This window comes from Nitrososphaera sp. (assembly GCA_039938515.1).
In the GTDB taxonomy this organism is placed as follows: domain Archaea; phylum Thermoproteota; class Nitrososphaeria; order Nitrososphaerales; family Nitrososphaeraceae; genus Nitrososphaera.
In genome coordinates this window covers 56,354-112,242 of the sequence record JBDUUL010000006.1, presented here as the reverse complement: position 1 = coordinate 112,242, position 55,889 = coordinate 56,354, and the positions used below count along the sequence as shown (strand labels likewise).

The following is a 55,889-nucleotide window of genomic DNA, read 5'->3' as shown; positions in this document are numbered from 1 at the left end:
ATAATCAGAACCAAGAACTTTTACGATCTTGCAGTTCCAAGCGGCAATTCGATGGCGGCTTACAATCTTTCAAGGCTTTATCAGATTACGGGACAGCAAAAATACCTGACGCACTCGGAAAAGGTGATGGAGGCAGGAGGCAAGGCTGCTGCGGAGAACCCGTTTGGCTTCGGCCAGCTGCTGATTTCCATTTACCTGTACGTGAAAAAGCCAGTCGAGATAGCGCTCGTTGCAAAGGCGGCTCATGGCCCGATGGCACGCTGGCTCTCCGGCACTTTCCTTCCCAGTGCGGTGATCGTGTGCGCCTCGGTCGAACAAATCCGGTCGCTGCAAAATCTCGCGTTTTTCAAGGGGCGAGCAGCATCGGATGCAAGCGAGACGGCATATGTATGCAGGGACTTCACCTGCTCGCTTCCCATTACGGAGCTAGACAGGCTCAATAAAGAGCTCGAGGTTAGGTGACCCTGCTAAGCTCTACTCGGACGCGGTCTCCTACCCTTGGACTCCCGATCCGTTCATAGCTTGTTCTTGGCATTGTCACCTGGATTACGGTCTGAGGGTAGGTGCGAATGAAGGTCTGTGGCTGGGATCTCATAATTGCTTCGAGGAGTGGTTTTATCTGTTCTTTTACTTCCTTGTCAGTTACTGATGATTCAACCGCCTCGAGCATCATCTGCTGCTGCGAGACTGATTCCAGCTCAACATCCTCAGACAGCGCTAGGGACACATTTGCGCCTGTGTCAGTAAGCTGGTTGACCCTAAAGACCATCGGCTCTCGTTCAGGTTCCATTTGAGGACAGCAATCTGCGCATTCACTGTTATAAAATCCGTCTCCCCACTCGCTCGAATCCACGACTCCGTTATCTTTTAACGGGAGCATGACTCACCATTTTTCGGCGAGCAGTCGTGCAGCTGACAAAACGCTTCGAGATCCAGTCGGCCAGAAGCATTGAAGAATTCCTAAATACGCAGCCTGTCGGGCGCATTGCAACGATTGACCAAGGAGGCTTTCCGCAGGTGATACCAATGAACTTTGTATTCGTGAGCGGCTGCGTGTACATGCACTCCCATCCACACGGTGAGAAACTAGATAACCTCAAAAGAAATTCACGCGTAGGATTTGAAGTAGACCAGCACGTCTGCTTCCTGCCTTCATACTATTTTCACCCTTCCGACGCATCGCAGGCGGACACTCTGTACATAAGCGTGGTAATCAAGGGCAGGGCTGAAATCGTCGGCGATGCAATTGAGAAGGCAATGGCCCTGAATGCGCTGATGAAAAAGTATCAAAAGGAAGGAGGTTATGACCCACTGACGGCCAGTATGCGAGTTGTGGAGGAAGTGGCGATAATTAAAGTGACTCCGGTCGAGATGCATGGAAAATATAAGATAGGCCAGCACTGGTCGGTCCCATACCGGCTCAAGATCGCCTCAAGTATAGTATCAAGGGAAGGTTCCCTCGAAGCCTCTCGGATTCTTGAAGTCATGGGAATCAAGTTAGGCAGTAACGGGCGGCTTGATACATTCCGAGAGCCTGTGATGTAGTTGGCCAAATGCACAGTCCATCTTGACCGCTTTGAAGAGGGATGCGTCGACTGCAGGCGTGAGCATCTGGAAATGATGTCACAAAACAACGCTCCCAAGTCAGCGCCTTCTTTTCGTCAATACAAGGAATTTGGAGAAGGCAGGGCCAAGGCGTTATACGAACAGATGTTCTTGCAATACCTTCAGTCAGGCAAGGCAGAAGAGGAAGCATCAAGTCTGGCAAGAAGCGTAATCAGGAAACAATGCGAGATTAGAAACGTCAAGCCCTGGCCATGGGTTTAATCTAAATACCTCGGCCATGCGCAGATTGTAAGTGAACCAGCAGGAACGGATAGCGGCAGCGCGAAGAAGAGCTGTAGAACAGATTGACTCTGCATTTACTGCAGTAAACGACGGCAAAGTTGATGTCGCCGCGGGCTGGTACTTGGGAGCACTCGAGGAGATCGGGAGGGCAAAGATGTTCAAGGAGAATTTGGGCGACGCAATCGCTGATGCCCCTTCAAACTCTATAATTAAAGTGGACGGTGTAGGCATGCAGGCAAGAGACGCCCGAGTGCAGGTTGCACTACACTTTTTGCGGGAGCGCTCGGTCCACTCTCCGCTTCAAACGCCAGATGCGTCAGCTTATGATGCCATGAAGCTTAGCGTGAGCGCCACTGAGCTAAAGCAGGCCATAGTAGGAATCAAGAGCCTGTCAGCCTTTCTGTAGCGCTGTCGGTTTTTTTGAGTAGTTCGGCGGGAACATTATCTGACCGATGTCTTTGTACATCTTTAGGAATTCCTTTCCTTTGTCAGTTGTACGATATTCCTGATCGCCAACGACGTGTAAGAGCAATCCACGCTCTTCAAGCAGACCAAGATATTCTTTCAGCTGTGGGAAGGAAAGGAAAGCCTTGTACATGATCTTGGTTTTTATCGCGCCATCAAGAGCAATTTCAAGAATTGCCGCGGCGATGTCCGTTCGACTTCGGTACTTCACTAACAAGTGGGAGTACAGGGGTTGGATAAAAACTTCTCTAGTATTCCCCTAGTAGATGATTCTGTAGTCGGAAAACAGATCTACTCCACTTTCACTTTTGTGCCGCCTGACCCAGAAGTGCTGCTTTCATCAAGCTTTCTAAGCTCGGCAAGCAGAAACTCTCTGTATTTTTCTTTTTCCTTTTCTGTCATTGAATCGAGATTCGAGCTTAGAGCAGATCCCACAGCTGAGAGACGGTCAATGACATCCATCGCCACGAATTTACCCACGTTGCCGACGCGAAGTACCACATCGATCTGCTTCTGCATTACTCCGCTAAACGACTCGAGATCTTCGGTAATCATCTTTCCCTTCTTTGTTATGGCGTACTTGCCGTCGTCATCCATAGTGACCAACCCCTCGCCCTCAAGGCGCTTCAGAAGGGGATAGATAAGGCCGGGAGACGGCCGCCACTTGCCGTCACTCTGTACCGTCGCCTTGTCGATAATCTCTTTGCCAGTCATCGGCTGTTCTTTTAGCAGGCTGAGGATATATTGCCGAGAGAACCCTCTCGGGATAGCGCTTCCAACACGGGATAGCCATTCAGATATCATATCACTAGCAATATCGCAAGCGATATTAAAGCATTACGCTAGTGATATGGCAGGCATCAAACAGGCTGGCCGAGATCGCACCCTAACGGTACCGGTTAACAAGAGCACCGCACTGGCATAGGCCTTGCAAGCTAGTTTTATAAAGCGCAATTATTAACTAGCTGATCGGAATGGCACAGATACGCCTCTTCAAGAGTCAGCGACGAAAAGGAGAGGTTCTGATGATGGCTTCAGGCGTGGGTCTGGCCCTGCTTGGATTATATCTAGGCATCCGACAAATTTCATACGGCGGCCTTTGCATTTTAGGCCTCGGCGTCATTTCGCTATTCTGGAGATGAATGTGTTGCAAGTCTCCCTTGGTGGGAGCACCACATGCTGTGCGTCAGCAGAGCTTTTTTCGCGTTGCGATTTGAAACATATCCTCCCACAGAGACTCGTGCGCTAACTGTCGCGGATTGCATATTTTTTTGGCGACGTCAGCGAAAAGATTACCGACTCGGCTTCAGCTAAAAGGGCAACAACTTCACCCTTTTTCAGCGTGAGCTGCCTGCTCTGAAGCTCGATAGACTGACGGGTGCTCGAGAGCCGCTCTTGCTGGTCAGATAATGCTCTTTCGAGGCTCCTTGCCTGGCTTGCAGCCTGCAGTTCGTCTTCTCGGGCAAGCCCGTCAAGCAGAGCAGCGATTTCCCTGTTCCGCTGATGTAAGGAGGGAAGCGTGTTTACCAGGGTTTCCAGGTAACCGACCATCTTTTCACCGTCTTTAACCGTTATATTGCCTGTAACCAGGGAGGAGCGGACATTAGATAACAGGATGAGGAACGGCCCGGCATCTGATTCAAAGACCTGCGACGGCTCCTCGATCATGATTGTAAGGAGGCGATTAGTTTCCTTGTCGACGCCGTAAGAGTACTTTGTCAACAACCGGGAAATGTGTGAGAACAGCTTATCTGCGCTGTTTTCATTCTCCTTCTTTTTTTGCTCCAGCTCGCTCATGTTTGCCAGAGAAACCTGCGCACGACGATAAGCATCCGATGACTGCAGTGCGTCAAGAGCGATGCGGGTCGACTCGATTTGACTTTCGAGATCACTTGCCAGTGCCCGCAGATCCGCGATTGAAGATTCCATTGCGGCCAGCGAAGGGATCATTTGGGAGGCGCTGTTGAGCAAACTGGTGCAGCGGATTATAGGAGCCCTGTCCTGTTCAAGTTCCGATACCGCCGAGCGCGTGATAGAAAGCTGCTCTTCAAGCCGCTCAAACTCGCGCTTCATCCGCGCCGCATGTTTTTTCAGAAAGACGTTCAAAAGCTTGCTATGGGAACCGCTGACCTCGCCGAATCTCCTCATAAGCGATTCCATCCGCTCCCGGAACTTTTTTGCATCGTTAGCGGTCGCGGGGAGGGTCAATTCGGTCGCAGCCTCGCGCTTGAGGCTTGCCACCACCGTCTTTCTCGAGTTCTCTATTACGGAACGATGGCGTTGCTCCAATCCTTCCAGTTTAATCTCCTCGTTTTCCATCTCCTTGGCAATCGCTGCGAGGTTAGAAAGAGACGCCTCTACTGCCGTCTTGACCGGCTCGAGCTGAACTGAAAGTCGCCTGACCTTCTCGAGTTCCAAGTCACGCAGCAAATCCTGCGCCCGCGATATCGGGATTTGCTCCGATGGGTTGGATTCGAAGCCGGACCCGGAAGCAATCCTGCCGGCCGCATCCTCAGGCTCCTTTTGAGGCGAATCTTTTTTCTTTAGAAATCCAAAGGGTGCCACTGCAGATACCTGACAATAGATGATGTCAAACTAAACTGTTGCGGAGGCAAGAACGTTAAATGCAACATCGTCCAAAGATATAGGGTAGGGAAGCTGTCCTGAATGGTTTCTCGGACCTCTGACAAAGCCAGACAGCCAAATTCTGTAGGCTGGCTCGAGCGTCGCAGTAATGGCCTCTTTGTACTCGACTTGATCGTGATGTCCACCTTGGCACTAATATTCCTGACATCCTCACGAGTCGAACCACTAGGGGGTCCTGCAATCATTGGCTTGCAGGTGGTAGCGATAGGCTGCTTTTTCGTATTGTTACTATCGGTAATTCGTAAAGGCATAGTGTCTGTTGTGACCTGCATTCTTGGATGCGTCCTTGTCAACGGCGCCATAGTTCCCGCGAGTCTTGGTTCCACAACTCCTGCGCCGCCTACTCCCGGTATGGCCGACCAACAAAACGCTTCGACCTCGCATGTTTTTACTCAGAGAATCTTGGATATGGGCAGGGGCATGAATTTTCTTCTGGGCTTTTTCATGCTGTCTTTTGGGCTTATTGTCGGCTATAGACCCTCACTACTTTTCGCTCGGAACAGGCCGCAAGATTCGGATACAACGTGGGACAAGTATCAGATATGGAAAGATAACGTGCTCTTGGCGACCGGAAGAACACAGGAAGCTGTTCATGTCAAGAGCCTTATGAATGACGTTGACAGGTATTTGTTGTGGAGGTACGAATACGTCCTGGTCAATATTTACGACGCCCTGTACCTCGTGCCAACCGAAGGCATGGTGCCCAGGAAATCGACGATATCGAGAGACAGGAAAAGCGGCAGAATAATCGGCAAGCCGAGGTTTGGGGGGTACTTTGTGTGACAGTGCGACTGGTGCCATACTGTCAATCAGGGTATTATTATATTGCAGATTATGTCACCAATATCTTGACACGATGCCAAAGAAGACAATCTATGGCAGATGCCCGAAATGCAAGACCAAGAGCCAACTTGACGTAGTTTCCGGCAACCCTGGCCGTGAAAAGTTCAGGTGCAACCAGTGTTACCACAACTTTGGGATGGACGAGCTGTGAATGTATCTAAAATTAGGCTCAAGATTCTCTAGGGCTCGGGCGACTGGCAGAACAGTGTTAATCCTAAACGTACTTTAATGAGCCATTTTGAAGTATAGCCTGCCTGCCAAGCAGGCGAGCAAAAAATGGCTGGTTGGTTCTTGTCCGACATGTTCACAGAGGCGCCAGGCTGAATGTCGCACGAGTACCGAGACAGGATCTATATTCGCAAAGACATTATCCTAAAGCTCACCGAATACGGCGAACTTAACCAGACCTCGCTGCTCAGCTATTGCGGCCTGAACTTGGTAAAGCACAAGGACATACTGGATGACATGGAATCAAAAGGAATTATCAAGAAAACCGAAGAGCCTTGGGGAAACAAGAAAATAGTAAAGTACAGCGTCACAGAGAAAGGGAAGGAATTCTGCAGGCAGATACTCGATCCCTATGAAGAGATGTTCCCGAGGAGGGACTCAAAGAAGTGAGAGCAGAGGTAACAAAGTTAACGAAGCAATTTATGCGCTCGATGGGCAAGGAGGATTATAGCGATGGCTGAAGACAGGCCAAATAGACGCGAGAGCATCTTTGAGGTGCTAGACGAACTGATTTTCCACCTCAATACGACGAGGGGTCTATTTACCTTCCTTATTGTTTCCGCGTTCATTCTCGGACCGCTGTCGCTTATAGTTGCGGCGATATTCGCGGTCCATCCGAGGCTGCTGGTCTTCCTGCTTGAACGCTCGCCGGAGGCCGGAGGAATCGTCATCCTGTTCCTTTCCCTTACGGTCTTTATGGCAATCACTTGGCTTTTCATAGGCATCCGGGAGAGAGCATTCTTCTCACAGTGGAACACCAGATTCTCCAGCTTCATGTCATTGCGTGCCCGCATCGACAGGGAACTGGGCGACGACCCTAAAGCCAACTCCGCAGACGGAAAGGAAGAACCCGAAGGCAAGTGATCATACGCTCCTGACGATTGCTGCTAACATCCTGGCGACCAGATAGGCGCATGAGCCATGAAGAAAAACCAAGACGCCAAAGTGTTTGACCTGCACGAGCTCGAGCTTTATTTCGATAGGAATCCAGGCGAGTACTTCTTTGACTTTCTAAGGCTCGGGCATCTCGAGGCCGGCATCATCAAACTTGCGCCGGGAGCCAAGGACACACAGACTGCGCACGACCTGGACGAGCTCTACTACGTTATCCGAGGTTCGGGCATGCTGAAGTTGGGAAGCGCCGAAGTGCCAGTAAGAGATGGAAGTATTATTTTTGTGCCAAAGGGAATGACCCACGAGTTCTTTGGAAACAATGAGTTGCTTGTAGTCCTTTACGTATTCCCTACAAAGTGAATAGAAAGGTAGAAATGCGCCTTGCACAGCTGGTCTTTAAGTAACACAAGATGCCAATCACCGACGCAGCAAAAAAACAGATTGCGCAGCAACGCAGGCTGTTCTTCAAGATATGTTTCAAGTGCGGGGGCAAGAACCCGATCACTGCCACAAGGTGCAGAAAATGCCACGGTATGCAAATGCGCCTTAAGAACAGGACGCTCGGTGCCAAGAAGTAGTTCGCTTCTCCGCGGCGACGCCCTTTGATTGGCCTTTAGCAGCCGATTCTCCTTTTCCGCTCCTGAGGCGTTTGATCTTCGCATCCGCTCAACGCATCTGATATACTACTTGCCGTCACTAGATACAAGGCCCTCTCATTTGCCCCCTGATGGCAAATAGGTTTAAAAACAAACAAAGTTTCTTGGACGCTATTGTCTAGTCCTTCGAGAATTTATGAAGAAGGCGGGAAAATGCACGTGACGGTCAAGCCAGGCAGGCGGGTGGAAAAGATGATGAACGCTGCCCTGAGCGATCCTGAACAGTTTTGGTCCGAGCAGGCAAGAAACTTGGTTTGGTTCAAGGAATGGGACACCGTACTCGACTGGAAGCCGCCTTATGCAAAGTGGTTTTCCGGCGGACTCTTGAACGCCTCTGTTAACTGCCTCGACCGACACATAAGCACCGAAAGAAAGAACAAGGCAGCAATTATCTGGGAAGGAGAAGGGGGCGAAACTCGGACACTTACCTACTTTCAGCTATACAGCCTCGTCAACAAGCTTGCAAACGTCCTAAAGTCACTAGGTGTGGAAAAGGGTGACAGGGTCACGATATACCTGCCCATGGTGCCGGAGCTTACGATTGCAATGCTTGCCTGTGCAAGGATAGGTGCAACGCACTCTGTCGTTTTCTCGGGTTTCAGTTCTCAGGCACTTTCAGACAGGCTCAATGATGCTGGGTCAAAGGTCATTATCACTGCGGATGGCGCGGTAAGAAAGGGCAAAGTAATTGAACTCAAACGCGTCGTAGACGAGGTGCTTGAGGGCAAGACGGTCGGAGCTCCGCCAGACTCGGTAAAACACGTTATAGTTCTAAAGCGGCTGGGACTGGAGGCAAAGCTCGGGCCCAAAGACCTCTGGTGGCATGAACTTCTGGAAAGCGCCAAGGGGCACTGCCCCGCCGAGATGGTGGAAAGCACTCATCCTCTTTTCATTCTATACACATCTGGCACGACGGGAAAGCCCAAGGGTGTCATGCACGGCACCGGGGGGTACCTCACACATCTTTATGCGACGGCCAAATGGGTGTTTGATTTCAAAGACGAGGACATCTTTTTCTGCACCGCAGACATCGGGTGGGTGACGGGCCACAGCTACATGGTCTATGCTCCGCTGATGCACGGTGTGACGCAAATCATGTACGAAGGTGCGCCGGACTTTCCGAAACCAAACCGCTACTGGGCGCTGGTCGAAAAGCACGGCGCGACAATCCTGTACACGACCCCTACGGCGATCAGGATGTACATGAAGTATGGGGAATCAGTCCCAAAGTCGTTCGACCTCTCATCACTGCGCTTGCTAGGAACGGTAGGCGAACCCATCAACCCCGAGGTATGGATGTGGTATTTCAAAAACATAGGGAATGAAAACTGTCCCATAATTGACACTTGGTGGCAGACAGAAACCGGAGGCATTATGCTAAGCATGTGCCCAGCGATAGAGACTATCCCAATGAAGCCCGGATCTGCCACGCTTCCGGTGCCAGGGGTCGATGTAGGGCTTGTAGACGAGAACGGCGCCCCGGTAGAACCGGGAACAAAGGGTTATCTTGTCATAAAGCGCCCTTGGCCGGGTATGTTGCTAGGACTCTGGGGAGACAAGGAGAAATATCAAAAGACCTACTGGGAAAAGTTTTCTGGCCACGGCCGGGCATATTACTATCCCGGCGACTATGCGCTATCGGACACTGACGGCTACCTCTGGTTGCTTGGCAGGGCTGATGATGTGTTGAAAGTCGCAGGTCACAGGCTCGGGACCATGGAACTTGAAAGCGCGTTCGTTTCCCATTCCGCCGTAGCAGAGTCAGCCGTAACTAGCAGGCCGGACAAGACAAAGGGCGACGCGATTATTGCGTTCGTCGTTCTGAAAGAGGGCTTTTCAAAGACTTCAGAGCTAAAGAAGGAACTCTCCGGACACATCCGAAACTCGGTAGGCCCAATTGCAACTCCCGAGGAGATTCACTTTGTTGAGCGGCTGCCAAAGACCAGGAGCGGCAAGATAATGCGACGCCTCTTAAAGTCAATAGCGTCTGGCCAGAACATCGGAGATATCAGTACGCTAGAGGACGGAGCTGCGGTCGACGAGGTGAGAACGGCCTACGAAGAACTGAAGAGCTCGATTAGCAAGTGATTTGCCGCTGGAACAATCAAACTGATATGAGCGTCATCTGAGAGCCTGTGGTTATCCGATGTGCGTCTATAAACCCGGCCGTTGCCGCAATCACATATTGCGCGGGCACAGTGGTCTTGTAGGTGCAACTCTGAGACTCTACAAGGTTCTGGCACGGCGGCACGTCCTTGAGTAAATACACGGCTTTGCCGGAAGAATCGAACCACACGAGATCCAGGTTATACTCTATGTTAAGCATCCAAACCTGATAGAGGTCAGGAGTCTCATATTTCATTAAAAGCGCTGTGTCAAGGGGCAGCTTGTCAGACTGGAAGGTTAGCCATCTTTGTTTCTCAGCGGCGCTCTGGGCAATTTCCACAGTTATTACGTCGTCGTTTATCCTGACCGTTCCCTTCGGAAAATCAGCCTTCGATTGCTTGACTTCTTGAGGCGTAAAGGCCAGACCTATGATGCCGATGGCAACCGCGGCAATTATGACAGGAATTAGGACCGCGGACTTGCGAGCCACGCCGGGGAATCCCGGAGCGAAAAATCAATTTGAACCTTGCGACCCTCCTCTCGAAAGTGGTGGAGGGGGTGGGATTTGAACCCACGAACCCCTAAGGGACGGGATCACTTATCTCTCCAGGTTACGCATTGTCGGAGGGACAATGGGCGTCCGTGCGCATTGATCTTGAGTCCTGCGCGGTTGACCGGGCTTCGCTACCCCTCCACGGACACTTTTATCCGGCGCTACCTGACCTTATTTCTTACTTGCGGCAGGGTGCGTGAAAAGTTAATTTGGAAGGTGATACAAATACAGACGTCGCAAATATGCCCAAACCCGAAACCATGTCACGCTTATGCACAAAATGTCATTCAAAGACGCTGCACGAAGTGAGGGAGAGGACAATAACCGGAACACGGCTCGTCTGTACTGATTGCGGAAACCCCGTCATGGTGTCGGGCAGTCTGCCGCAGCATTGATGATGGCTTCTTGCGGTTTTCGCACTCACCCTAAAAAAGCGATCAAGCATTTAGACGACTTTAACCCCTTGCCTCAGGGCTAACCTTTATTACAAGTTATTCCCGCTACCTTTGAAAGATGAAAATTAGCGAGCTGCGGGCAGGCATGCGAAACGTCAGCGTTACTGGCAAGATCGACAGCGTAGGCGAGACCAGGACAGTAAACCTAAAGACGGGAGGAACGAATACTGTGGCAGACGCGATTATTTCTGACGAGAGCGGCAGCATCAAGCTTTCACTGTGGGGCGACGATATCGGCAAAGTTCAGGCAGGCGACAAGGTCGCGGTGGAAAACGGGTACATCAATACCTACAAGGGAGAAAACAGCCTGAGCATCGGCAAGTTCGGCAAGCTCAAGCGAGTTTAGGCGATATAGCCCGTGTCGCGGGGCTTTTGATTCATTTGCTGACCTTCAAATTGACCTCGCTTTCCCATCCCCATTTGCTGCTCAATTGTTTGGATGAGAAGCTCCGTGTCTTTTGCCCGTTTTTCTAGATTCGTCATATCCATCTGAATATCCAGCATCGGAAGCAGTACTTCCAGAACCGCCTTTGACGCTTTCGCATCGACAACATACCCGGAGGTTTCCCCCAGCAAGCATGTGCCCCGCATTCCCGAAAGCCTCGAAATTCCAAGTATCAGCCCATTCATCCCGGTGATGCTCCCCCCGTCCATTTTGATAATATTTCTTGAATCAAAAGAGCCGATAATTTCAGGGTCGGTTGCGGTGCCGAAAACCTTCGGCTTGTCAACAAAGAGGCCGGTTATATATGCCGCCAGTGTAAACACCTCGGCGGTATCAAACTGCTTTGCAAAACTCAGGATTTCCTCGGCGAGCGCGTACTCTGCATCAGGATTGGCAGGCTGCGAGTCGCCAGTGAGAAGCAGAAGGCTGGTTTTTTCATTTGACCACCAGTAAATCGAGTTCTTCATGAGCTCTATCGTGCCGTCTTCTCGTATCATTACCTGTGGTGGAAAGGCGCTCGTGTAAATGTCGGCGAGCTTTTTCGCGTTCAGTTCCTGAATAAGGTGGTCGATGGCCAGTTTGCCAACGTAGCCGCTTCCTGGAAAGCCGCACACTAGCCGCGGACGTGTAATATTGGGAATGTCCTTTGCAGAATATACTAACTTGATTTCATGCGATAGCCGAGCCACTGTTACGCAATCCTCACCGTTCGACTTTAAACTTTTGGTACGCCCCAGAGCATTGTAGGAATTCACAAAGGTCGCATAGACCCTTAATCCGAAAGATACGCGACATTGGTTCTAGAATTGGAAAACTTAGTTTTCTTCGCGTGAGAGAGTTAATAAGAAAGCAACGTGAGAAGTCGGTAAAGCCTGATGCTAGATCAGCAAAAACAGTATTTCGGTGCCAACCGCGACAAATTTGTTGTTCTGGCATCTTGGTTCGCGTTATTGCTGCTTGTCAGGCTTTCATTCGGCGTTATCCTGCCTAACGGGTGGTTCGGTACTCTGGGTTCCGTTTCGATAACATTTGCAGTCTTTTACGGCGCCCTGAAATTCACCCCGCTGCGCAAATATGGCGTCCGCACCGATGCGGTGCTGCTCTCTTGGTACAGGAAGAGACTCCTTTACCTGAGCGGGTTTGCTTGCATAACTCTGCTTGTATCCATCCTGATTCTGACAGAATACGGATACTCGAAATATTCCGACAGCCTGATCGTTCTGCAGATAAATCAGCAACAATTTGCTGATTCCTTTGCTCTACTGTCAACGGACGAACCGTTAAAGTCGCAGCTGCGCCATAACTTGCAGTTGTTCTCACCAGTGGATATAATGGCCCTTACGCTGGCAAGCACCGATGCTACTCTGCACGGCTATTATACAAAGATAATCAGTTTTATCTTGGCTGAAAATGCCGAGATAATGGTATTCATGTTTGTGTTTAGAGCCCGGAAATCCATATTCGTCTAAATCCTCTCGGTCCATACAAAAGAAGCCTTGGGCGGGATTCGGACCCGCGACCTCTACCTTACCAAGGTAACGCTCTACCAGGCTGAGCTACCAAGGCGATGACTTGAACATCTGTTGTGAGGGGTTTGATTAACGTATCTGAATTGCGTCCATCGCGGCAAGCATTTGGCGCGACAATCAAGATTTAATTACTGAATCAATAATGGAACATGAGCCGCGGGGGTTGTAGAGCCCGGCCAAATAGGCGAAAATCTTGGAGACGCGGGACTTAAGATCTTATCCAATGGGTGATCCCGTCCCTTAGGGGTTCGTGGGTTCAAATCCCACCCCCCGCACTGTTTTAATGGATAACTTCGACAGCATGGTCGTGCAATTAGTTTCAAATATACAAACAAAACATGCGGACCAAAGCGCAGCGCGCTTCGCATTACCACACGCCAAGAAAGATCCCGGGATGCTCTAAGGGTAAAGTTTACAGGGAATCCAGTGAGCGGGAGTGTTTCCGAGAGTGTGGCCTTTCTCCGGAATACCTCCTCCTCATATGCCCTGAGGGCCTGCCATAGAGCAGTTCCATAAACCAAGATTCATGCTCGATTTCCTCTTTCAGGATATCCTTTGCGATGTCGTATGTAGCCGGATCTTTTCCAATAGTCAGATTGCACAGCTTGTTCCAGTTTACTATGGCGCCCTGTTCGGCTTTTAGGCACTTTTCGAGAATGGCTTTCAAGTCGCTTGGATTTGAAGAAGGGAGCTGTAGGAATTCACAGCCTGACATCCTTATGAAATCCAATGCGTCTACAGGCAGGCGCCCACCAAGCTCGTAAATCCGCTGGATGCATGACTCAAAGTGACTGAGGTCTTCAAGACGGGCGTCCTCAATTACTCCCTTTACCGCTTCGCCATCGAGTCCAGTGCAATGAACTCTGAGGTTTGTAAAGTAATAATAGGCAGCAAACTCAACCGACGCGTTGTAGACCAGTAATTTGGAAATCTCGTCAACGTCGGCTCCGTTTTGTTTTAGAACGTTGATCCCGACCACATTGACTTTTTCCTTGGACACGGGGAAGATGCTGTATGAATAGAGCATAAATACGTTCCAACCCCTCGGGATTCAGCTTTGACAAAAAGTACACAGTCAGGGTAAGTCCAGTCAGGGTAAGTCGGTTTTTGTTTTGTCGTAATACAATTACTGAATGCCGCGGAGCTACCTCCTAATCATTCGCACATCAATATCCACCCGTGTTACATAGGATCTGGTAAAGGAGGCTATGGGCAGGGTAATCGTTGCGCACTGCGACAACGCTTTTGAAAGCCACCAGTAAACGGCATAACAAATATTTTGGAGAGCTCCAAAACAGCAACAAATGTCCGCAGAAGAGATCCTCAGAGAATATGACCAGTTGGTGCGAACTCTACGCGACAAGGCGCCATCGATTGACCCGCTCCTGTTAATCAGGTCATCCATACTTAGTCGAAAGTACCCTACCGAGGAAAAGCAATCATTCTATCTTGAGCTGCACCTTGAAAAAGGAGTCGATGCGGACAGGAAACGATCCGAGCTATTCCACCGAGTTGGAACTTACGCTGCAAATCACGGCAACAACCATCTGCAAATGACTGTGGTTACAAGTCTAGATACGATACTCTCCCTTGCGGGTGACCGCGAAATTGAACGGATTGAAGGCGAAGTCTATCCCTTTGCCTAGTCCGTTGGAGCGCACAAACTACCGAGAACTCAAGCGCTGGTAACAATGATCGCACCCTTCATACCTTCTTGCGAATGGATCGTGCACTGATAGTCAAATAGCCCTGCATCCTGGAAAGTGTAACTCCACGACCGCCCGGGCGGAATAAAGCCACTGTCGATGGCGATATTCTTGCCTGAATCAGTTTTGAATACTCCCACTACGTTATGTTCTAGCTTCGAGTTGTTATTCCACGTGACCTGAGTTCCTGGCGGGACCTTGGCTTGGTCGGGCATGAACATGTTCATGCCAGTGATTACAGAGTTTTCTTGAATTGTTCCGTATATCACTCGCTGCTGGTCGGTTTGGATGTCGACTACTTTTTTTGAGTCCATGTCTATCAGAACATTCCAGACTTGCTGGTGTGCTTCGGCAGGCTTGCCCGCAATCCCGGAGAAGTCATCTGGCTGGGTGTATGGTTGGCCGGCTATTGACTGTCTGTTGGAGGTAATTACAACCTCGCCCGAAGAGCCTTGCATTTCGTTTCCATTGTTAGATTCCATGACAGTCGGCTGAACACCGACAATGGTAACAGTGCTTCCTCGCGATTCGTCGAGAATTTTCATCACCTGCGAGTCGTTTTCAGCAATTCTGACAGCTTGGGCCGCTGCATCATTAATTGCGTAGACGTAGGTGTCATCGCCCGAGGTCGCATTCTTCAGGATAACCATATCGGACTTGATCGAGACCTGGGATAGGGCGTTGAAGTCCCTTGCCCCTTCCTCAGGCAGTCCGTGGAACAGGACGACAACGACCGCCACGGCGACAAACCCGCCGATCACGGAAAATAGAATGAAGTGCTCCCTGCTCATTTACTACGTCATTTGAGAGTTTGATATCTCATATAAGTGAAAAATCACGATCGAGATTCAGGCTGCTTTTAAACACAGGTTGCGGCCCTTATGGTCGTCAAAATGAGTCTGGCAATAGTCGTTGCCACAATCATAGCAATGCCAGCTCGAAAGCGTATAGCAAACTACGCACTTGCCAATCGGCTTGTTGTAGTCGTAGTCTTTTCGTGGCTTTGATGTCGGTTGTTTTTGCGGTCTCGGCTGAGCCTTCATAAAAGCAGTTCCTCAGGGAGCAGAAAGTCTAGCGTTCGAGGCACTGGACATTATCTATAGAACCTCAGATAGCCCTTGTACGGAGTGCAACGCGCTCAATTATCAATAGTAGTATTTAAGCATTAGCGTTGACCGTTGACCTAGGCGCTAGAAAAAGGCCATCCATCATGCCCGAAAAACCATCGGGTGCCAGGTCCTTTTTCATAAGCCGCTGGAGACGCTGTCAGCAAGAAACATGTCCTATCCGCAAACGGCCAAGAAAACGAATGGAGTCCGCAGGTTTCAGACGGGCACAGCTTGACTCATCGCTTGTCTGCTTGCAGTATCCGTACTCCATATCTTCTTATAAACTCAATAAACTCCGTCGCCGAAGGAGCTTTTGCACTTAGAGTGTCAAGTTCGACCCATTCAGTCCCGCCGCGCTTGATAGCGTTGGGAATTCTAAAGGAGATTAGCACGCTTTTTGAATCCGGCTCTTTGAAGTCTTCAAGAAAGGGCCGGAATTCAAGTACCCTGTTGTGGGGCATGCGGACAATGCAAGAGTCGCGAGTGGTTTTCAGGCTTACTCGGAGCTTTAGAAAAGACGCGGCATAGCCCTCAAAATCATTAAGGATGTCTATCATCAAGCGGTTCTTGTCGGGAAGGTCTTGGGGTTCGCGCGTCCTGTCTTTTACGACCCTTGCGGGGACTCCTACTGCAATGCAGTCCGGCGGGATATCCTTCGTGACCAAGGCTCCAGTGCCCACCGTAGCTTTGTCATGTACCGTAACCCCGGGCATTATGGTAATATCCCACGCGATCCAGACGTCATTTCCCAAGTTTACATCGGCAAACCTTACCGGATTTCCCGTCAGTGCGTTCTGCCACGCGCTATGAGTAAAGATCCTTACGTATCCACCGACACCGGTGCCGTTTCCAATCGTAATCTTGCGCGTGGTATTCAGATATGAGCGGTACAAAATGACGCAATCCGATCCGACTGCGAGTTCGCTTTTCTCGCTTTGCATGCCGCCTACGAACACGTCCCTGTCGATGATCGTCCGGTCCCCAATCGATATGCCGCGGAACGCGTTGAGGACAGAGCGCTCTTTGATGTTCACTCCGTCGCCAATTCTGATTGGCCCGTCGGTCGAGAATAACTTGCATTCCTCCAAGCGGGAATCCTTTCCAACTGAAAGACTTGGCGCAGTGATGTGAACCCCAGCCAGAGTGGAGCCCTCGCCGATTTCAACCTGCCTCGCCTGGATCTTGGACCGGACAATCCGGGCACCCTTGCCGACCTTCCAGCCTTTCTTGTTCTTCATCTAAAACCCCGATCTTCCTTTCGGCTGAAATGAAGCCAGTGATAATCTACCTTCCCGGTGTGTCTGCGCGCAGCCTCTGGCCGTTGCTTACCATCTCATATGCGTCTATCCCTCGCAGTACTTCGACATCATCTCTCCCCGCTAGGTAATCGACAACGCTCTTGAACATTCTGCCTCCCTTCATGTTGACCGAGTTGTCATGCCAGAGCAGGGTTGCGATCCCACCGTGCCCGGCGAGCTCGATGGCATCCTTGACCTTGTCGACAACGTGTTCCTCGGGAACGTGCATGTAGGTGAAAAGGTAGGTGTCCATGATCGTTATCGGAAACACAATCAAGTTTCCGACGGCAAAGAAACCGGTGTTGCGGCGGTCGATCTTGTCCTTTGAAAAGCAGACTGAAGAATCATATTTTATTCCTGCTTTTTCGAGCAGGAAAAGATCGTCCTGCCGGATCTTGAGGTAATGCACTCTAGAGCCTAGCATGCTGCGGTTCGCGACCTTCTCGAGCGCCCTCTTTTCCCTCTCAATGGAGCTCAGAAGGTCAGCTTCATTGATGTGCACACCAACCTCCCAGCCCGCGCTCAAAAGCTTCTCGATGGTCTCTCGATATTCCTCGACGCTTGACCCGTCGTCGTACAGCGGTCTAAAGAAGAAGGTGGATCTAATCCCGTATTTGTCCTCAATCTCCATGATATCACGCACTCCGAAATAAGGGTTGTAATTGTTATCCTCTATCACCCGCTTGATTACGGCGTCATCGTAGCGATCCTTCCTCTGAAGAATGTGCTGCCTTGACGGCCCTCTTAAGGGCCAGTCGACATCGTGCGACATGATTACGCTGATTTTCTCGCCGGCGAGCACCAAAGCTATTGACCGCAGGAATCATGCAATATTATCTTCTATAAATATATGAAGGTACAAGATTCCATGGTTCTTTTGGTTTAACAACTGATTGTACGAGAAAGTTAATTGTTCGTGATTACAATGCAGTTTCCGTCTGAAAATGAATATTTAACCCGGGAATTGATCGCATTACCATGGCCCAACTTTTCGGAATCTTTGCAGTTCATAGCCCAGAAGGCTGTCCGTTGAATAACCCTCAGAGCAGACAGAAGTTTATCGAAATCGACGACAAGTTCAAGACCATAATCTCCAAATTTAATGTCAAGAGAATCATCGGGTTCTACATGTCGGTGCTCGAGCACGAATGGGTGATAATCATGGAGGCTGAAAGCGCACACGACATTGAATCGCTGTGCATTGAAGCGGGAATTTCTGCGTACAACACCGTGAAGATTGTACCTCTCAACAACTTTGAAGTGGTAATGAAGCGGATCAAAGGCTCCGGCTAGCTGCGGCTACCGCCGGCTTTTCTGATAGTGAAATCATGGTTAAGGTTTATTTGCCGACAGCCATGGATTGAGAGTCAGATGAGCGATGCTCTGCCCGCTGAAAAGACGCTTGCGGAAATCACTGTCGTTGGCAATGATAGGCAGGGCGTCGTGGCAGATATTACGAATTTCATATTCAGAAACGGCGGCAACATTGAAAAGATAAACCAAAACGTCGTAAGGGGCCTCTTTGGAATGCAGCTCGAGGCCTCTTTCGCAAAAATTCAGCGAAAAAACCTTGACAAGGGTCTTGCCGAGCTTGCCGAGAAGCTAGAGATGGAAATCAAGGTTCACTACGAGGAGCCTGACCGCTTGAGAAATGTCGCGATATTGGTGAGCAGAGAACCTCACTGCCTTGAAAAGATCCTGCAGGCCCGAAAAGAAAGAACCATCAAGGCAAACATTCCGGTAATCATTGGGAGTGAGAACAGCCTGAAGGCAATGGCGGATGAGGAAGGCATCCCGTTCCACTCGGTTATTCACTCGGACCAGATAGAGGCAGAGAACAAGATCCTGCGGCTTATTGAGCAATACAACGTTGACCTTATAGTGCTGGCAAGATACATGCGCATACTTACCCCGAATTTTGTTTGGCGCTATCCGAACCGCATTATCAATATCCACCCTTCCCTCCTGCCGGCTTTTCCCGGTGCGTATGCTTATGTCCAAGCGTACGAGCGCGGAGCAAGGATTATCGGATGTACGGCTCACTTTGTAACCGAGGACCTCGATCAGGGTCCGATTATCGCGCAGGAATCATTCAAGACCCAGTCCCGAGACACGCTTGAAACGATTAAGCGCAAGGGGCAGGAGTTAGAGGCAAATACGCTTCTTGAGGCCGTGAAGTTGTACCTTGAAAACAGGCTTGAAGTGTACTGGGGAAAGGTTCACATCCGCGCCTGATTGTATAAGGTGGTTTGGTCGATGCGCCGCCACTAAAATAGATCATATTACAATTTTGGCAAGAGCGCGCGGCAAGACAGCCGTTGGATAAGTTCTTAACATAGCCCCTCGCGCTAATTGGCGGCATTGTCCATCCCAGTCTATGGCATGAGCAATCTCGAATTCAAGGCGGCGTCCGCGAAAACGCGCAGGGCAATAGTGCCAGTCGGGTCTCTTGAGCAGCATGGCCCGCACCTGCCAGTCTCCACGGACTCGATAATAGCCGAGCACGTCTCGCGTCTTGTTGCCTCAAAAACAGGGGGCTTTGTGATGCCGGTAATCGCTTATGGGATATCATACGAACATTCGCCAATGTTCAACATCTCTCTAAATAGCAGGACCCTTTCCGCACTTGCTGAGGATATTTGCAAATCTCTGTTTGAGAACGGCATCAAGGAAGTAATTTTCGTTAACGGTCATCACGGCAACGTAGGCGCGTTGCAGTATCTCGCGCAGACAACGTTGAACGGAGCTCCACGCGGATCGAGCGTGCATTCGCTTCACTATTGGCACCAGCTAAAACAAGAATTTGATCATGCGGGCTTTGTGGAAACATCGATACTCCTGCATATTGCGCCAGAGCTCGTGCGAATGGACAAAGCGATGCCGGGTCTCAGAAGACTTGGCAAGTCAGAAGCTGCGTATGGCACGATTACAAACATGCCGGGGTCCTTTCCGCGGCTTACCGGGAACGGTGTGTGGGGAGACCCCCGAAAAGCCACGGCGGAGCATGGCGCTAGGATGGTCCAGGAAATTGTCGAGGGTCTCTCGTTGGCGATTTCCCAGTTATGAGCCAGAAGAAATGCATGCTTTAATGCAGGACAAACCTTCGGCCAGAGCAGCCAATCGCCTGCAGCCGACGCGTGAAAACCTGCTACGCTTACTTTAATATATGAGCCAATCTTGCTTTACGACTAGGTAGATATTCGCGTGTCCGTTGACATGGCAGTAAAGGTTCTCGATGAGAGCCTTGGCAAAGTTGTGCTTATCAAATTGAAAGGAGGCAAGGTAATCAGGGGTAACCTTCACGGCTTTGATCAACACATGAATTTGCTCTTGGAAGAATCCGTTGAGCTTTTGGAAGAGGGCAAGTCAAACGACTTGGGGACGATCGTTGTACGTGGCGATAACGTCGTCATAATATCGCCTCCGCCAAAGTGAAAGAGGGAGAGCTACCATGACAAAAGGCACTACCTCGATGGGAAATTTCACCCGCAAAAAGACCCACATCAGATGCAGGAGGTGCGGTCACAATTCATATCACAAGCGGGGAAAGCGTTGCGCAAAGTGCGGATACCCCGATGCAAAAATCCGTACTTACGGTTGGATTAAACGCCAAGTAATCTAGTTTTTTTGGCGAAATTCAATAGCTCCAAAAGACTTAACTTTACCCGCTCTCCAGACAAGAGGCGGGGGATGTCATTGAGCATGGAAATGGTTGCTATTGCAGGGTCGTCTGCCGCAGGAATAATTTCTGCAGCGGTAATTCAAAAAATGACCCAGTCGAGACGGTCAATCGCAAAAACCGAAAAGCCGGTGCAGCCTTCCCAAGCCCCTACTCCGGACGCCCAACAGCCGAGTCCGGTGAACTCAGTTGCTTCTGCCAAGGCGGAGCTTTCAGCCCTTTCATTCGAGAAATCGCTATGCTCAGAGTCGATTGCCCGAGTTTACGAAGCTGCTCAAAACGGCAGGGTCGACAGGATGGAGCGCGACAGGTTGCTGCTGAAGTACAAAAAGCAGCTGGAGTCCATTAACGCGCGACTTTCCCAGCTTCAGTCAGTAGCAGATTACGCAGATATGACCGAGATGAGAAACAACCTCGTCTCGATTCTAGAAAGCAGGATTTCGGCAATTGACACCAAATTGTCGGAAATTTCAAGGCGTGGAATGCCCGATGTGCTTGCTGACTCGCAGCTGAAGAAAATCGTTGACGAAATCGCAGTAAAGAACGAGCCGGAAAAACCCGAGGAGCCGCCAGCCATAAGCGTCGAAAGTAATCAATTGATATCAGCTCCGGAGGAAAAGAGCATCGCTCAGCTTCAGGAAGAGATTGTTCAGGCACTCAAGAGACTTGAACAGGTAGAAGTCGACAAAGACTAGGAAGCTTCGAATTCCTAGTAGTCTTGTTCGCCCTCAACGCAAGGATGGCAGAGCGGCTGGGAGACAGAGAAACAGCTCAGGCAGACCTTGCATCCACAGTTTATGCATCGGAAATATTCATTGACAACCCTGTCACAGCTGCCACACAGGACTGCTACATCCTGGGAGAAGATACCATGGACCTCAGTATTGCTTTCAGCAAGATTCCTCATGTAGCCACGTTAGAGAATGCGACCGGAGGTTATCTGAATTTGCGAGAATTGAGCTATAGCTACCATCAGCCAAGCATCGTCCAATTTTTATACTGTACTTTTCTACCGATATTCTAACCCGGCTATCATGGAAAGAAATACTGACTCGATCTCAAGAATTATGACGCTCAGGTACGACCCCTTGGCAAATCCTGTCAGGCTGCCTTTGCGTCCAAGTGACTTTACTCCGACTGTTCGGCACGATATTGACGGCCTGATAGAGTCTGCAGCCAGAAAGGAAATCCTGACTTTGCATGATACGCTTCGATATGACCGGGTTGCCATGTCGCTTAGCGGCGGGATTGACTCGCGCCTCACCTTGTCGATGATTCTAAGATTTCTGCCCGGCGCCAGAGTCAGCTGTGTTTCCATGGGGTTTGGCGATTCGGATGACGAAATCGGTGCCGCGCGAGAGATTGCACGCACCCAGGACTGCGACTTTGTTCCGTTGATAGTCGAGGACGTTCTGGCCGACCTGCCGCAGTTGATCGGAATTGTGAAAGAACCACGATGGAACCTGTACCAGTACTACACCCTCCTAGAGGGCAAGAAAATGTCTAATATTTTCTACACGGGAGACGGGGGCGACGAAACCTTTGGGGGATATACTTTCAGGTACCAGAAATATCTGTCCCTAGTTGCTGCAAACGAAACTTGGCAGCAAAAAGTTAAGGCATATCTGTCCTGCCACGAGCGCGACTGGGTTCCGGATCAGCAGGAATTGTTCGGAACCGCCGTCTGTTTCTCATGGGACGCTATTTACGAACTACTCAGGCCGAGCTTTGACAACAACCTGCCGATGCTTGATCAGGTTTTTCTGGCTGACTTTAATGGCAAGCTGCTCTTTGATTGGCTTCCGGCTAATATTTCGTTTTCAGCCTCGCTGGGCCTTAGGATCGAATCAGTATTTCTTACAGAGCCCATCATCAGGCTTGCGACACACATTCCATGGGAAATGAAGTATGACACCACGGCAAACACGGGAAAGTTGCCTCTGGTCCGGCTGCTGTCAAAATACGAGGGGCGACCTATCACCACATCAAAGAAGGGCTTTTCGCTAAACCTCGTATCAATGTGGAAAAAGTACGGCAGAAAAACCGTTGACATGTACGTGAACGGGAAATCAGAGGTCGTAAAAAACGGCTTGATCAGCGGGCGATGGGTTGACAAGACCATGCGCAGCCTTCAGCCCGAGTCCCTGGAATTGAATCCTCGCTACATAAACAAGATGTTGTCGGTGCTTGCCTTGGAGATATGGTACAGGATTTTTGTTTCTAAAACCATGAAAGTCTCACAGAAGTTAGGATCATGATTTTCTTCTATAGACCTATAAGAGGCGACGCTTGAGTCATTTCAAATCGACATGGCGCGTGATGCCACATATTGGGTCATTGTTACAGTTAAGAATGGCCAAAAGACGATCAACGATTCTCTGCTTTCCATTCTGAATCAGTCGACCCCGCCATCCCTCCTCTGCGTCGTAGATGACGGATCCAAGGATGCCACACCAAAGATACTGGAGAAGCTTGTCGACACGAATCCGTCTCTTAAGGTAATTACGCTGCCTGACAAGGGCTATGATATTCGAAGAATTGTGCATAACTGGAACGCGGCTTGCGAGTACAAGCAGCAGACGGGCAGGGAGTTTGACTTCCTTTTGATTTCAAGCGATGACGTGATCTTTCCAAGAGATTATGCATCTCGACTGATAGATGAGATGAGAAATAATACCAGACTTGCCATAGTCTCTGGCACCCGCGAATTGAAGCAGAGTGACTACCTTTCGCTGCCAGAAGGCGCCGGCAGGATGATTCGCGAGTCGTTCTTTGAGGAGGTGGGGTATCGCCATCCACCATATTACGGATACGAAGCCTGGATTCTCTACAAGGCGATGCAGAGCGGCTACCAAGTGAAAAAAATCTCGGACCTTCGTTACGAGCACACCAGAAGCTTTGGCACGGGCCACAACTGGATCGAGTATGGTCCCGCCATGCGCTGCCTGGGATACCATCCGCTTTTCGTCTTCGCTCGTGTCCTGAGAAACGTTTTGGGTATCGGCGGAACAGGCATATCAAAGCGAGCAAGCATGCGGATGCTTGTCGACTATTTCTTCGAAGGAAAATGGAAGCATGACCCGTACTTTCACTATTTTGAACCTGAGCTCAGGCATTTCGTCAGGAGGCTTCAGACTTTGAGGCTGAGGGCAAGGATGACTGGCGTACACTAGGCCAATAAGCTGCGAATGGCCCGCTCTGCAGCCTTCCCATCACCGAACAGCGAGCCAGCTTTGGAAATGTTGTTTATTATTCTCTGACGGTCTTGCAGCACGTGCTTTATTGTGTCCTTTAGTAGCTCAGCGTCGATCTCGCTTACAAGAATATTGCCGCCTGTAGAAACAGTCTCGGTCCACTCTGTACTGGGCCTCAGGGTTATGCAAGGCACCTTGCTCATAAAAGCCTCCTTCTGCACTCCGCCAGAATCAGTGAGCACAGCAGAGGCATCGCGCATAGTTCTCATCAACTGGTGGTATGGCAAGGGAGGTGTCATTATGACGTCAGACTGCTCACCAATTCGTTTGGACAGTCCTTCCCGTTCGATTAGGGCCGCAGTCCTAGGATGCACCGGCAGGACAGCATTAATCTTTTGAGCTGTGACCGCCTCTAAGGCTCTGATCAGAGCAATTGCGTCCTCGGTGTTCTCTTGCCTATGCAGGGTCATCAAAACATAATTGCCCGATCTAAGCCGGTCGTCTGGTAGTTCGGATGCATCAATCAACGGTTTTTCTGACAGATACAAATCGTACATCGTGTCGCCCGTCAATGTGATCTTGTCGCTCGGTATTCCTTCGCGCTCTAGGTTGTCCACTGCGTTGCGCGTAGGTGCGAACAAATAGCGCGAGCTGTGATCGATCACTTTGCGATTGATTTCTTCGGCCATAAACTCTTCGTGGCTTCGCAACCCAGCTTCAAGATGAGCGACTGGAATCTTCAGCTTCACCGAGGCAAGGCATGAACCTATAGCGGAATTGGTGTCGCCAGGCACTATGCAGATATCCGGCTTGATCTTCAAGAGCGTGGTCTCTGTGGCGACCATTACACTTCCAGTCTGTTGAGCGTGTGTACCCGATCCTACTCCTAGGTCGAACTGCGGCTCGGGTAGCCCGAGTTTATCAAAAAAAACCCGGCTCATCTCGTAGTCATAGTGCTGGCCCGTGTTTACTATCGTTAGAGATACGTCCTTTCGACGGCATTCACGGACTATGGGCACCGATTTTATTATCTGTGGCCGAGTCCCGAAAACGAGGCAGAGCTTCAATTGACGCTGTTAGACACGTTCTCAATTTACGTTTTTTGCTGAAAAGGAGAATCGGTGAAGACGGAGTGCCACTAAGGATTAATACGCGATACAGAGGTTCATAAGAGCAGCTGATTGGACTCCGAACTAGTAAGCGTAGTTATCCCCGCCTTCAATGCCGAGGCCTTTCTCACTGATTCGATCAGTTCCGTAATCAACCAGACTCACAGACCACTAGAACTGTTGGTGGTAAACGATGGTTCTACGGATGGAACTGTCGAGCTTGTTAGCAGATTCCAACGGGATTCAGGTGGCGTCAAAGTCGAGATCATTGATATCGGCGCAAATAGGGGAGCGGCAAAGGCGTTGCACGAAGGCTTTGGAAAGGCTCGTGGCAGGTATATATGCTGGCTTAGTGCTGACGACGCCTTTAGCGAAACGGATAAGGTCTCCAGGCAGTATGCCAGGATGAGAGCGGCAAAGGCGGACTGGAGCTATTATAGGAACTTCGTACAAGGGCCCTCTCTGTCTGATTCGCTCCTCTCTTGCCCCAGCTATCTACCGAGGCTTCGGCCACTCGACTTTCTGTTCAGCGATCCAAAACTGCGTCTAGCATGTTTAATGTTCCGCAACCCGATAAACGGTAGCTCCATAATGATAAAGAGGGATTGCATCGAAGCGCACGGACAGTTTGATCCGTCACTTAGAAATGTGGATGCGGACGGGGATCTCTGGATGCGATACAGTGCGCTGGGACTTAAATGCCTCGCTCTCGACGGTTCGCCGGTCTTCTACAGGATTCATGGATCCCAGACATCAAAGTCCAAGGAAAAAATGTCAATCGGACAGCAACTGTCGCGAATCAGGATAATGCGAATCATGGCAAAATCAGGCATGCTGAAAGGCGTTTTTGAGCGCTTCACCGCGCTCTTACCACTTGCTCTAAGAAGAAAGGATCACCTTTTTCTGCCAAAAAGCACCCAATATCTATGCAACTACCTGCTGGATAGTTCGGTCCGCGCAAACCCCTTTCTGCAGCGCCAAGCACGGAAGCTGTTAAAGGATGTCGAGTTACAAATGAGACAAATGCCATATGATTCATCGTACTTTGAAAACGAACTCGTCAAGATCTCGGATACACCACAGATAAGGTCTTTTGAGCTTCAGCTTCTAGGTGAATAAGATTGGAGAAGACTCTGGTAATAGGCGCAAGCGGCTTCATAGGCCAGGCGATTCAGAGCCAAATACAGACGAGCGCCAAGTCAGACCAGTTTGTGTTTTCGTACAGATCGCATCCGGAAAGGATCCAACCTGATCTTCAGAAAGTCCGGCTAAATCTGTTAGAGCCCTCACACGCCGAGAACGACCTCGGGGTTGTGGCCGACTTCTCTTCAGCAATCTGTGTTCTAGGGAACAACAATCACGGAGCTGCTTGGGAAAACCCCCTACAGGACCTTGCCCTAAACACTGAGTCACTCCTCAGATTTATCCAACTTTTTCGCGGCAAGCTAGTCCTATTGTCGTCGCAAGCGGTCTATTTCGGGCTAAGCGGGGAGATAGGCGAGCAGATTGACCATTGCCCGACCATCCCGTATGCGATTTCAAAGAAAGCCGCCGAATCTTACGCTCAATTCTATTATGAAGACGCAAGGTTGGATAGTCTCTGGATCTATCGCTTGATGTATGCGTTCGGTCCCGGTGAGCGCGCGAGCAGGCTTGTTAGTGCTTGTCGCAGGGCTTCTCTTTCTGGCGAAAAAGTTAATATCGCAGGAGGAGGGTGCTCATTCTTAAATCCGTTGCCTTCATCATTTGTTTCGCAAGTTCTGGTAAGATCCTCAGAGGAGTTGTCGAAGCAGAGTCGCTTTTCAGAGACGGTGAACATTAACCATGAATCGCGACTTAGTGTTTTGGATGTAGTACGCTTTCTTAATGAGATTGAGGGGTTTGACTATACTGTAAGCCAAGGCGGGGAGAAACAACCAGTGGCCTTTTGGGGCAACACGGAGAGACTCCAAGGTTATATGAAAAAATGGCAGCTGGAGTTCCCCGACGTTTGGAGCTCACTAAGACACCATTATCTGACAGCTTCGACAGGCGGGCCGGCGTCTTGACCAAGGTATTACTTACGGGCGCTCTTGGAGTCCTTGGCACATACATTTCCAAGTATCTGAAAGACAAGGGATACGGCGTGATTGGCGCCGATCTTGCAGTTGCAGATTACGGTGACTATGTACGTGCGGACGTAACATCTTTCGAGGATCTTTTCCGAGTGTTCCGGCGTGAGAAAATTGACACGGTCGTGCATATGGCAGGAGAGGTTGGTAGGATGGTAGGCGAAGAGCATCCGCAAAGAATGATTTATGTCAACGATACAGGTACGCTCAACATAATTAGGCTATGCCTAGAGTACAACTCTAAGCTGGTTTATTTCAGCACATCCGAGGTTTACGGCCATCTTCTAGACAAGAAGGAGCCAGTAGTAGAGGAAGAACTCGATTCGATGTCTCCTTTCATGACGACCAACATTTATGCGCTCAGCAAATTATTCGGCGAAGCAATTGTAAAGCACTATGTAGACAACTATGGACTCCACGCAACGACGCTCAGGCCGTTTATGATATACGGTGAGGGAGAGCGACCCTCAAAATACCGCAGCGCAATTAGTAACTTCATACATAATGCATTGACCGGACAGAAGATTGTCGTCCATCGGGGCGCCGTAAGGTCATGGTGTTACGTATCAGACTTGGCCCAAGGACTCCTTCTTTGCATAGAGAGGCAGCCAACAGGGAAATACGAGGCTTTCAACATTGGTAGCGACGAATATCACACCATGGAGGAGGTAGCCCACATGATAATTGAAGAAACTGGAGCAAGCAAAGATTTGATCCAGGTAACTGATCCGCCCCATCAATTTCTAAGCGTCGTCAAGATGGCATCAATCGAAAAGGCGAGAGCATTGGGTTACGAGCCCAAAGTTCCTCTGAGAGACGGGATTAGAAAAGTTATTGCGTGGCAGAAAGCTACAATTCGATAAATCCCCTTGATCCATGGTATTTTCGTCGAACGATGTTTGAGCATCTCAAAGTGAGGCTTATGAGACAGACTACTCTCACATCCCGAAATCAATCAGGCACGTGAGTCCAGCTGGACGCAGCGACCCTTCGCCAAGGCACGAGGATAGCTATAATTGGCAACATTGCGTCTCTGGGATACCTCATTGGAAAAGAGCTTGAAAAGCAAGGAGCTGTCGTTGACTATTATTTTGCACCCAGCCCCTTCACGACGTCGCCCCCCAATCGGCGTATCACAGAGTTGGGGAAGCAGCGTAACCTTCCCTTTGAAAGAACAATCAGAAAAGCCTTGGTGAAAAGCAAGGGAGAATCCTATGATCTTGAACTGCGATTGTCGGTCCCTCCTCTGGTCAAGTCAAAGCACTCTGTAATGATTTTTAACGGGACCGAGCTCAGAAGCGGCAGAGTTCCAGCCGAAGAAAGATGCTTTGTCACGACAAAGGACCTCTTTGAATATCTTGGCAGAGACTCGGATGCACGGTTTCTCCCCAGGTGCATAGACACAGAATCCTTCAACCCAGATGTACGGCCAAAGGAATGGAGCAGCAAAGATGGCCTAATAATAGGCCACTTCCCGACTGACAGGGACATCAAGGGCAGTAATTTGGTAGTCTCCGCCGTGAAGAAACTTCAAGCCCGCGGAGTACGATGCAACCTTGTATCGGAAATTGTTCCGCATTCCGAAATGCCTCGGTATCTGTCGAGAATCGATGTCTTGTGCGACTGGTTTGGAAAGGAGGCAATCTACGGCATCGTTTCAATAGAGGCGCTCGCGGTTGGTACTCCAGTAGTCTGTTACGTTAACGAGAGGTACTATGACTACGAGGAAATGAAGGCGTTTATTGAACCGTGTTTGCCTCAGGACGATTCAATTTCAGAGGCGATCCTAAGAGCGGCACAAAGGAAGTTAGATCCCGGGCTCATACGCGAGTTCTTTTCTCCATCAAGGACAGTGAGGGTTCTAATTGAGACGCTTAGAGAATGGAAAATGGTTGACTGATATCCAAATTTCTCGCCAATAGCGCCCCACTAGAACACCATGCAGACGGCGATAAATTGTTATTACGGCCAGCAAAGGAGCGTCATGACGTGAAAATCATTGCCGTAATAGGGACGCGTCCCACCTTTATTGAATTGGCTCCGATAATCAACGAGCTCAGGAAAACGGATTGTGAGCTTGTAATTTGCAATACCGGTCAACATTACGACCGGGAGATGGCCTCTATTTTCCTTGATCAGCTCCATATCGACAACGTTGAGCACAATCTCGAGGTAGGTAGTGGCTCCCACGCTATGCAGACAGCCCGCATTCTCACTCGGTTTGAACGTGTTCTAGAATCTGAAATGCCCGACCTTGTTCTGGTCGAAGGCGATACCACTTCTGCGTTTGCCGCCGCCCTTGCGGCCGTCAAACTCAAGATCAAGGTTGCCCATGTGGAGGCAGGGTGCCGCAATTATGATAGGAAGCTGCCGGAGGAAGTTAACCGGGTCTTGATTTCACACATGGCCGACGAACACTTTCCTCCAACTTTAAACTGCAAGTTGAATCTTATCAAAGAAGGAATCCCGGAAGACTCTATACGGGCGGTAGGACATCCCATAGTGGACTCGATAATGTCTGTAAGCAGTTTGATCGATTCAGCCAACAAGCTAACGGAATTGGGACTGCAAAAAAAAACCTTTGTTTACTTTACGCTTCACAGGGATTTTAACGTCGATGACTCATCGCGGCTCGAATCCATTTTGAAAGAAATGGGCATGCTGGCGGAATCTATGCAAGTAATTTTTGCACTCCATCCTAGAACACGCGCGAGGATAAGGAAGTTCGGATTGCTAAAATTGCTTGCTCCTTTCAATACGCTAAGGCCTGTTGATTACATTACTTCTCTATCGCTGACAAAGAATTCATTTTGCGTTGTAAGCGATTCGGGTGGTCTGACGAAGGAGTCGGCTATTCTGGGCACCCCTTGCGTGACATTGCGTCCAGATACTGAGTGGACTGAAACTACTCAAGGTCTCGGCAATCAGCTCGCATTCGCCCCAGGTAACACGATCTCGAAGTGCTTTGGGCGGATTCAGAAGGATTATCGCCGCGCTGTGGTTGATTCGTCTAAATCAAGACTCCTCTTCGGCAAGCCCGGCATTTCGAGAAAGATAACAAAGGAGCTCATTGATTTGGTAGCCCCTTTGTAAAACTCGAAATTCCTTCTCTTGCAGTACAATCCAGGTTTGGCGAGTCTGACCGGCATGCGGGTTTATATGTTACTGGCAGGATGATTTTGCCATAAATTTCACCCTTGGGATTTCATAATGCCGGCAGAAAAAGTACTTCACTTCACTCACACTGACCTAGACGATCCGAGAATCTTAAACGCAGCAAGAACAGGGATTCGAACCGGCCGGCGTGTGTTTTTCTGCGGTAGCGACAACGGGACCGCACTGGCCGGCGCAAAAGAGCTCTTCGAGCGGACTAGTTGGCTTGATTTCCCCCCAAAGGCGCGAGTCGCCTCGCCACTGCCGGGTTCACTGAGCAGGTTTTGGAAGTGGTATCCCTATCCCTCAAGCGCCGAAGCTGTGAGTTCCGGCCTGAAGAAAGTTTTGGAGGAGATAAGACCCGACCTGATTCATGCGCACGATCTATTCGCCGCGTATTATGCGGTCAAGACCGGTATTGCTACGGTTTTTGACGATCATGAGTTGTACTCGCTGGAAGCCCGAGCCGCTCTTGAAGCCCTGTCTCCTTTTGAGTTTTCTCGGCGGGCCAAAGAAACCCTAAAGAAAAACAAATGGGCAAAATGGGAGCATTTCGTCGGAGAGCATGTACCCATACTCGCAGTGAGTAAAGGCATTGCCGACCACCACACGAGCTATTGCTCTCATGTTTTTACTATTCCAAACTTTCCCTGTGTCGACTCGGTTGAGCCGCGTGAGACAATTGGGTCTAATGCGGAACCGGGGAAAATAAGGTCAGTTTACCTCGGAAGAGACCAACTCGGCTCTACCGATCCATTTCGAAACATAGCTGGACTTCACGAGGCTTTTTCAACCAATAATCTAACCGGAACTCTTGTACGCATCGGGGTTTCCGAACCCAACAGCGACAGGATCAAATCCGTTGGAAGGCTTCAGATGAGAGACGCGTATACTATGATGTACAAAGAATGTCACATCGGGCTGCTCCCTTGGAGGAAGCATTGGTTTCACAGATATGCAAATCCAAATAAGGTTTACGAATATGCCCATTGCGGGCTCTGGCTGGTCAGTATCGATGATATACCATCGGTTCAGGACGATTTCGGGGAAAATTGCGACCTGTTTTCTGACTACGAGGGCATGGCAGAGATTCTTGAAAAGTACAATAGCAGTCCAACCGAACTGGACACAAAGCGCCAAAGAATCCTTAGCTATGCAAGGGCGAATTTAATCTGGGAAAAGAACGAACCGAAAATCCTAGAGGCTTACCAACTTGCATAATTGTGCGCTCGAAATGGGAGCAAGGGCACGTTCGTTCAAGACGATTGCAAACAGCTAAGGCCCATTGCTATTTCAGTGGTGGCTCCGACTTGGGGCCATCATTTTGAGGCGGCACCGGCTTGTTATGCCTTCTAAGTACTGACTCGTAGAAGTTCACGACCTCCCGGGTCTCTTCCTCAGTGGCCTTGCCAAGAGCTAGCCTGAACTGGTAGCGCAGCAACCACGCGGAAACCCAATCCTCTTGTAAGGTCGCTTCCACTTCAACGCGGAACTGGTTCCTGCGGTGCCAGTAGCCGATTGCCATTGCCGTGGGAACGTAAACTGCAAGGAAGACAATAGTGAAGAAAGAAAGGCTTGTAATAACGCCATGGAACAGCGGGTTTTTCTGCACCGCAAAACTATAAGTAATCAGGATGAAGTTGACGAAGCTCATAAAGAATGCAAGGTAGAGTGTATGACCTAGCCTAAAGTCAAGCCATCGCCTTCGCACAAACCGCGCCAGCACCATTTCAGGTTTTAATAAATAGCTTTTTTAAGCTATCGACGTTTGGCAAGGCACTCTGGAAAAACTCTGAGCGTGTAATCAGCAACAAAATATCTGGTCACAACTTTTATTTCCGAACGACCCCAGTTACCGGCGGTTGGAAAAAGCCGAAGGGAGGTTTTTGAATAGAAGATGGCTTGACTTTAGGAACGGCCATTCAATTTATCTTGTATTTATAATGAACTTCATTAACTTTATCCTGCTTGTCTACAACCTTGCAATTACACAAGTTCCCTTTGCTCGCAACATTTTCGAAAACGAGATCATCTTTGCAGCGATCTTTGTTGCAGCATACATCCCGTCAGCGATTGTAATGGGATACCTACATAGACGTCGGCAGCTTTCTACCGAAAACGAGGTAATGATTCGTGAGAATTGGCTGCACGCCTGGCAGTACCTGTGCTTTCTGAGAATAATGAGAGGTACGGCCACTAAAGACGAGGTAGACCAAGTGATGAAGTACTTTGAAGACATCTTGAAGAGGCACAACAAAACATTTCTTATCAAGGGAGATTAGCGTTTTGCCATTCCCGCCTTGTGGCGCAACCTGACATGATAAAGAGCAACTGCTTGCAACCCCCGACAAAACTAATTGACTAGTTGGGACGATCACTCGGACACTAAATCCAAATATCCCTTCCAGTCTTCTCCGGGCTAATGGGTGCGCAGCTCATTGACGGATTGGCAGTCTCGGCCGATGTCAAGTCAAGAGTGAAAAGAGCGGCTAGTGAACTTCAGGGATTGGGGACTAAACCCTGCCTTGCCACGGTGCTGGTTGGCGACGATCCGGCCTCCGCGACTTATGTAAACAGCAAGCAAAAGACGGCAGGTGATCTGGGTATTGCAACTCGCGATCACAGACTCGGTGCGTCCTTCAAGCAGCACGAGCTCATTGAATTGGTCACCCTGCTGAACAACGATCCCGAGATCCACGGAATACTCGTCCAGCTTCCGCTCCCAAAGCACATTGAGGAATTTTCGATAGTGAATGCAATATCCCCTGCCAAAGATGTCGACGGCCTTACGCCGTATAATCAGGGCATGCTCCAGAATGGCCGAGCGATGCTCAAACCATGCACTCCTTCAGGGATCATGGAACTTCTTGATTACTACAAAATCGATCCCAGTACTATGGACGCTGTGATAGTGAATAGGAGCAACCTGGTTGGCAAGCCTGTAGCCCTCATGCTTCTCGAGCGTAACGCAACCGTAACTGTTTGTCATTCACGCACCAAGGACTTGCGTCAGAAACTCAGCAACGCGGACTTGATAATAACGGCAGTGGGCGACAGAAACAGGTTTGTACTCACCGGCGAGATGGTAAAAAGCGGCGCAGTTGTCATCGATGTCGGGACTTCAAGACACCAGGGCAAACTGGCAGGCGATGTTGATTTTGAGTCAGTCAGAGAGAAGGCATCATGGCTGACTCCTGTGCCAGGAGGAGTAGGGCCGATGACAATTGCAATGCTGATGAAAAACACCGTCACCGCAGCCTCCTTTGCCAGTGCGGCCAAAATAGAGTCCAACGAGATTTGAGCAGCGGCCCTGGCGTAGGGAACGGCCCTCCTGGAGAAAATGACAGGCTGGACTCAACCGCAAAAGAAAAGGCTGCCGTGCGGCAGAAAATGCGGCGACTGCGAGAGAATCTAACTCGAGAAGATGTTGAACGCAAAAGCCTTCTGGTTCAGCAATTGGTAGTTCAGTGCGAAGAGTTCCTCTATGCAGAATCAGTCGGAGCTTACTATCCACTTAACGGCGAGACCCAGACTCTAAAGGTAATTGAACAAGCACTCAGAAATGACAAGGCCGTCTTTCTGCCAAGAGTAATCGATGATAGACTTCAATTCTTTGAGGTTTCAGATCTCGGCGGCCTTGAGCTGGGAAAATTCAATATCCCGGAACCGCCAAAAACAGCAAACGCTGCTCACAATCTGGATATTCTGCTGGTGCCGGGGCTTGCGTTCGACTTGAGGGGCCACAGGCTAGGATATGGGAAAGGATTTTACGACAGATTTCTGAAGAAATTTGAAGGCTTTTCTGTAGGCCTGGGATACGAGTTTCAACTTGTTGAAAGACTGCCGACGGAAGCATTTGACATCCGGCTAAGCGCCCTTGTTGCTGGCCAGACTTTGCTGCGCTTCAAGTAGTTACAGACTCGCTCTGTGTCCGATATCCGTACGATAGTAGTGATCGTTGTCGCCCCAGCTTATCTTTCTGACCGCCGAGTAAGACCTCTCGATTGCTTCCCTTGCATGGTCTGCCGTCGCAGTGACCCCTAGCACCCTTCCGCCATTGGTAACCAATTCGCCCCCCGGTCCCCGCAGCGTGCCTGCATGGAAAACCTGTACACCGGGCCCAAAATCTGAATCGAGACCGTGAATTACCTTTCCTTTATCGTAGGCACCGGGATATCCCCTCGAAGCCATAACTACGCAAACAGATGTCCCCTGCTTCCATTCAAGCGCGGGCATATCGTCCAGACATCCTTCGGCAGCGGCGTCGGCATAGTCGAAGAGGTCGGACTTTAGACGCATCATTATGGCCTGGCATTCTGGATCGCCCATCCTTGCGTTGAACTCGAGTACGTATGGCTTCCCCGATTTTTCGTCTATCATTATGCCGGCGTAAAGAAAGCCCACAAACGGCGTTCCCCTGGACTTCATTTGCCTGAGAGCAGGTTCCATCACTTCTTTTGTCAGTACTGCCTGCAGCTCAGCCGTCAGTATGCGTGCTGGAGAATACGCGCCCATTCCGCCTGTATTCGGACCCCTGTCGCCGTCAAAGGCTCTCTTGTGGTCTTGACAGGAAGCAAGGGGGACAAGAGTGGATCCGTCGCACAGGGCAATAAACGAGGCTTCCTCGCCAACAATCCGCTCCTCGATTATTACTTTGTCGCCAGCGCTTCCAAATTCCCTCAAAACCATTATCCTGTCGATTGCATCATGGGCCTGTTTCGCGTCGTCACAAACGATTACTCCTTTCCCAGCAGCTATTCCGTCTGCCTTTACCACCACTGGAATGTCAAGCGAATTTATGTAATCATGGGCCTTGTTCTTGTCTGAAAAGACCTGTGCCCTGGCGGTCGGAATCCCCGCTGAAATCATGAACTCCTTTGAAAAAGCCTTGCTAGTCTCGAGCTTTGCTGCAGCGGAGGTTGGGCCCAGGATTCGGAGGTGCCTTGAGCGAAAAAGGTCGACTATTCCAAGCGAGAGTGGTTCTTCGGGTCCCACCACGGTCAGACAGTCTTCGCCGCACTTCGCTGCAAATGCGGCAAGCCCCTGCAAGTCGTTCTGCGCGATGGGCAAGTTTTCAGAGGTGGCGCCGTTTCCGGGCGCAAAATATGTCTTGACCACCCTGACGCTCTGAGAAAACTTCCAACCAAGAGCATGCTCTCGCCCTCCGGAACCTACGATTAGAACCGTCTGCCTGCTCTTTGTGCTATTCAAGCCGGATGCCCTTAGGGGCTTTTGCATTTCGCTAATAAAAGTTTGAGTAAGATTCGCTTACTTTTTTCGTTTCTCCTTTTATGCCTTATCCGTGTCAATGGTGCATGGATTCAGAGCAGTCGACGCGGTCGCAGGGACCTCACCGGCGCGGCCTCGCATCAGCCGACGAGGAGACAAGACAGCGCGTGGCCAAGAAGGGCGGAATAGCACCACACCAGAAGCGGGGGCTTGCTGCGGCAAATGCTGAAACAAGGTCAAGGGTAGCAAAAAAGGGGGGTGACGCACGAGCGCTTGATAGAGAAGGGCTCAGTCAGGCGGGGAAGAGAGGAGGCGAAATCGTGCGTGAACGCTATGGTTCACAGTTCTATAGGGAAATCGGCGAGAAGGGCGGAGGAGCCGTTAAGGAGAGGTATGGCAACCGATTTTACAGCGAAATAGGCAGGCGAGGCGGGGAGGTCGTGCGCCAGGAACGAGGGCCGGAATATTTTAGTTCAATTGGAAGAAAGGGAGGAGAGGCGCGGACGGTTAGTCAGAAGAATGATGTCTCAAACAAGGAGGCAAGTATCCAGAATAGCCTGCCACCCTCCGAAACCGCCGTCGAGTCCGCGGTAAGCGATGATTCAGGCGTAGGCAGTGGCGAAATAGAATCTGTGCCGCCACAGGCGTCAACGGCTGCCTAAAATTGCTTCGGCGTCAGACGCCAGCGCCGCAAACACCAAGCCGTATTCAGTATCATCAAATTCAAAACTCTCCACACAGTGTGATATCTTTTCTGGATAAGACGTTTCGTTATCGGCTGCGCGCTTGACCGCTTCCAGATGGTAGCATGGTCCGCCGCCCGAAAGCGATGAGAAGTAATAGTCGCTGCAACTGCAGAAATCAGAGCCGGGATCGACCCAATATTCGCGGTCCCTGCCTACGACGGACCAGAGCAGGCGGCTGCTTGGCAGAAACAGCATTTTCTTGATGCCGAGAGGTTTTAAGGCATCCGACCCAGAAGCGTTGTCTCCTGAATTTCTTGCTGAGCCAGGCATCTCAAAGCTGACCAAGGCTGCTTCGTTTATCTGTCTGCGATGCACAGCTAAATAAGAACGGTGAACTTACGACCTCTCTATCCGCATGCGGCACTTTTGCTAGTCGGTTCCAAGAACAGATCCCTTGTGATATCTGACCTGCACCTGGGGTTGGAATCTGAACTGAGCTTAAAGGGCGTCGAAATGCCCAGAGCCGACCTGGCAAAGGAGATGATTGGCCAGATTGAGGCTTTATGCACTGAGCACTCGGTAGATCAAATCGTAATAGCAGGAGATCTGAAACACACTTTTGGATCCATTACGAAACAGGAGTGGGACGAGATTCCCAGGTTCCTGTCGGATTTGACCAGATTTGGCGAGGTATTTCTTGTCCCCGGCAATCATGATTCCGGCATCAGGCATCTAGCGCCGCTTCAGGTGAATCTTGCCAGCGCATCAGGACTTACGCTCGAAGATACACTCGTGCTTCACGGTCACAGTCTGCCATCGGAAATACCCCAAAGCTCCGCAAAGGTAGTGATGGGGCACCTGCATCCGACGCTGCGTAAGAAGGGACACGTTCTCAATGGGCAGCCCGTATGGATTTATCTGCAGGTCGACAGGTCAATTTTGACGAGCGCGCCGGGGAGTGAAAATATAGAGATGGTGGTAATCCCGAGCTTCAACAGATACCTTTACGCCGCCGGGGGAAGGACGGTTTTTGGTGGGGGGAACAGGACCTCCGAACGCACCAATCATGATGAAGGCAGCCGTCGCCACCCCCCAAGAGGCGACCACAAATCCGTAGCGATTTCTCCGGTTATCTCGAGGGTCAGAAGACATCGGGATAAAATCAGGCGGTGCATGGTAACGACGCTTGATGGGGCTGTTGTAGGAGGCGAGTCCATGCTTGACGAAATACTCTAATCGTTTCCTATTCGAGTGCGACGTATTTGCGTAAAGGCGAGACTGTAGGCGTATTGCTGCGAAGCCATTCAAGAGTTTTAACAAAAGAGTTTGCCGACTCGACTGTTGTCAGAACTGGCACGCCAAGTTCTACGGCCTTTCTTCGGATTTGGTATTCATCGTAAAGCATTCCGACGTACTTTTCAATCGTAGAAGTCGCGGGAATATTGATAATGAAGTCTATTTTGCGCGAATACAGCAGGTCCGCGATGTTGGGCTTTCTGTCTGGCTCGCTAATCTTGTGTACGCGCTGAACGTTCTTGAAGTGGTTGTTTTCAATGAATTCAGCCGTATGCTCGGTAGCAAGGATGTTGAAGTTCATAGAGGATATGAGCGATATAATCGGGAGCATTTTTTCCTTGTTCTTTGGACCGCCAATCGTAATGAGCGCCGAGCCGGTAAGCGGTAGCGAGTATCCGGCGGCCATGTAGGCCTTTGAAAGGGCGTCGTAAAAACTCGTCCCGAAGCATGCAACCTCGCCGGTGGACTGCATCTCGACTCCCAGCACAATGTCAGAGCCTTCGAGCTGCATGAAAGAAAATTGGGGCACTTTTATCCCGAAACCGCTGGTTCGGAGCCACAGGTCTCGGGCGCCGGCGGGCAATGGTTTTCCAGTCATTGCTTTTGCCGAGAGGTTGATAAGGTTCAGCCCGACAAATTTTGAAACAAATGGCATGGACCTAGATGCCCGGACGTTTGCCTCGATTACGGAAACCTCGTCGTCCTTTACAAGATACTGGATGTTGAGAGGCCCGCAGACGTGGAGAGCTCGGCCGATGCGAATGGAATAGTCGGTGATGGTATCTACGGTCTTTCTGTCCAGTCTCCACGGAGGTATGCACATCATGGCATCTCCGGAATGGATGCCGGCGTTATCGATGTGCTCGATTATCGATCCGATAACCACGTCCTCGCCATTCGAAACTGCATCGACCTCCACCTCGGAAGCGTCTTGGAGGAACTTGCTAATGACCACTGGATGGTCGGGGCTGACATTTGTGGCGTCTGTTAAAAACCGTTCCAGCTGCTGCTCCCCCCAGACGACCTTCATGGCTACGCCGGACAATACGTAAGAAGGCCGGACAAGGACGGGGTAGCCGACGCGTTCGGCAAATTCCTTCGCCCCTGCTAGGTCTGAGAATTTCTTCCACGCAGGCTGTTTGATCCCAAGCGAGTCGAGAAGCTGGCCGAACTTGGCCCTGTCCTCGGCATTGTCCACGTTCTCGCTGCTTGTCCCTATTATTGGGATGCCGAATTTCGCGAGCTTCGGGGTCAGGTTGTTGGCCGTCTGCCCTCCCACGCACGTAACTATTCCACTGGGGTTTTCGCGGTCGCAGATGTCAAGAACGCGTTCAAGCGTAAGCTCCTCGAAATACAGCCTGTCACAGATATCATAATCCGTCGAAACTGTCTCTGGATTGCAGTTGATGACAGATATTTCCTTAACCCCGTTGTCCTTGAGTCCCCACACCATGTTGACTGTGCCCCAGTCAAACTCCACGCTGCTCCCAATCCGGTAAGGGCCGGCTCCCAGCACAATCATCCGGCTTCTGTTTGAATTATCTGGTTTGACGTTTAAGACGTCGTCAGTCTGGCCCCCATAGGTCATGTATAGGTAGTTTGTCTTGGCGGGCCATTCTGCAGCTAGGGTGTCTATCTGCTTTATCGCCGGCTTGATCCCGAATTTCTCCCTGAAACTTCTGACCTGAATTTCGTCCAGGTTGAGGCACCTGGCTATCTGTCTGTCAGAGAACCCGGCTTTTTTTGAACGCCGGATAAGCGCCTCGTCAAAGGTTGAACTGCGCAGTCTGGATTCAATATCGACAATGTTCTTGATTTTAACGAGAAACCACGGGTCAATCGCCGATAGCTGGGATATCCGCTCGATGGTCATGCCGGCTTTGATTGCCTCGACTACGGAGAAGATTATCTCATCGTTTGGTTGAAGAAGCGCCTGCTCTATACGCTCAAGCTCGGCTTCATCGTCCACAGGGCGCGCTTGCGAGGGCGATTTGGCGTTAACGCCTGACGAGCTAGAATTTGCGACAAGACCGTCCTTGCCGACATCAGACATTCTAATTGCCTTCTGCAGAACCTCTTCAAACGTCCTGCCTATCGCCATAACCTCTCCAACTGACTTCATGGCGCTGCCGAGTTTACGTTTCACCTGCTCAAACTTGCCAAAGTCCCACCTTGGCATCTTGAGCACCACGTAATCAAGAGACGGTTCAAAACAGGCCGTAGTGACTTTTGTGATTCTGTTCAGCAGTTCGGGCAGCGAATATCCCAGGCCTATTTTTGCAGCCATGTACGCAAGAGGATATCCTGTGGCCTTGCTCGCAAGGGCGGAGGACCGAGATAACCGTGCGTTGATTTCGATTGCGGTGTAGCTTTCTGAAGCAATGTCCAGTGCAAACTGGATATTGCACTCACCTACTATGCCGCAGTACCCCGTCGCCCTAAGGGCGGCTGAGCGAAGCATGTGATATTCGTGGTTGTTGAGCGTCTGGGACGGGGCAATCACGATGTTGTCGCCTGTGTGCACCCTCATAGAGAGCACGTTTTCCATGTTGCAAACAATTACGCTGTTTCCCTTGTAGTCACGCATCACCTCGTACTCAATCTGTTTCCAGTGGCCCACGTATCGCTCGATTAGGATTTGGCGCACCATGCTCAGGTTGAGCCCGCGCTGTGCAATCTCCTGCAGCTCAAGCTCATTATGTGCCACGCCGCCACCCCGCCCTCCAAGGGTGTAGGCTACTCGCACTATGACAGGGTATCCGATTTCGTTTGCTGCCTTGAACGCATCTTCGACACTGTTTACCGCAAAGCTCTGCAACACAGGAACGTCGCTCTGCACCATTGCATCCTTGAACATCTGCCGGTCTTCGGTTATCTCGATGCCCTTTACCTGCGTCCCTAGCACCCTTATGCCGTACCTTTCCAGGATTCCCTGGCTGTGCAGGGCGACGCCGCAGTTAAGTGCAGTCTGACCGCCAAACCCTAGCATGATGCTGTCGGGTCTTTCCTGTTCGATCACCCGCTCGACATAGGACGTGTTGATCGGGATGGGATAGACCTTGTCTGCAAACCGGGTGTCGGTTTGTATCGTAGCGATGTTTGGGTTTATCAGTACGCTCTGGATTCCTTCCTCGGAAAGAGCCTTGAGGCATTGCGAACCGGAGTAGTCAAATTTGCGGCCAGTTTCACAGCATCGTCTGCTATGGCTGGCTTTCGCCTGCTTCTCCGATTTTTATTGCCCCGCTTCCGAGCACAAGAACTTTCTTTATCGACTCATTTCTTGGCGACTTTTCTCTCCCTCCTTCTGTTCGAAACATTTCTGATTGATCTGGCTGTCCCGGTTTTTGTTGTGGCAGTTTTCCTTGGCGGCTTTGATTCTGAAGGCAACTCTGCAGTTTCTCCAGAGCCTTTTTCAATTATGTCTTTAAACCTATCGAATACGAACATGCAGTCGTAGGGGCCCGGGGAGGCTTCGGGATGGAACTGGACAGCAATCACCGGTAACTTTTTGTGCTCTATGCCTTCCACTGTCTTGTCATCGGCGTTTGAGAACCACACCTTAAATCCAGTTTCGGAAAGCGACTCGGGGTCTATCCCGTATCCGTGGTTCTGGCTCGTAACATAGACCTGACTGTTTCGAAGATCCATACAGGGCTTGTTCTGTCCGCGGTGGCCGAACTTTAGCTTGTACGTGTCGGCGCCTCCCGCAAGGGCAAGAATCTGATTGCCGAGGCAGATGCCGAGCGTAGGCGTGGAGGTCTTTATGAGCCGGGCTGCCGTCGTGATAGTGCTACTGCAGACCTTGGGATCTCCGGGTCCATTGCTAATTACGACCCCCTTCGGATGATAGGAGCTTATCTCTTCAAACGACGCGTTCCACGGGAGCCTGACGACGTCATAGCCGGTCCTCAAAATGTTTCGAATTATACTGTTCTTCACGCCGGTGTCTATGACGACTATGCGCCCCTTGCCAGAGGCTGATCTATCGCTCGAGCAAAAGTATTCGACAGGGGCTTTAGTCGAGACTTCGGGCATAAAGTTCAGGGTGTCATAGTCTGCAGTTTTCAAAGCTTCGTTCGCGTCGCTGTTGTTGATCGGTTTGTCTGAAACGACAAGTGCAGCTTTCATTACCCCATTTACTCGGAGCTTCTTTGTCAATTCTCTCGTGTCAATGCCAAAGATGCCAGGAATCTTTTGCTCATACAGCCACTCGTCCAGCGTTTTTGTGCAGCTCCAGTGACTAGCGATATCCGAAAGCTCATGGATGATAAGGGCTTTCACCTGGATGCCGTCTGACTCGAAATACTTTGGAAGCCCGAAATTGTCCAAGACATCCGGGCTTGGAACTCCATAGTTTCCAATCAGCGGATAGGTAAGGCAGAGAATTTGCCCCCGATACGAAGGATCCGTGAGCGTTTCAGTGTAGCCAACCATGCCGGTGTTAAAGACAACCTCGCCAGCAGCTGTGGCAGGAAAACCAAACCCTGTTCCTTCAAAAACCGTGCCATCTTCAAGCATCAACTTTGCCGAGTAACCGGCTCGAGTTTGTTGAAGTGTCGGAATTTTGCTGAACCCTCACGAACTGTTAAGATGAGCAAATTTAAGTTTTGCTTCCTCGTGATCAGAAAGTTTCCGGCGCAACAGATTGATTTCCCGAGAACGCTTAATTAGTTACCAATCGCATTTGCTGCATTTGCCTTCAGGGTCCGGTGGCGCTCATTGAAGAAGACAGCTGTGGCAGAAGTCGAACTTTCCCACAGGGCGCTTTTGTTTGCAGCGAGTGTCGCAGTCAAGACCTTTCTAATGGCCATCGTATCCTCGCAGATTTTTTGCGGCGGCATTAACCCCGCAGCGCTGTTCATGCACTGTGGCGTCAACGTAGCCTTTGTGGGGGCAAGCACTGCTGTCGTGGCGCTGGCAGGAGCGTTGTTTGGGTACTACATCGTTCACCTGTCGTCCTTCAGGCCGATTTTTGCCAAGATGATGCAAGCAGATTTTATAATTACAGCGATGTACTTCGCGGTGGCCTTTTCTGCACCGGAGATCGTTTCAGCCAAGGTGATGGTTTGGCTTTTTGGGACGTGGGTTCTTGGGATGCTGCTTGCCCCCTTTAACCAGGACCGAACAACCCTGAAGAAGATTACGGAAATGGGCTCACTTGTCGCACTGGGCGCACTTCTGACCGCGCATTTTATCCCCCTGACTGGACAGTTTGGCTCATCGTACACGCTTGGAATGATGGTAAGCAGCATAACGGGAATCTTTGGCGCTGGCAGGCAGAGATAGAGAAAGGTAATATTGCGATGTGAGGTTTGAGGTCTGAGCCTTGACTGACGCCTCTAGAAATTCAAACACAAACAGGTGTTCCATATGCGGGTCCAGGTTCGCCGATAGAAAGTGCTACTTCTGTCAGAACCAGATTTGTACTTCGTGCGTTGTGCCCTCGGACGTATTGGGCGGCGACTGGACGACCAAATGCCTGACCTGTCACAAAAAAAATATCACAAAACTCAGCATACCTGCGCTACTCAACCGGAACAAGGTTATCCTGGCCATTATTGTCGCGTTCTGGATTTTTACGGTGTTTCCTTTGCCTTTTCTCAAACTTGCAGGTGTGGACTTGGATCCCAGTTCATTCCAGCCCGTACTCATTGCAACTGCCGTGATGACCATTCCTTTCATTTTCATGTTCATAGCATGGCAAAAGAAAGCTCCGCGAGGCAGTAGCTGACGAATTTAGTACATCGACCTGGCAACAAGGTCGGTGAACTGCGTAGTAGTCATGTCGCCTCCGATGTCTTTTGTCTTGTGTCCCTTGCTCAGCGCCAGTACTATCGCCTGCTCGATCCTCTGTCCTTCGAAGGCAGAGTCTGGGTCGCGATGGGTCTCAGACAGCCATTCGAGCATCATTTTTGCAGAAAGCAGAATAGATGACGGGTTTGCAACGTTTCTTCCGGCAATGTCAAAGGCTGCTCCATGGACCGGCTCAAAGAGCGCATATGTATCACCGATGTTAGCCGCAGGGCCCATTCCCAGCCCCCCGACAACCTGAGCGGCCTCGTCCGAGAGAATGTCGCCGAAGAGGTTTGTCGTCACAATGACGTCAAACTCTTCAGGGTTTCTGATAAGGTTCATAGCGCATGCGTCAACGTATTGCTGGCCGAATGTCACATCCGGATACTTTGTGGAGACTTCGCTGCACACCCGGGCAAAAAGGCCGTCGCCCTTTCTTAGGACGTTTGACTTGTGGACAGCCACCACCCTTCGCTTGCCTCCGCGGCGAAGCGCAGTGCGAAACGCGTACTCGGCGATCCGCCTGCTTGCCTTTTCAGAGGTAACCCTGAGCGCAACAACAGTGTTGTCATCGGCATTAAATTCCCACCCCAGATAAACGTCCTCGGTATTTTCTCTGACAGTCACCATGTCGACCTGATGCGACAGTGAAGGAATGTGCGGATAAGATTTGGCAGGGCGGACATTTGCATAGAGATCGAACATCCTGCGGAGGACGATTATCACGTCGGCGGCCGACTCTCCGACCGGCGCCTTGAGGCAAGCCTGGGAATTTTTCACTGCATTGATTGTGGAAGGTGGGAGTGCAGCCCCGCTTTTTGAGAGTGCCGTATCGCCTGCTTCGACCTCTCGGATTTCAAAGCGCGTAGATTTGGACTTGTCATGTATCAGGTCCAGAATCTTCTTTGCCGATTCAGACTGCTCAGGACCTATGCCGTCGCCGCGAATTAGAGCTATAGTATACCTTGGCAAGGTTTCCTGTACTCAGTTTTTCGAGTGGAGCAACCTTTTCAGCAGGACCTTATTAATGGCGTCCATCACAGCCTGCACGGAGGCGACAACCACGTCCTCGCCGGACTTGCGAGCGGATACAACATTTCCGTTCTTGTCTTCGACTTTAATTGATACCTCGGCGAGGGCGTCAGAGCCTCCGGTGATTGACTCAAGCCGAAACTCCCGGATCTTTATGTTGGCCACTTCTCCGGAGATCTTTTGGATTGCCTTGAGAGCTGCGTCCACGGGCCCGACTCCGGTTTCGGCTGCTATCAAGTCCTTTCCTTCGGCATTGAGCCGGACTACCGCGGTAGGGATCATGTTCATTCCTGTAACAATCTGAAAGTCATAGAGCTTGAACCTCTCCTCAAATTCACCGCTGTTCATTATTTCGCCGGCTATTGAAAGCAGGTCCGCGGTGGATATGGCCTTGCCTTTGTCGGCGATGTTCTTTTGTTGTTCTACAATCTTGTGCAGCTGCTCGTCCGATGGCTGGATCCCGAACTCCTCCAGCATAGCCCTGATGCCGTGGGCGCCCGCGTGCTTGCCGGCCTGCAGCCATCTTTTCCTGCCTACAAGCTCGGGGCTAATCGGTTCATAGGTCAAGGGATTGTTGATGATGCCGTGGGTGTGAATTCCCGACTCATGGCCAAACGCGTTTTCCCCGATTATTGCCTTGTTTGGCTGAACAATTATCCCCATATTGTTCGAAACGAATTTCGACGTCTCAAACAGCATCTGCGTTTTGATCCCGTGCCTGTAGCTTGTGTAGAGGCATTGGAGCGCCATAACGAGCTCTTCGAGCGATGCATTACCTGCCCGCTCGCCAAGGCCGTTTATGGTGACGTGTGCGCATTCCGCCCCCGCTTTGATTCCCGCAAGCGAGTTTGCAACCGCCAGTCCGAAGTCGTCGTGGCAGTGCATACTTATTGGCAGGCTTGTCGCGCTCTTGACATCCGTAACAAGATTAGAGATGTACTCAGGTGTTGCATAACCAACAGTGTCAGGAAGGTCTATCCTGTCGGCCCCTGCCTCCGTGACTCCCTTTATCACTTCCAACAGAAATGCCCTGTCCGAGCGCGTCGAGTCCTCTGCGGAGAATTCGACTGCGAGGCCGTGGCCCTTTGCGTATTCGACTGCAGTTATCGCCTTGCTTAGCACCTGCTCGCGGGACATCTTGAGCTTGTACTGCATGTGGATGTCGGAAGTCGCTATGAAGGTGTGAACATAGCCAAGGTCGCATGCAAGGACCGCATCAATGTCCGTGTCAATCGTCCGGGCAAGCGCGCAAATGTCCGCATTTAGCCTGTTTTTGGCTATCGTCCTGATCGCCTCAACCTCTCCGTGCGAAACAACCGGGAAGCCAGCCTCGATTGCATCGACCCCGAGTTCGTCCAATCTCGAGGCAATCTGTATCTTCTTTTCAGGGGTAATCGAAACGCCGGGCGTCTGCTCGCCGTCGCGAAGCGTTGTATCGAATATCCGTATCCGGCGCGCCGGCAAAGTACTTGCTTCAGTCAATTGTCAAGACCCCTCTGAAGGGCAAGGACTCCGGTTCGGGCAAGCTGCGAGATGCCATAATGTTCGACAAGGTTCTTGAAAGCGTCAATCTTGTCCGGGCTGCCGGTTATCTCGACGGTGATGTTCTCCTTGCCGATGTCGAGTATGTTTCCTCGAAATATGGTGGCATAGTTAATTATCTCGCTTCGAGTGCTAGGCTCTACTGCTTTCATCTTGATGAGCGCAAGCTCGCGGTATACGGTGTTGTCGATGTCCAGCATCTTTACTTCAACAACATCAATCAGCTTGCGCAGTTGCTTTATCAATTGTTCCACAGTTTTTTCGTCGCTGTTGGTTGTTATAGTCATGCGTGACAGGTCCTGCTGCTCGGTCGAGCCGACTGTAATGCTCTCAATGTTAAAGTTCCTCGCCCGAAACAGATTGGTAACCCGAAACAACACCCCGGGTTTGTTTTCCACAAGTGCGGACACTATGTACCAGTTTCCCTTGGGCTGGCCTGCAGTGCCTGTCTGCGGAGTCGTGGTGGTGGCCATTGTCTTGTCGAGCTAGCCTCCCACAATCATGTCCTTAAGTCCGGTGCCGGGCGCTACGAAAGGATAGACATCTTCGTCAGGGTCAATTGGAATATCAATTACCGTGGCCACATCACTCTTGAGTGCGGACTTTATCGCTTTCTCAAGTTCAGTCATTGACTGGGCCCTTATCCCTTGGGCACCGTATGCTTCAGCAATCTTTACATAATCAGGGCAGTTGTGCTGATGGACTCCGCTGTACCTCCTCCCATAGAAAGTCCTCTGCCACTGGGCGACCATCCCCAGCATGTAGTTGTTCATCAAAAAGACAATTACCGGCAGCTTGTCTAGCACCGAAACAGCAAGCGAGTTTTCAGTCATGTTAAAGGAGCCGTCGCCCGCAATGTCTACCACTGGAACGTTTGGCGCCGCGGCTTTTGCTCCGATTGACGCGGGAAAACCAAATCCCATTGTGCCCAAACCAGTTGAACTGAAAAAAGTTCCAGGGGCAATAACGTCAAAGTGTAGCGACGCCCACATCTGGCACTGGCCAACTTCCGTTGTCACTATCCCCTTCGCGGGAAGAAGTTCGCGTAACTTTTTCAAAGATTTCTTGGCAGTAATGTCACGAGGGTAGTCCTTAATGGTTTCTGAAAAGTACTGTATCAGCTCCTTTCGTCTGCGCAACCACGGACTCTCCGAAGCCCTCTTTGGGATCTTCTTTGAAAGCAGTTTCACGAGCGTCTTGAGCGACGATTTAACATCGCCCACTATTGCTACGTCGACTGACTTGTTCTTGCCGATTTCTGCGGGGTCGATGTCCATGTGAATGATGCTCATGCCCTTTCCAAATTCGTCGAACCGGCCGACCGACCTGTCCGAGAAACGCGCGCCTATCGCCAAAATGCAGTCAGCCTCGATAATAATCTTGTTTGCTTCGGCATGTCCATGCATTCCGATGGGACCCATGGCGAGCGGATGATTTTCAGGGAATGCGCCCTTGCCTTTGAAGGTGGTCACCACCGGCACCATCAACAGTTCCGCTAGCGCCTGCAATTCAGCGAACGCACCGGAAAGGATTACGCCTCCGCCAGCCATAATTATCGGCTTCTCGGCCTTCAGGATAAGCTCAACAGCCCTGCCGACTTCGGACAGGTCGGCTTCTGTGCTCGGGTTGTAGCCCCTCACTTTTATCAGGTCGGGAAATTTCATCTCTGCTTCTGCCGTTTGGACATCCTTTGGGATATCGACGAGGACGGGGCCGGGCCTTCCACTTTCTGCAATGTAAAATGCCTTTTTCACGGTTTCGGGAATTTCGGCAGGCGAGCGAGGCTGGAAGGCGTATTTCGTGCAGGGATTAGCTACCCCGATAATGTCAGTCTCCTGGAACGCGTCCTTCCCTATCATATTCAGGGGCACCTGGCCTGTCACCGCTACGACTGGAGAGGAGTCCGCGTATGCCGTGGCTATGCCTGTGACAAGATTGGTCGCGCCCGGACCCGAGGTTGCGAAGCAGACCCCGGCCTTTCTTTTTATGCGGGCGTATCCATCAGCCATGTGCGAAGCTGACTGCTCGTGTCTTACCAGTATGTGCCTGACGTTCGCACCCACGAGGGCGTCGTAAATTGGAAGATTTGCGCCTCCGGGAAGGCCAAAGATAACCTCTACCCCTTCCTTTTCCAGCGCCGAAATCAAGGCTTTTGCACCTGACATTTGAACCAACTTTATTTTCTCTACTCCAGACAATTTCCAAATACCTGCAAGCGTGCGGCACTTGGCTTAGGAAAGGTCAAGCAGAACCAGAAAACCAACAATTCTCTTCCCAAGCTCGGCCTTAGCAGGCATCTTTCATGTGATTCTTTTGCAGAAGTTATAAAGCTTCTGACAATGCGCAATCAACCAATCCCGCTCAGCTCAATCCAAAAGGTCAAGATGGATTAAATTAGCATGAAAGGCGTTTTCATTCGGTCGTGACCAGATGCTTCTTGAAAAGGAACGAATCGATATAGAAGCTCTTTTGACGCAGTATTTCGAGTTGGCCAAGACTAAGGAACTCGAAATTATAGAAAGGTACCTTTCTCCAAGATTTCAAAAATTCGGCGACTCTGTGCCTTATGAAAAGCGGTCCAGAGAGCGAGCGCTAATGCTTGAGCAGCTGTACTTTGCAAGCGTTTCTGACTTTGATTTCAAGATAAGCGACCTTGAAATCGACGTTGCGGGGGAGCGTGCGCTCGCAACGTTTGTCTTGGATACAAGCGGAATGGTAGTTGACGATTACAGCTTTCGGGGAGCCGCCGTAAAGTCTCGCCTCAGGGTCACGGTTGTGCTTGAGAAAAACCAGGACGGCTGGAAGATGCTCCACCAGCACATGTCGAGGTTTGGCTAGTCAAAGGCGCCCGAGCGGCTGACAGCCTTTAGCACCTTTCGTGCCCCCGTTTGCGGGGTCTTGTTCCGCTCTTCAGTGAAGATCTGCTCGGCCTCTTTGACTGATGCCTTTCTATGGACAATGGCCTTGACGGCTTTTATCATGGCCACGGGATGGTCCGACTGCCAGATGTTTCGTCCCATATCAACGCCCGAAGCCCCGTGATCGAGGGCATCAAACGCCAGTTTCAATGCGTCAATTTCCGGGAGTTTTTTGCCGCCCGCGATAACAAGGGGCACTGGGCAACCCTCCACCACCTGTTCAAAATCCTCGCAGTAGTAGGTCTTTATGACGTGTGCGCCCAGCTCTGCCGCCACACGACACGCAAGTCCCAGATATCGAGCGTCTCTGCCCATTTCCTTTCCAACAGCGGTAACTGCCAAGACGGGAATGCCGTATTTTTCACCCTCATCGACGAGCCTGGCGAGGTTTGCGAGGCTCTGGTGCTCGTACTTGCCGCCTACAAAAATAGAGAGAGCGAGGCAGGAGGCATTGAGGCGGATGGCCTCTTCTATGGAGACCGTAATTGTCTCCTTTGAGAGGTCTTCGCCTATGATGCTCGTTCCTCCCGAAACCCGCAGAACGATGGGAATGTCAAAATCTGGATCGACAGAGGTGCGAAGAACACCCCTTGTAAGCATAAGCGAGTCCGCGTAGCGCAGTAGAGGACTAATCGTATTTCGAGGAACTTCAAGCCGCTCTGTCGGTCCAAGGAAATAACCGTGGTCTACGGCGAGCATCAAACACCTGCCATCCTCCGCCCGCAGTATCTTTGATAGCCGATTCTTCATACCCCAGTCCATAGTTGTATCAGCGCCTAGGGCGGCGGGTTTCTATTTATAGTTTCTAGCAGCTATTTTGTCGTGATTATGACTTTCATTGCGTCCTTGGCATCATGTGCGCATCGCACTGCCTCTGCGCCCTGGGATATGTCAAACCTGTGAGTAATAAGCGAGTCCAAGTTCAGCCTCCTGTTTTCCAAGAGCCTTATCGCTTGATTGGTCTCTATTTCTGATGCTGCGTAGCTTGGTATCAGAGAATGCTCCAGGGAGTAAAGTCTGCTTGCATCGATTGCCATCTGGGAGCCCTTTGGTGGAACGCCAAAGAGCACGATGTCGCCTCCCCTTCTTGTGATTTCAAAAGCTTGCAAGATTGCCTTCGTGCTTCCAGTTGCTACGATGCACAAGTCAACGCCGCGGCCGTCCGTGTCGGCTTTTATCCGCGCCGAAATGTCAGCGCTGGAGGCATTAAGCGCTACCGCGCCGCTCTTGGCGGCAAATGCAAGCCGAAACTCGTTGACGTCACTTGCAAACACGTTCCCGGCCCCAAGATCGGTTGCCAGCGCTACGTGCATCATGCCCGCTGGTCCGCAGCCGAGAACCGCAACGTCGTCGCCTTCTTGGAACGAAGACTTGCCAAGTGCTCGGATGCAGCATGCCAAGGGCTCTACAAGAGAGGCGGCGTCGTAATCCAGCGACGCCGGAAGTCTTATCATTCCACCCCTAGAAACGTTCCATTCGGGAACAAGGAACTTCTCTGCCAGACCACATGGGTCGATGTTGCTTGACTGGTATTTCGGGCACATTGTATAATCTCCGTGCCTGCAAAAGTGGCATGAATAGCAGGCCACGTGGTGGTGCACAAATACTCTGTCGCCGACTGCAAAGTCGCTCACAGCGGAGCCCACCTCAACTATCTCTCCCGCCGGCTCATGCCCCAGGCGGGCAGAGGTCATTCCGTACTGGCCATATACCTTTTCAAGGTCAGAGCCGCACAGACCGCAGGCGCGCATCCTGACAACGACGTCGCCGGGGTTTACGAGCCGGGGAGGTGCCACATCGTTAACATCCACCTCGCTCCGACCGCGGGTAAGAATCGCTTTCAATCAGCAGAGGCAGCGGACTTTGCCTGATATAAATATAGAATTTACTTGCATGATTCCAATTGTACCGCCAATCACGCTTATCGAGGTTCAAGATGCAGGATTGCTCGACGCTGCCTTATCCGAAAAGGACCGTAGGTACAGCTCCACCAAGCTGTAAATAGCTGTTAGGATACTGTCACGCGTTCAGGTATTGGCAGTCTAGTCATCCTTGGCAAAAAAAGAATGGTGACCGGTCAGTTCTGCATGCCTTGCAAAGTCGTTGAACGAATTGTAAACCATCAAGCATGACTTGCACTGAAAGCGAATGTCGATTGAATTGTGAGTTGACACCTGATTTACAGCACGTGCATTCGTAATTAAGACTAGTTTGGACGAGAATAATACAACAATATACGTCAAACCGTTGAAAGCAGGTGAGCGTGCATGGAGGTCAGGCGGGTGACGGACGGGGTCACTATTTCATCGCACGCATCACTTAATGCCAAGAATGAACGCGGGAAGATAGTACAGCCTAAGAACCTTTATATGGTTATAAACTTGCAATTGATTTGTAGCAGCAATGCTTCTGCCTTCTGAAATCGAAGCCAAATCCCTTATTCCCGCAGTGAGAGCTATTCTCGCAAAAAAACTGATCAGAGAGTTTTCTCTGAAAGAGGAGGATGTCGCCAAGGTTCTTGGAATTACGCAGGCTGCAGTGAGCAACTATGTGCGCGGAACAAGGGGAGACGTCGAACTGATTTCAAAACTGGAATCAGTGAGAGAAGTTATGCGAATGGTAGACGACATTGCGAAGGATCTTTCAACTAATAAGGCATATACTCCAAGCACTCTTGCCAAGTTCGTTGGACTCTGTAACTACATGCGCTACACTCTGATAATCTGCGATGTGCACCACTCCATGGAGTCAAATATTGACGAACAAATCTGCGAGCAGTGTCGCGGGACGCTTGTTAGGCAGCATTGAACTAATCATCACAGACCGATGACTTGATAGTAGTTTCGCCACGGATCACGCAGGTTGGCTGCGGTGAAATCCACAATACCAATGGATGGGCACTCGAGCCCGAACTACCTGCAGCGCAGTGATGCAAAGACAAGCTTTAGTATCCGTTAGGCGAAATGAATAGCATGATTTCGAGCCTTGTTCTTGCGAATTGCTTCCTTTTCCAAGACGACTCCATTCAGGCAGCTTTGCAAAAGATTAACGGCGTCCAGCAGGTGTTTCGGACTTTGGGCGTGTACGATTTGGTAATAAGGGTACAAGCAGAAGACGAGGACAAGCTAAAGCAAGTTGTTAAGAAGATAAAAGGCATTGACGGTATCCAGTCTGTCCTTACGAACATTATCCATAAACCTGAAGACGCTACATCAGTAAGCACCGACGCGGTTTAGATAACTGCCGGGCGAGACACCCTCGGCTTCCGAGAGGGATGCCCTTCACCGGCGTGGTGCGCCCTAATTGTATGAATTTCACGCCCTGTGCATGGCCCATGACCGGCAGACATCGTTAAAGATAGAACTTTCTGTTCTCTGGGCTTCTGTGAAGCCAACAGAAACCTTTAGGTTTTAATATACCCAGCAAGTTTTTTAATCAAATGCAAAGAATCAACGGCGAAACCATTGCAGGAATCGCGTTATGCATTCTGGCCCTGCTCTTTATCTACGCGGGAATGGTCAACGAGCTCTGGAGAGGCATACTTATTGCCGATCTTGTGATCTTTGCAATTGGCATAGGCTTTATCATCGTTGGAATCATGTCCATAAGAAGGACAAACAGGCTCGAATCCTCGCCCGAATCTGCTGCAAAAGAGCGCCATGGATACTTTTAACTTGAAGCATGGTGGTCGATCAGGTAAGGCCTGAAATGTCCAGCGACTCCGAAGTCGACATCATCCCCACCTACGCGAACACCGAAAAGACGTTCTTTGAACTGGCAAGCGAGCAGCGCCTCTCCATTATTTTCCGGTTGAATGACAAGAGCGCCAAGATATCCCAGCTCGCAAAGGACCTCAACATCACCATGCAGGAGGCGCACAGAAACGTAAACAGACTGCAGGATGCGGGGCTAATCGAAAAGGATCCCGAAGGCATCTTTTCATTAACTACTTTCGGCAATACTATTATCAAGCAGATTCCGACTTTCAATTACCTTTCAAAGCACAAGGAGTATTTTTCGGAGCACATACTCGGCGAGCTTCCCATAAAATTCATCATGAGGCTAGGAGCGCTGGACCATTGTGAATTTGTTAAAGGAATTGTTGCTATTCTGGAGAGATGGAAGGACATTTACCGGCAAGCCAATGAATACATTTACGAAGTTGTTCCGCAGGTTCCGATGGATCTCATTGAACCTGCGGTCGGCAGAGTAAGGCACTCCGGTGTAAAGTACTCATATGTGCTACCCAAAAACGCGATCACAGCCGTGGGAAGGAAGGAGCTCCTGAAAAAATTGGGCCACAGCGAGCTGCTAAACAAGGCTGCAATCGAGCGCAAGATGGTCGAAAGCGTTCAGGTAGCAGTGATTCTAAACGAAAAACATGCTGCGGTCATGTTTCCGACGCAAAAGGGGGAAACGGATATGAACATGATATTCTACAGCGCCGACAGAATTTTTCACGAGTGGTGCCTGGACTATTTCAGATACCGCTGGTACGGTGGCGATGTCTTTGACGAGAGCAAGATTCAAGAGATCTAGACAGCACGAGTCCTGATAGATATATTATCCGCAAGCAGTGGGGATAGGAACATTGGCATCTAGAAAGGCCATCATCGCAGTTGCCTGCGGCGCTGCGGCAGTCATTGTCGCTGTCCTAGTAATTAACGCGGGGCTCAGCAAGCATGTGGTCGCAAAGAATCAGGTCCCAAACCCATACGTCAACAGGGGGTTTGGCTTTTCGATTTCATACCCCCAAGGATGGAGCGCGCAGGAATTCAGGCACCTTGACGCCAACACGACCACCCTCGTATCCTTTAACGATTCTGCTGCCTCAATCGACATTGTTGCCAGCAAGATGAGACCGGGAGATACCTTGGACAGCCTGGACGCCAAGTCAAAGCAGCTAGCTTTAGCAAGCGATCGACTACACGAAAAATCGATCGAGAGCGAGGGTTCAGGTACACTCGCTAACCAGGACGTGAAGGTCAGGACATGGACTATCTCGGTGCAAGGATCCACCTACAAACAAGTCGTTTATCATCTGGTCCACCGCGGCTATCTGCTTTCAATCTCTTTTATATCGCCCCAAGCGCAGTACTCAAATGAGTTGGATGCGTTCACTTCGTCTCTCAAATCGCTGACGCTCTTTTAGAAGGCAGCTGATTTCTGCCCGTAGCCGAAAATTCAGACAGCGTACTTATAACCACGAGATCATGATTTGTGCAGGCACCACAAGATTTGACCCCCCGTGAGCAGCTGAAGGAAATCATAAAAAAAGATGGCATAGTCCTTGAGGAAACCGTTCTTTCAAGCAGCAGGAAGTCGCCATACTATTATGACATCAAGAAGGCAATTTTAACCGCCAGAGGACTTGCGCTAGCAGGTTCGCTCGGTCTGGGTCTGGTGCAGGCGCTTGGTGCGAAGTCGGTGGGGGGTTTGGAGTCAGGAGCGATTCCCTTTGCGACCTCAATTTCAATGTCAAGCGCGCAGGGTACTCGTCCCATCGACCTTTTCTTCGTCAGAAAGCAAGCAAAGCAATACGGCCGTCGGAAATGGGTCGAGGGAAACGTGGACTCGCCTGCAGTAATCGTAGATGACGTTGTCACGACGGGAAGGAGCTCGATGGACGCCGCTGACAGGGTCACAGAAATGGGCTATACCGTGAAGGGCATAGTCGCAGTGGTGGACAGAGAGGAAGGGGCTCGGGAATTATTCAGTTCGCGCGGGTTAGAATTTGCATCGATGTTTTCCCATTCAAACGATTTCAAGGAGTACATCGAGGCACGACTTGCTGGGAAGACGAGGCAGGCGGATCATGTCCCGGGAGGATTCTAGTGGATCCAAAAGGATACCCTGTCAACCAGAAGAAAGATTGGCGCGCTTTCCGGGGAGGTACTGTAGCACAGTTCGTGCGAGACCCTGGCCATTCATGCTTTCATTCTGAACAAAAATGACCTCAATGGCAGGAAGCCAGCCCGGATTTAGCGTGAAAGATCGTAGAGGGCGAAGCTTTCCATTTTTCGGTTTTTCAAAAGTTGTGTGAGAGACTTCCTAAGGTCATTTCATCCAATCAATTGGAATATCCTGATAGATCCCATTTGGAAGTATTCGCCTTATTGATATTGGAAGAGCCTTTTGTTCAATCTCTACGATGGCAAGGCTTATGGAATTGGTAACTCCTTCTGCAGTCCTTGCCAGTGAAGGGGCGCCAAGAGACAGCTGAAGAGACCTTGCACCCGTAATCCTCGCGCGTTCAAAGCGCGTAAGCCATGGCGGACCAATCAGCACTCGACTGCCCTGCGCAGGAATTTCGCGAAGCTCGTATTCGTGCTCATCATATACAACAACCTCGTCCTCTGGCCTTCCAGATTTCTTTATTTCAACTTCTTCTACTTCCTCAGGCTTGGGCTTGGCTGTTGTTTTCTTGCTCTTGGCAGTTTTCGCGGCTGACTTTCTTGGCGCGGCAGAACCCCTTTTAGCTGTAGAACGCTTTACTACCAAGAATGACGCAAAAAGATTGCAGATCTATAATAAATGTTGCGAATATTGCAAGCATTTTCAATCCTAACCAGTTGGAAACATATGGGTGATACAATTTCTGTCGCGTGCAAATGGCATCTGTGGAACCGCCGCAGGGATCTGTGTCCAGAATCAGGGTAGAGATAGAGGTCCGCGGAAGGGGCATCATACAGGCGGAACTTGCGCGCCATCTTGCGCCCCTCACATGCAGCGCGCTACTGAAGTCAATGCCCGTGGAGGGAAGAATTCACAGGTTTTCAGATTCGTTTCTCTACGCAGAGTCGGGGCTTATAATAGGCGCTGAAAAGCAGCGTTCAAAGTTCAAGCGAGGAGACTTGGCCTATATGACATCAAATGGCGCCGTATGTATGTTTGTAAAAGATGCATCTATAATGCAGTCGCTGAATCCCATCGGTTATTTGCGGACAAACATTGAGATCCTGGATAGCGTTCAGGCAGGCGACGTAGCGGTAATAAAAAAGGCGAGTTAAGATCTCAGTGTTTTACTAGCTCGTAGATTCGGTGCCCGCTGTATCCGCCCACGCTTCTCACGACGCCTTTTGATTCAAGCGACTTGACGAACGCGTTGGCAACGGATATTTTGACACCAGTAGTTCGAGCGACTGACTGAATTGTAATTGCCTTCATGCCCTGGATAACTTTCATGCCCTGTCCCTCGTCAATCAACACGGCAAGCTTTTGCTTTTGCTGCGGCTTGCTTGACTTCTTCTTCTCGTCAGAGGACGGCTTGATCTCGCCACCCGGGCCCGTGGCCGCTCCCTTGTCAGAAGAGGAGGACGGTTTTTTCTTATTGCCACCCATTTTTGCGCGCTATAAAGTCGTGCAA

Annotated in this window: 67 protein-coding genes, 3 tRNA genes and 1 pseudogene (1 of these 71 cut by a window edge); 45 read left to right on the top strand and 26 right to left on the bottom strand. The window is 50.5% G+C overall.

The window, feature by feature from the left end; genetic code table 11:
• A protein-coding gene (locus ABI361_03930) for a thioredoxin domain-containing protein (protein ID MEO9319801.1) crosses the window boundary here: on the top strand, positions 1-462 show its 3' portion. It extends 1,638 nt beyond the left edge of the window; only the last 462 of its 2,100 coding nucleotides appear in the window; its start codon lies beyond the left edge, outside the window; it ends in the stop codon at positions 460-462.
• Here ABI361_03930 and ABI361_03925 read toward each other — a convergent pair.
• Positions 455-790 (bottom strand): hypothetical protein, encoded by a 336-nt coding sequence (locus ABI361_03925; GenBank protein MEO9319800.1) that lies wholly within the window; start codon positions 788-790, stop codon positions 455-457. The two genes, ABI361_03930 and ABI361_03925, sit on opposite strands and share 8 nt — an antisense overlap.
• A 116-nt stretch (positions 791-906) precedes the next feature.
• Between ABI361_03925 and ABI361_03920 the strand changes: the two genes are divergently transcribed.
• The 3 genes from ABI361_03920 to ABI361_03910 are packed head-to-tail and all read left to right on the top strand — an operon-like array spanning position 907 to position 2,254.
• A complete protein-coding gene (locus ABI361_03920) occupies positions 907-1,545 on the top strand; it encodes a pyridoxamine 5'-phosphate oxidase family protein (GenBank protein MEO9319799.1) in 639 nt (212 codons plus the stop codon).
• Positions 1,546-1,827 carry a hypothetical protein gene (locus ABI361_03915; protein ID MEO9319798.1) on the top strand — a complete coding sequence of 94 codons (282 nt, stop codon included), beginning with the start codon at positions 1,546-1,548 and terminating at the stop codon, positions 1,825-1,827. It abuts the gene before it with no gap.
• Positions 1,828-1,858: 31 nt separating this feature from the next.
• Positions 1,859-2,254, top strand: coding sequence for a hypothetical protein (locus ABI361_03910; GenBank protein MEO9319797.1), 396 nt, complete (start codon positions 1,859-1,861; stop codon positions 2,252-2,254).
• Here the strand turns inward: ABI361_03910 and ABI361_03905 are convergent.
• From ABI361_03905 to ABI361_03895, 3 genes are all read right to left on the bottom strand, one after another.
• On the bottom strand, positions 2,240-2,524 hold the full coding sequence (locus tag ABI361_03905; protein ID MEO9319796.1) for a winged helix-turn-helix domain-containing protein: 285 nt from the start codon (positions 2,522-2,524) through the stop codon (positions 2,240-2,242). The genes ABI361_03910 and ABI361_03905 overlap by 15 nt on opposite strands.
• 80 nt (positions 2,525-2,604) lie before the next feature.
• Positions 2,605-3,117, bottom strand: a complete 513-nt coding sequence (locus tag ABI361_03900; GenBank protein ID MEO9319795.1) for a PadR family transcriptional regulator — start codon at positions 3,115-3,117, stop codon at positions 2,605-2,607.
• Between the two features lie 441 nt (positions 3,118-3,558).
• Positions 3,559-4,878, bottom strand: a complete 1,320-nt coding sequence (locus ABI361_03895) for a hypothetical protein (protein ID MEO9319794.1) — start codon at positions 4,876-4,878, stop codon at positions 3,559-3,561.
• A gap of 102 nt (positions 4,879-4,980) precedes the next feature.
• Between ABI361_03895 and ABI361_03890 the strand changes: the two genes are divergently transcribed.
• From ABI361_03890 to acs, 7 genes are all read left to right on the top strand, one after another.
• Positions 4,981-5,742: a hypothetical protein gene (locus tag ABI361_03890; protein ID MEO9319793.1), complete on the top strand. Its 762-nt coding sequence runs from the start codon at positions 4,981-4,983 to the stop codon at positions 5,740-5,742.
• A gap of 73 nt (positions 5,743-5,815) precedes the next feature.
• Positions 5,816-5,953: a hypothetical protein gene (locus tag ABI361_03885; GenBank protein ID MEO9319792.1), complete on the top strand. Its 138-nt coding sequence runs from the start codon at positions 5,816-5,818 to the stop codon at positions 5,951-5,953.
• 173 nt (positions 5,954-6,126) lie between these two features.
• On the top strand, positions 6,127-6,420 hold the full coding sequence (locus ABI361_03880; GenBank protein MEO9319791.1) for a winged helix-turn-helix domain-containing protein: 294 nt from the start codon (positions 6,127-6,129) through the stop codon (positions 6,418-6,420).
• Positions 6,421-6,483: 63 nt separating this feature from the next.
• Positions 6,484-6,894 carry a hypothetical protein gene (locus ABI361_03875; protein ID MEO9319790.1) on the top strand — a complete coding sequence of 137 codons (411 nt, stop codon included), beginning with the start codon at positions 6,484-6,486 and terminating at the stop codon, positions 6,892-6,894.
• Between the two features lie 57 nt (positions 6,895-6,951).
• A complete protein-coding gene (locus tag ABI361_03870; protein ID MEO9319789.1) occupies positions 6,952-7,284 on the top strand; it encodes a cupin domain-containing protein in 333 nt (110 codons plus the stop codon).
• 50 nt (positions 7,285-7,334) lie between these two features.
• Complete coding sequence (locus tag ABI361_03865; GenBank protein ID MEO9319788.1) at positions 7,335-7,502, top strand: 50S ribosomal protein L40e; 168 nt, start codon at positions 7,335-7,337, stop codon at positions 7,500-7,502.
• Between the two features lie 231 nt (positions 7,503-7,733).
• Complete coding sequence (acs, locus tag ABI361_03860) at positions 7,734-9,668, top strand: acetate--CoA ligase (protein MEO9319787.1); 1,935 nt, start codon at positions 7,734-7,736, stop codon at positions 9,666-9,668.
• Positions 9,669-9,684: 16 nt separating this feature from the next.
• Here the strand turns inward: acs and ABI361_03855 are convergent, their stop codons facing one another.
• The gene (locus ABI361_03855; GenBank protein MEO9319786.1) at positions 9,685-10,176 is read right to left on the bottom strand and encodes a DUF192 domain-containing protein; all 492 of its coding nucleotides are present in this window, start codon (positions 10,174-10,176) and stop codon (positions 9,685-9,687) included.
• A 57-nt stretch (positions 10,177-10,233) separates the two neighbouring features.
• A tRNA-Leu gene (locus ABI361_03850) sits at positions 10,234-10,380 on the bottom strand.
• Positions 10,381-10,752: 372 nt separating this feature from the next.
• On the opposite strand from ABI361_03850, the gene ABI361_03845 reads away from it, so the two are divergent.
• The gene (locus ABI361_03845; GenBank protein ID MEO9319785.1) at positions 10,753-11,040 is read left to right on the top strand and encodes a DNA-binding protein; all 288 of its coding nucleotides are present in this window, start codon (positions 10,753-10,755) and stop codon (positions 11,038-11,040) included.
• Here the strand turns inward: ABI361_03845 and ABI361_03840 are convergent.
• Positions 11,037-11,828: a proteasome assembly chaperone family protein gene (locus ABI361_03840; protein ID MEO9319784.1), complete on the bottom strand. Its 792-nt coding sequence runs from the start codon at positions 11,826-11,828 to the stop codon at positions 11,037-11,039. The two genes, ABI361_03845 and ABI361_03840, sit on opposite strands and share 4 nt — an antisense overlap.
• Positions 11,829-12,014: 186 nt before the next feature.
• Between ABI361_03840 and ABI361_03835 the strand changes: the two genes are divergently transcribed.
• A complete protein-coding gene (locus ABI361_03835) occupies positions 12,015-12,608 on the top strand; it encodes a hypothetical protein (GenBank protein MEO9319783.1) in 594 nt (197 codons plus the stop codon).
• A 23-nt stretch (positions 12,609-12,631) separates the two neighbouring features.
• On the opposite strand, the gene ABI361_03830 is transcribed toward ABI361_03835, so the two are convergent.
• Positions 12,632-12,705: transfer RNA gene (locus tag ABI361_03830), tRNA-Thr, on the bottom strand.
• A gap of 119 nt (positions 12,706-12,824) precedes the next feature.
• Here ABI361_03830 and ABI361_03825 point away from each other — a divergent pair.
• A tRNA-Leu gene (locus tag ABI361_03825) sits at positions 12,825-12,943 on the top strand.
• A 137-nt stretch (positions 12,944-13,080) separates the two neighbouring features.
• Here ABI361_03825 and dps read toward each other — a convergent pair.
• Positions 13,081-13,668 carry a DNA protection during starvation protein gene (gene dps / locus ABI361_03820; GenBank protein MEO9319782.1) on the bottom strand — a complete coding sequence of 196 codons (588 nt, stop codon included), beginning with the start codon at positions 13,666-13,668 and terminating at the stop codon, positions 13,081-13,083.
• A gap of 304 nt (positions 13,669-13,972) precedes the next feature.
• On the opposite strand from dps, the gene ABI361_03815 reads away from it, so the two are divergent.
• The gene (locus tag ABI361_03815; protein MEO9319781.1) at positions 13,973-14,314 is read left to right on the top strand and encodes a hypothetical protein; all 342 of its coding nucleotides are present in this window, start codon (positions 13,973-13,975) and stop codon (positions 14,312-14,314) included.
• A gap of 29 nt (positions 14,315-14,343) precedes the next feature.
• On the opposite strand, the gene ABI361_03810 is transcribed toward ABI361_03815, so the two are convergent.
• The 3 genes from ABI361_03810 to ABI361_03800 all read right to left on the bottom strand — a co-directional run bounded on the left by ABI361_03810 (position 14,344) and on the right by ABI361_03800 (position 17,586).
• On the bottom strand, positions 14,344-15,165 hold the full coding sequence (locus ABI361_03810; GenBank protein MEO9319780.1) for a plastocyanin/azurin family copper-binding protein: 822 nt from the start codon (positions 15,163-15,165) through the stop codon (positions 14,344-14,346).
• Positions 15,166-15,719: 554 nt separating this feature from the next.
• Positions 15,720-16,721 carry an acyltransferase gene (locus ABI361_03805; GenBank protein MEO9319779.1) on the bottom strand — a complete coding sequence of 334 codons (1,002 nt, stop codon included), beginning with the start codon at positions 16,719-16,721 and terminating at the stop codon, positions 15,720-15,722.
• Between the two features lie 46 nt (positions 16,722-16,767).
• Positions 16,768-17,586, bottom strand: a complete 819-nt coding sequence (locus ABI361_03800) for a hypothetical protein (protein MEO9319778.1) — start codon at positions 17,584-17,586, stop codon at positions 16,768-16,770.
• Positions 17,587-17,810: 224 nt separating this feature from the next.
• On the opposite strand from ABI361_03800, the gene ABI361_03795 reads away from it, so the two are divergent.
• The 8 genes from ABI361_03795 (at position 17,811) to ABI361_03760 (ending at position 23,633) form a co-directional block, all read left to right on the top strand.
• A complete protein-coding gene (locus ABI361_03795) occupies positions 17,811-18,074 on the top strand; it encodes a hypothetical protein (protein ID MEO9319777.1) in 264 nt (87 codons plus the stop codon).
• Positions 18,075-18,152: 78 nt separating this feature from the next.
• Positions 18,153-19,016, top strand: a complete 864-nt coding sequence (locus tag ABI361_03790; protein ID MEO9319776.1) for a formyltetrahydrofolate deformylase — start codon at positions 18,153-18,155, stop codon at positions 19,014-19,016.
• Positions 19,017-19,163: 147 nt separating this feature from the next.
• On the top strand, positions 19,164-19,847 hold the full coding sequence (locus tag ABI361_03785; GenBank protein ID MEO9319775.1) for a creatininase family protein: 684 nt from the start codon (positions 19,164-19,166) through the stop codon (positions 19,845-19,847).
• A 138-nt stretch (positions 19,848-19,985) separates the two neighbouring features.
• Positions 19,986-20,216 (top strand): LSM domain-containing protein, encoded by a 231-nt coding sequence (locus ABI361_03780; GenBank protein MEO9319774.1) that lies wholly within the window; start codon positions 19,986-19,988, stop codon positions 20,214-20,216.
• A gap of 16 nt (positions 20,217-20,232) precedes the next feature.
• Positions 20,233-20,403 carry a 50S ribosomal protein L37e gene (locus tag ABI361_03775; GenBank protein ID MEO9319773.1) on the top strand — a complete coding sequence of 57 codons (171 nt, stop codon included), beginning with the start codon at positions 20,233-20,235 and terminating at the stop codon, positions 20,401-20,403.
• Between the two features lie 74 nt (positions 20,404-20,477).
• Positions 20,478-21,155, top strand: coding sequence for a hypothetical protein (locus ABI361_03770; protein MEO9319772.1), 678 nt, complete (start codon positions 20,478-20,480; stop codon positions 21,153-21,155).
• A 339-nt stretch (positions 21,156-21,494) separates the two neighbouring features.
• Positions 21,495-22,718 carry an asparagine synthase C-terminal domain-containing protein gene (locus ABI361_03765; protein ID MEO9319771.1) on the top strand — a complete coding sequence of 408 codons (1,224 nt, stop codon included), beginning with the start codon at positions 21,495-21,497 and terminating at the stop codon, positions 22,716-22,718.
• A 51-nt stretch (positions 22,719-22,769) separates the two neighbouring features.
• Positions 22,770-23,633, top strand: a complete 864-nt coding sequence (locus ABI361_03760) for a glycosyltransferase family A protein (GenBank protein MEO9319770.1) — start codon at positions 22,770-22,772, stop codon at positions 23,631-23,633.
• Here ABI361_03760 and wecB (ABI361_03755) read toward each other — a convergent pair.
• Positions 23,630-24,721 (bottom strand): UDP-N-acetylglucosamine 2-epimerase (non-hydrolyzing), encoded by a 1,092-nt coding sequence (wecB, locus tag ABI361_03755; protein MEO9319769.1) that lies wholly within the window; start codon positions 24,719-24,721, stop codon positions 23,630-23,632. The two genes, ABI361_03760 and wecB (ABI361_03755), sit on opposite strands and share 4 nt — an antisense overlap.
• A gap of 114 nt (positions 24,722-24,835) precedes the next feature.
• On the opposite strand from wecB (ABI361_03755), the gene ABI361_03750 reads away from it, so the two are divergent.
• The 6 genes from ABI361_03750 (at position 24,836) to ABI361_03725 (ending at position 31,248) form a co-directional block, all read left to right on the top strand.
• The gene (locus ABI361_03750) at positions 24,836-25,882 is read left to right on the top strand and encodes a glycosyltransferase family 2 protein (GenBank protein MEO9319768.1); all 1,047 of its coding nucleotides are present in this window, start codon (positions 24,836-24,838) and stop codon (positions 25,880-25,882) included.
• A 2-nt stretch (positions 25,883-25,884) separates the two neighbouring features.
• Complete coding sequence (locus tag ABI361_03745) at positions 25,885-26,811, top strand: NAD(P)-dependent oxidoreductase (protein MEO9319767.1); 927 nt, start codon at positions 25,885-25,887, stop codon at positions 26,809-26,811.
• Positions 26,808-27,737, top strand: coding sequence for an NAD(P)-dependent oxidoreductase (locus ABI361_03740; GenBank protein MEO9319766.1), 930 nt, complete (start codon positions 26,808-26,810; stop codon positions 27,735-27,737). Before ABI361_03745 ends, ABI361_03740 begins: the two co-directional genes overlap by 4 nt.
• 329 nt (positions 27,738-28,066) lie before the next feature.
• A complete protein-coding gene (locus ABI361_03735) occupies positions 28,067-28,774 on the top strand; it encodes a hypothetical protein (protein MEO9319765.1) in 708 nt (235 codons plus the stop codon).
• Positions 28,775-28,863: 89 nt separating this feature from the next.
• Positions 28,864-29,967, top strand: a complete 1,104-nt coding sequence (wecB, locus tag ABI361_03730) for a UDP-N-acetylglucosamine 2-epimerase (non-hydrolyzing) (GenBank protein MEO9319764.1) — start codon at positions 28,864-28,866, stop codon at positions 29,965-29,967.
• Positions 29,968-30,084: 117 nt separating this feature from the next.
• The gene (locus ABI361_03725) at positions 30,085-31,248 is read left to right on the top strand and encodes a glycosyltransferase (protein ID MEO9319763.1); all 1,164 of its coding nucleotides are present in this window, start codon (positions 30,085-30,087) and stop codon (positions 31,246-31,248) included.
• A gap of 67 nt (positions 31,249-31,315) precedes the next feature.
• Here ABI361_03725 and ABI361_03720 read toward each other — a convergent pair whose 3' ends face one another.
• Complete coding sequence (locus tag ABI361_03720) at positions 31,316-31,756, bottom strand: hypothetical protein (GenBank protein ID MEO9319762.1); 441 nt, start codon at positions 31,754-31,756, stop codon at positions 31,316-31,318.
• Positions 31,757-31,889: 133 nt separating this feature from the next.
• On the opposite strand from ABI361_03720, the gene ABI361_03715 reads away from it, so the two are divergent.
• The 3 genes from ABI361_03715 (at position 31,890) to ABI361_03705 (ending at position 33,939) form a co-directional block, all read left to right on the top strand.
• Positions 31,890-32,309: a hypothetical protein gene (locus ABI361_03715; protein ID MEO9319761.1), complete on the top strand. Its 420-nt coding sequence runs from the start codon at positions 31,890-31,892 to the stop codon at positions 32,307-32,309.
• 140 nt (positions 32,310-32,449) lie between these two features.
• Positions 32,450-33,328, top strand: a complete 879-nt coding sequence (locus ABI361_03710) for a bifunctional 5,10-methylenetetrahydrofolate dehydrogenase/5,10-methenyltetrahydrofolate cyclohydrolase (protein MEO9319760.1) — start codon at positions 32,450-32,452, stop codon at positions 33,326-33,328.
• Positions 33,325-33,939, top strand: a complete 615-nt coding sequence (locus ABI361_03705; GenBank protein ID MEO9319759.1) for a 5-formyltetrahydrofolate cyclo-ligase — start codon at positions 33,325-33,327, stop codon at positions 33,937-33,939. Before ABI361_03710 ends, ABI361_03705 begins: the two co-directional genes overlap by 4 nt.
• On the opposite strand, the gene purD is transcribed toward ABI361_03705, so the two are convergent.
• Positions 33,940-35,238, bottom strand: a complete 1,299-nt coding sequence (gene purD / locus ABI361_03700) for a phosphoribosylamine--glycine ligase (protein MEO9319758.1) — start codon at positions 35,236-35,238, stop codon at positions 33,940-33,942. It lies immediately after the preceding gene.
• A gap of 104 nt (positions 35,239-35,342) precedes the next feature.
• Between purD and ABI361_03695 the strand changes: the two genes are divergently transcribed.
• Positions 35,343-35,918 carry a hypothetical protein gene (locus tag ABI361_03695; GenBank protein ID MEO9319757.1) on the top strand — a complete coding sequence of 192 codons (576 nt, stop codon included), beginning with the start codon at positions 35,343-35,345 and terminating at the stop codon, positions 35,916-35,918.
• On the opposite strand, the gene ABI361_03690 is transcribed toward ABI361_03695, so the two are convergent.
• Complete coding sequence (locus ABI361_03690) at positions 35,904-36,287, bottom strand: hypothetical protein (protein ID MEO9319756.1); 384 nt, start codon at positions 36,285-36,287, stop codon at positions 35,904-35,906. The genes ABI361_03695 and ABI361_03690 overlap by 15 nt on opposite strands.
• Before the next feature lie 45 nt (positions 36,288-36,332).
• Here ABI361_03690 and ABI361_03685 point away from each other — a divergent pair, with 45 nt between their 5' ends.
• Positions 36,333-37,178 (top strand): metallophosphoesterase, encoded by an 846-nt coding sequence (locus ABI361_03685; protein MEO9319755.1) that lies wholly within the window; start codon positions 36,333-36,335, stop codon positions 37,176-37,178.
• 7 nt (positions 37,179-37,185) lie between these two features.
• On the opposite strand, the pseudogene carB reads toward ABI361_03685, so the two are convergent.
• Positions 37,186-40,555: pseudogene (gene carB / locus ABI361_03680) on the bottom strand (carbamoyl-phosphate synthase (glutamine-hydrolyzing) large subunit).
• Entirely contained in the window at positions 40,512-41,756 is a 1,245-nt protein-coding gene (gene carA, locus ABI361_03675; protein ID MEO9319754.1) for a glutamine-hydrolyzing carbamoyl-phosphate synthase small subunit, read from the bottom strand. The pseudogene carB and the gene carA overlap by 44 nt, the downstream one beginning before the upstream one ends.
• 201 nt (positions 41,757-41,957) lie before the next feature.
• Here carA and ABI361_03670 point away from each other — a divergent pair, with 201 nt between their 5' ends.
• Both ABI361_03670 and ABI361_03665 read left to right on the top strand, forming a co-directional pair.
• Positions 41,958-42,524: a hypothetical protein gene (locus ABI361_03670; protein ID MEO9319753.1), complete on the top strand. Its 567-nt coding sequence runs from the start codon at positions 41,958-41,960 to the stop codon at positions 42,522-42,524.
• A 40-nt stretch (positions 42,525-42,564) separates the two neighbouring features.
• A complete protein-coding gene (locus tag ABI361_03665; protein MEO9319752.1) occupies positions 42,565-42,969 on the top strand; it encodes a hypothetical protein in 405 nt (134 codons plus the stop codon).
• A gap of 5 nt (positions 42,970-42,974) precedes the next feature.
• On the opposite strand, the gene ABI361_03660 is transcribed toward ABI361_03665, so the two are convergent.
• From ABI361_03660 to ilvB, 4 genes are read right to left on the bottom strand one after another with little or no spacing between them, the layout of a single operon-like run.
• Complete coding sequence (locus ABI361_03660) at positions 42,975-44,003, bottom strand: isocitrate/isopropylmalate dehydrogenase family protein (protein ID MEO9319751.1); 1,029 nt, start codon at positions 44,001-44,003, stop codon at positions 42,975-42,977.
• A gap of 12 nt (positions 44,004-44,015) precedes the next feature.
• On the bottom strand, positions 44,016-45,545 hold the full coding sequence (locus ABI361_03655) for a 2-isopropylmalate synthase (protein ID MEO9319750.1): 1,530 nt from the start codon (positions 45,543-45,545) through the stop codon (positions 44,016-44,018).
• Positions 45,542-46,078, bottom strand: coding sequence for an acetolactate synthase small subunit (gene ilvN, locus ABI361_03650; protein ID MEO9319749.1), 537 nt, complete (start codon positions 46,076-46,078; stop codon positions 45,542-45,544). Before ilvN ends, ABI361_03655 begins: the two co-directional genes overlap by 4 nt.
• 12 nt (positions 46,079-46,090) lie before the next feature.
• Entirely contained in the window at positions 46,091-47,770 is a 1,680-nt protein-coding gene (ilvB, locus tag ABI361_03645) for a biosynthetic-type acetolactate synthase large subunit (GenBank protein ID MEO9319748.1), read from the bottom strand.
• A 265-nt stretch (positions 47,771-48,035) separates the two neighbouring features.
• Between ilvB and ABI361_03640 the strand changes: the two genes are divergently transcribed.
• The gene (locus ABI361_03640; protein ID MEO9319747.1) at positions 48,036-48,443 is read left to right on the top strand and encodes a nuclear transport factor 2 family protein; all 408 of its coding nucleotides are present in this window, start codon (positions 48,036-48,038) and stop codon (positions 48,441-48,443) included.
• Here the strand turns inward: ABI361_03640 and lsrF are convergent.
• Both lsrF and ABI361_03630 read right to left on the bottom strand, forming a co-directional pair.
• A complete protein-coding gene (lsrF, locus tag ABI361_03635) occupies positions 48,440-49,285 on the bottom strand; it encodes a 3-hydroxy-5-phosphonooxypentane-2,4-dione thiolase (GenBank protein ID MEO9319746.1) in 846 nt (281 codons plus the stop codon). The genes ABI361_03640 and lsrF overlap by 4 nt on opposite strands.
• 50 nt (positions 49,286-49,335) lie before the next feature.
• Positions 49,336-50,367, bottom strand: coding sequence for a zinc-dependent dehydrogenase (locus ABI361_03630; GenBank protein ID MEO9319745.1), 1,032 nt, complete (start codon positions 50,365-50,367; stop codon positions 49,336-49,338).
• A gap of 19 nt (positions 50,368-50,386) precedes the next feature.
• Here ABI361_03630 and ABI361_03625 point away from each other — a divergent pair, with 19 nt between their 5' ends.
• From ABI361_03625 to pyrE, 7 genes are all read left to right on the top strand, one after another.
• Positions 50,387-50,524, top strand: coding sequence for a hypothetical protein (locus ABI361_03625; GenBank protein ID MEO9319744.1), 138 nt, complete (start codon positions 50,387-50,389; stop codon positions 50,522-50,524).
• A gap of 402 nt (positions 50,525-50,926) precedes the next feature.
• Complete coding sequence (locus ABI361_03620; protein MEO9319743.1) at positions 50,927-51,331, top strand: helix-turn-helix domain-containing protein; 405 nt, start codon at positions 50,927-50,929, stop codon at positions 51,329-51,331.
• Positions 51,332-51,495: 164 nt separating this feature from the next.
• Entirely contained in the window at positions 51,496-51,759 is a 264-nt protein-coding gene (locus ABI361_03615; protein MEO9319742.1) for an Lrp/AsnC ligand binding domain-containing protein, read from the top strand.
• A gap of 203 nt (positions 51,760-51,962) precedes the next feature.
• Entirely contained in the window at positions 51,963-52,196 is a 234-nt protein-coding gene (locus ABI361_03610) for a hypothetical protein (GenBank protein ID MEO9319741.1), read from the top strand.
• Between the two features lie 8 nt (positions 52,197-52,204).
• On the top strand, positions 52,205-53,062 hold the full coding sequence (locus ABI361_03605; protein MEO9319740.1) for a transcriptional regulator: 858 nt from the start codon (positions 52,205-52,207) through the stop codon (positions 53,060-53,062).
• Positions 53,063-53,114: 52 nt separating this feature from the next.
• The gene (locus ABI361_03600; protein ID MEO9319739.1) at positions 53,115-53,675 is read left to right on the top strand and encodes a hypothetical protein; all 561 of its coding nucleotides are present in this window, start codon (positions 53,115-53,117) and stop codon (positions 53,673-53,675) included.
• Positions 53,676-53,743: 68 nt separating this feature from the next.
• Positions 53,744-54,358, top strand: coding sequence for an orotate phosphoribosyltransferase (gene pyrE / locus ABI361_03595; GenBank protein MEO9319738.1), 615 nt, complete (start codon positions 53,744-53,746; stop codon positions 54,356-54,358).
• A gap of 222 nt (positions 54,359-54,580) precedes the next feature.
• Here the strand turns inward: pyrE and ABI361_03590 are convergent, their stop codons facing one another.
• Complete coding sequence (locus tag ABI361_03590; GenBank protein MEO9319737.1) at positions 54,581-55,024, bottom strand: DNA-directed RNA polymerase subunit K; 444 nt, start codon at positions 55,022-55,024, stop codon at positions 54,581-54,583.
• A gap of 110 nt (positions 55,025-55,134) precedes the next feature.
• Between ABI361_03590 and ABI361_03585 the strand changes: the two genes are divergently transcribed.
• Positions 55,135-55,533 carry a cyclophilin-like fold protein gene (locus tag ABI361_03585; GenBank protein ID MEO9319736.1) on the top strand — a complete coding sequence of 133 codons (399 nt, stop codon included), beginning with the start codon at positions 55,135-55,137 and terminating at the stop codon, positions 55,531-55,533.
• 4 nt (positions 55,534-55,537) lie between these two features.
• Here ABI361_03585 and ABI361_03580 read toward each other — a convergent pair whose 3' ends face one another.
• Complete coding sequence (locus tag ABI361_03580) at positions 55,538-55,864, bottom strand: MarR family transcriptional regulator (protein ID MEO9319735.1); 327 nt, start codon at positions 55,862-55,864, stop codon at positions 55,538-55,540.
• Between the last annotated feature and the right edge of the window lie 25 nt (positions 55,865-55,889).

What these genes read in the sequence shown, in the direction of transcription:
- ilvB (MEO9319748.1), bottom strand. Translation starts at nt 47,770, where the DNA reads ATGTCAGGTGCAAAAGCCTTGATTTCGGCGCTGGAAAAGGAAGGGGTA.
- ABI361_03870 (MEO9319789.1), top strand. Translation starts at nt 6,952, where the DNA reads ATGAAGAAAAACCAAGACGCCAAAGTGTTTGACCTGCACGAGCTCGAG.
- ABI361_03640 (MEO9319747.1), top strand. Translation starts at nt 48,036, where the DNA reads ATGCTTCTTGAAAAGGAACGAATCGATATAGAAGCTCTTTTGACGCAG.
- ABI361_03925 (MEO9319800.1), bottom strand. Translation starts at nt 790, where the DNA reads ATGGAACCTGAACGAGAGCCGATGGTCTTTAGGGTCAACCAGCTTACT.
- ABI361_03790 (MEO9319776.1), top strand. Translation starts at nt 18,153, where the DNA reads ATGAGCGATGCTCTGCCCGCTGAAAAGACGCTTGCGGAAATCACTGTC.
- ABI361_03580 (MEO9319735.1), bottom strand. Translation starts at nt 55,864, where the DNA reads ATGGGTGGCAATAAGAAAAAACCGTCCTCCTCTTCTGACAAGGGAGCG.
- ABI361_03900 (MEO9319795.1), bottom strand. Translation starts at nt 3,117, where the DNA reads ATGATATCTGAATGGCTATCCCGTGTTGGAAGCGCTATCCCGAGAGGG.
- ABI361_03785 (MEO9319775.1), top strand. Translation starts at nt 19,164, where the DNA reads ATGAGCAATCTCGAATTCAAGGCGGCGTCCGCGAAAACGCGCAGGGCA.
- carA (MEO9319754.1), bottom strand. Translation starts at nt 41,756, where the DNA reads ATGCTTGAAGATGGCACGGTTTTTGAAGGAACAGGGTTTGGTTTTCCT.
- ilvN (MEO9319749.1), bottom strand. Translation starts at nt 46,078, where the DNA reads ATGGCCACCACCACGACTCCGCAGACAGGCACTGCAGGCCAGCCCAAG.
- ABI361_03760 (MEO9319770.1), top strand. Translation starts at nt 22,770, where the DNA reads ATGGCGCGTGATGCCACATATTGGGTCATTGTTACAGTTAAGAATGGC.
- lsrF (MEO9319746.1), bottom strand. Translation starts at nt 49,285, where the DNA reads ATGGACTGGGGTATGAAGAATCGGCTATCAAAGATACTGCGGGCGGAG.
- ABI361_03725 (MEO9319763.1), top strand. Translation starts at nt 30,085, where the DNA reads ATGCCGGCAGAAAAAGTACTTCACTTCACTCACACTGACCTAGACGAT.
- ABI361_03605 (MEO9319740.1), top strand. Translation starts at nt 52,205, where the DNA reads ATGGTGGTCGATCAGGTAAGGCCTGAAATGTCCAGCGACTCCGAAGTC.
- ABI361_03880 (MEO9319791.1), top strand. Translation starts at nt 6,127, where the DNA reads ATGTCGCACGAGTACCGAGACAGGATCTATATTCGCAAAGACATTATC.
- ABI361_03775 (MEO9319773.1), top strand. Translation starts at nt 20,233, where the DNA reads ATGACAAAAGGCACTACCTCGATGGGAAATTTCACCCGCAAAAAGACC.
- ABI361_03885 (MEO9319792.1), top strand. Translation starts at nt 5,816, where the DNA reads ATGCCAAAGAAGACAATCTATGGCAGATGCCCGAAATGCAAGACCAAG.
- ABI361_03865 (MEO9319788.1), top strand. Translation starts at nt 7,335, where the DNA reads ATGCCAATCACCGACGCAGCAAAAAAACAGATTGCGCAGCAACGCAGG.
- ABI361_03710 (MEO9319760.1), top strand. Translation starts at nt 32,450, where the DNA reads ATGGGTGCGCAGCTCATTGACGGATTGGCAGTCTCGGCCGATGTCAAG.
- ABI361_03585 (MEO9319736.1), top strand. Translation starts at nt 55,135, where the DNA reads ATGGCATCTGTGGAACCGCCGCAGGGATCTGTGTCCAGAATCAGGGTA.
- ABI361_03620 (MEO9319743.1), top strand. Translation starts at nt 50,927, where the DNA reads ATGCTTCTGCCTTCTGAAATCGAAGCCAAATCCCTTATTCCCGCAGTG.
- ABI361_03805 (MEO9319779.1), bottom strand. Translation starts at nt 16,721, where the DNA reads ATGAAGAACAAGAAAGGCTGGAAGGTCGGCAAGGGTGCCCGGATTGTC.
- ABI361_03815 (MEO9319781.1), top strand. Translation starts at nt 13,973, where the DNA reads ATGTCCGCAGAAGAGATCCTCAGAGAATATGACCAGTTGGTGCGAACT.
- ABI361_03810 (MEO9319780.1), bottom strand. Translation starts at nt 15,165, where the DNA reads ATGAGCAGGGAGCACTTCATTCTATTTTCCGTGATCGGCGGGTTTGTC.
- ABI361_03845 (MEO9319785.1), top strand. Translation starts at nt 10,753, where the DNA reads ATGAAAATTAGCGAGCTGCGGGCAGGCATGCGAAACGTCAGCGTTACT.
- ABI361_03610 (MEO9319741.1), top strand. Translation starts at nt 51,963, where the DNA reads ATGCAAAGAATCAACGGCGAAACCATTGCAGGAATCGCGTTATGCATT.
- ABI361_03615 (MEO9319742.1), top strand. Translation starts at nt 51,496, where the DNA reads ATGATTTCGAGCCTTGTTCTTGCGAATTGCTTCCTTTTCCAAGACGAC.
- ABI361_03695 (MEO9319757.1), top strand. Translation starts at nt 35,343, where the DNA reads ATGGATTCAGAGCAGTCGACGCGGTCGCAGGGACCTCACCGGCGCGGC.
- ABI361_03720 (MEO9319762.1), bottom strand. Translation starts at nt 31,756, where the DNA reads ATGGTGCTGGCGCGGTTTGTGCGAAGGCGATGGCTTGACTTTAGGCTA.
- ABI361_03875 (MEO9319790.1), top strand. Translation starts at nt 6,484, where the DNA reads ATGGCTGAAGACAGGCCAAATAGACGCGAGAGCATCTTTGAGGTGCTA.
- acs (MEO9319787.1), top strand. Translation starts at nt 7,734, where the DNA reads ATGCACGTGACGGTCAAGCCAGGCAGGCGGGTGGAAAAGATGATGAAC.
- ABI361_03765 (MEO9319771.1), top strand. Translation starts at nt 21,495, where the DNA reads ATGGAAAGAAATACTGACTCGATCTCAAGAATTATGACGCTCAGGTAC.
- ABI361_03835 (MEO9319783.1), top strand. Translation starts at nt 12,015, where the DNA reads ATGCTAGATCAGCAAAAACAGTATTTCGGTGCCAACCGCGACAAATTT.
- ABI361_03890 (MEO9319793.1), top strand. Translation starts at nt 4,981, where the DNA reads ATGGTTTCTCGGACCTCTGACAAAGCCAGACAGCCAAATTCTGTAGGC.